This is a genomic window from Streptomyces sp. NPDC091281 (genome assembly GCF_044757425.1).
In the GTDB taxonomy this organism is placed as follows: domain Bacteria; phylum Actinomycetota; class Actinomycetes; order Streptomycetales; family Streptomycetaceae; genus Streptomyces.
This window is the reverse complement of the sequence record NZ_JBIVUY010000020.1, coordinates 1-57193: the sequence shown is the minus strand read 5'-3', so window position 1 is coordinate 57193 and position 57193 is coordinate 1. Positions and strand designations below refer to the sequence as shown.

The following is a 57193-nucleotide window of genomic DNA, read 5'->3' as shown; positions in this document are numbered from 1 at the left end:
CCACGACGGCCTTCTCCATCTTCTCCTCGGCCTCGAGGAGGGTCTCTTCGATCACCACTTGCTCCTGCGTCTTTGAGTAGGCCCGGCTGCGGTTCCTTGCGGGGGCGGCGGCCGGCTGCGTCGCGTCTTCTTCCTGCACGGTTCCCGACCGGCAGGACCTTGTCCATCCCCCGACCAGGGGGGTACCCGCGGTCAGGGGTCCGTACGTGGACCGGGGTACGCCCCCGGCCGGCGGCTGTCGTACGGACCGGGGTGCTCCGGTCAGGCCCGGTTGGCCTGCTCGCCCACCAGCGTGCCGATCTTCTCACCCTTGACGGCCCGCGCGATATTGCCCTCGACGAGAAGCTCGAAGACGAGGATCGGGAGCTTGTTGTCGCGGCACAGGGTGATGGCGGTGGCGTCGGCGACCTTGAGGTCACGGGTGATGACCTCGCCGTAGCCGAGGGCGTCGAACTTGACGGCCGCCGGGTTGGTCTTGGGGTCGGAGTCGTAGACGCCGTCGACGCCGTTCTTGCCCATGAGGAGGGCCTCGGCGTCGATCTCCAGGGCGCGCTGGGCGGCGGTGGTGTCGGTGGAGAAGTAGGGCATGCCCATGCCGGCGCCGAAGATGACGACCCGGCCCTTCTCCAGGTGCCGCACGGCGCGCAGCGGGATGTACGGCTCGGCGACCTGGCCCATCGTGATGGCGGTCTGGACGCGGCTGTCGATGCCCTCCTTCTCCAGGAAGTCCTGGAGGGCGAGGCAGTTCATCACGGTGCCCAGCATGCCCATGTAGTCCGAGCGGGCGCGGTCCATGCCGCGCTGCTGGAGCTCGGCGCCGCGGAAGAAGTTGCCGCCGCCGATCACGACGGCCACCTGGGCGCCGTCGCGGACGACCGCCGCGATCTCACGGGCGATCTTGTGCACCACGTCGGGATCGACGCCCAGACCGCCACCGCCGGAGAATGCCTCCCCGGACAGCTTCAGCAGATACCGGCCGCGTACTTTGCCGTCGTCGCTCTTCTGGGCCTTGGTGGTCATGCGAGATCCCGCCTCTTTCACGTGGTGCACACACGAAGAAGGCCACTGCCGGTGGGGTGTCGTTCGCATCCCATGCTCGGCAATGGCCTCCTCGTCAGATCTGCTGTCGTCCGTCACGCGTCCACGGCACGGGTCCGGGGACGGCGTCCGGGACGACTGCTGGCGACCCTATCCGGGTCGGGCGTCCGTCGCGGTACGGACTCAGGACTCAGATGCCGACCTTGATGCGCGTGAAGCGCTTCAGGGCGACACCGGCCTCGTCCAGGACCTTCTGCACGGACTTCTTGTTGTCCAGGGCGTACGGCTGGCCCAGGACGGTGGCGTCCTTGAAGAAGCCGTTCAGACGACCCTCGACGATCTTGGCGATCGCGGCCTCGGGCTTGCCCTCGGCGCGGGTGGTCTCCTCGGCGACACGGCGCTCCGACTCGACGACCTCGGCCGGCACGTCGTCCTTGGACAGGTACTTCGGCGCGAACGCGGCGATGTGCTGCGCGATACCGCGGGCGACCTCGGCGTTCGGCTTGTCCAGCTCGACGAGGACACCGATCTGCGGCGGCAGGTCGGGCATCGTGCGGTGCATGTACGAGGTGACGTAGCCGTCGGCGAACTGCGCGAAGCGGTCCAGGACGATCTTCTCGCCCAGGTTCGCGTTGGCCTCGTCCACGAACGCCTGGACGGTCTTGCCGGGCTCGATCTCCGAAGCGAGGAGCGCCTCGATGTCCGCCGGGGAGGTGGCGGCGACGTGCTGGGCGATCGCGTTGGCGGCGGCCTGGAACTTCTCGCCCTTGGCGACGAAGTCCGTCTCGCACTTCAGCTCGACCAGAACACCGGAGGAGTTGTCGTCGGCGATGATCGAGACCACGGCGCCGTTCTCGGCGGAGCGGCCCTCGCGCTTGGCGACGCCCTTCTGGCCCTTGATCCGGAGCGCCTCGACGGCCTTGTCGACGTTGCCGTCGGCCTCGTCCAGCGCCTTCTTGCAGTCCATCATGCCGGCGCCCGTGAGCTCACGGAGCTTCTTGACGTCGGCGGCGGTGTAGTTCGCCATGATCCTGGAATCTCTCTCGAAGTCTGAAGATCTACGGGCCGAACGGCGGGGGCTGCGCGAGCCCCCGCCGTTCATGGACCCGAAGGGGTGAGGGTCAGGCCTGCTCGGCGTCCGCGGCGGGAGCCTCGGCGGCGGCCTCGGCCGCGGGGGCCTCAGCGGTCTCGGCGGCAGCGGCGGGGGCCTCGGCCTGCTCGGCGTCGGCGACCTTCTCCGTCTCGGCGGAGGTCTGGACCTCGGGCTCGTCGGCCTTCTTCTCACCCTCGAGGAGGTCGCGCTCCCACTCGGCCAGCGGCTCACCGGCGGCCTTCTCGCCCTTGCCCTCGGTGGCGACACCGGAACGGGAGATCAGACCCTCGGCCACGGCGTCGGCGATCACACGGGTGAGCAGGGTGACGGAGCGGATGGCGTCGTCGTTGCCCGGGATCTTGTAGTCGACCTCGTCGGGGTCGCAGTTCGTGTCGAGGATGGCGACGACCGGGATGTTGAGCTTCCGGGCCTCACCGACCGCGATGTGCTCCTTCTTGGTGTCCACGATCCACACCGCGCTGGGCACCTTGGACATCTCGCGGATACCACCGAGGGTCTTCTCCAGCTTGGCCTTCTCACGCGAGAGGACCAGGAGCTCCTTCTTGGTGAGACCCGAGGCGGCGACGTCCTCGAAGTCGATCAGCTCCAGCTCCTTCAGACGCTGGAGACGCTTGTAGACGGTCGAGAAGTTGGTGAGCATGCCACCCAGCCACCGCTGGTTGACGTACGGCATGCCGACGCGGGTCGCCTGCTCGGCGATGGCCTCCTGCGCCTGCTTCTTCGTACCGACGAACATGACCGTGCCGCCGTGGGCGACGGTCTCCTTGACGAACTCGTAGGCGCGGTCGATGTACGACAGCGACTGGAGCAGGTCGATGATGTAGATGCCGTTGCGCTCCGTGAAGATGAAGCGCTTCATCTTCGGGTTCCAGCGACGGGTCTGGTGACCGAAGTGGACGCCGCTCTCCAGCAGCTCCCGCATCGTGACGACGGCCATGGCCGTTCTCCTTGAGATTCTCGGTTGTGCCGCGGATACCGGACGGCACCCGCGCCTGACGCCCGCGATGCGCCCAGCCGCGAAGGACCGAGGGGCGCGGACACCGAGGAACCGACTACTGCCGGGCCCTGATGCCGGGGCGTGCGAAGTCGACCCGGTGACCCGGATCGCCAGAAGAAGTGTACGGGACCCACAGAGCACCGGGTGACGCCGATCTCCACAACCAGCCGGTTGTCCACAGGGCCCACCATGATCGACCCAGGTGAGCCACCGTGGACACATGCAGACAGAGCAACGGCTGGTTCGGTTGACGAGGGTCACTCGGGACGCTCGGGTTGCTCGGGCGACCTGGCTGACACGCGCAGCCCGGATGACTCGGGCGACTTGCGTGACGGGCCTGGCATGCCTAACGGGCCTGGCGATCGGAGCCGTCGCCACTACGGCCACGATGACGGGCAGGACTTCCGTGACGCCGAGGGCGGCTGCGGCCTCGGTGACGTCGGCTACCTCGCCGGTAGCTGTCAGGGCCGCGGCATCCGTGAAAGCGGCGTCCGGCGCGGGTCCCCCCGGCACACCGACACCGGCGCCTGTACCGGCACTCGCCCGGAACTGGCCCGTCGGCGCGCGACCCCACATCGCGCGCCCCTGGGTGCCACCAGCGAGCCCCTACGCCCCCGGCCACCGCGGCATCGACCTCACCGCCCCCTCGGGCGCACCCGTCCGATCCGTCGCAGCAGGCCGCGTCACCTTCGCGGGCCGCGTCGCGGGACGGGGCGTCATCACCGTCGAACTCCACGCCAGCGGCTCACCGCCCCTGCGCACGACATACGAACCGGTCCAGGCAACCGTCCACACAGGCGACCACGTCACCGCCGCACAGATCATCGGCCACCTGGAAGGCACCGGATCACACTGCGCCGCTACACCCTGCCTGCACTGGGGGCTCCTACGCGGCGACACCTACCTCAACCCGCTCAGCCTGCTACCACCCGCCCTGCTGTGGAGAGGGCCGTCGAGACTGCTGCCGGTCGCGGGAGTGCGTGAGGAGGTCAGAGAGGCGCGGGGGTCAGAGGGGTGAGGGGGCGCGCGTGAATGAGTGAGGCGGGGGGGGAGGGAGGGGCGGGGGGGTGGGGGGAGGGGGTGGGGCCCCTAGCCTCGGACGCCTCGCACCACCATCCGCACCGCCGCCTCCGTCACCGTCTCCGGTTCTTCCACGCCCAGCTCGATGCGGCGTACGGCGGCGTCGACGACGCCTTGGGCGAGCATGGCGGCGAGGCGGGGTTGCTGGTGGCCCAGGTGGGCGAGGGCTTCGACGATCATCGCGACGAGGGCGCCGTGGGCGGCGCGGATCTTCTCGCGGGCGCCGGCGTCCAGTTCGCTGGCGGAGATGGCGACGACGGCGCGGTGACGGCGGTCGCCGACGAGGGCGAGTTGGCGTCGGACGTAGGCCTCGACCTTGGCTTCGGGTCCGTCGGCCGCCGCCATGGCGGATTCGACCTCGGCCGCCCAGACGGGGAAGTCGACCTCGCAGAGTTCCTCGACGACGGCCGCCCTGGACCGGAAGTACTCGTACACGGAGGAGCGGGCGAGGCCCGTCCGTTCGGCGAGGGCGGGGAAGGTCAGCGCTTCCGTCCCGCCCTCGGACAGCAACGACCGAGCCGCGTCCAGCAGGGCGGCTCGCTGCATCGTCCGGTGCTCGGCCACGGAGGCCGCTCGAATCCTTGGCACGTCGTCCACTCTACGGACGCGGCGGCGCCCTGGGGAGTGACTCGGTCGTCCTGGCCGCCGTCGAGCCAGGTCAGCGGCCGAAGCTCGCCAGTTTCGCGCGGAGCTGGAGGACGGATTTGGTGTGGATCTGGCTGACCCTGCTCTCCGTGACGCCGAGGACGTTGCCGATCTCGGCGAGGGTGAGCCCTTCGTAGTAGTAGAGGGTGACGACGGTCTTCTCGCGGTCGGGGAGGGTGTTGATCGCCCGCGCGAGGAAGCGCCGTAGTTCGCGGTCCTCGGCGACCTCGACGGGGTTGTCCGCTGCGGTGTCCTCCAGGGTGTCCATGACGCTGAGGCCGTCGCCGCTCTCGCCTCCGACGTGGAGGAGTTCTTCCAGTGCCACGACGTTGGCGAGGGAGAGCTGGCTGAACACGGAGTGCAGGTCGTCGACGCCGATGCCGAGTTCGGCGGCGACCTCGACCTCGGAGGGGGTGCGGCGCAGCCGGGCTTCGAGGGTGGCGTAGGCGCGCTCGACGTTGCGGGCCTTCTGCCGGACGGAGCGGGGGATCCAGTCGAGGGCGCGGAGTTCGTCGATCATGGCGCCGCGGATGCGGGTGATGGCGTACGTCTCGAACTTGATCTCGCGGTCGACGTCGAACTTCTCGATGGCGTCGATCAGTCCGAACACTCCGGAGGAGACGAAGTCGGCCTGTTCGACGTTGGGGGGCAGGCCGACGCTGACGCGTCCCGCGACGTATTTGACGAGGGGCGAGTAGTGCAGGATCAGCTGCTCGCGCAGCCGCTCGTCCCCCGTCGACTTGTACGACCGCCACAGCTCGTCGAGCGTCGAGGGCGCGGGCGGCCGCACGTTGCCACCGTCGCGGGCGGCTGGGGGGATCGCCGCCCGGTCGGACCCGGAGGTGTGCTGAGGCATGCGTCGCCTAGTGCCGTTCTGCCGTGTACGTGAAGTCGTGGGGTGCGGGGTGGTGCGGGATGGTGCGGGTCGTCGGGTGAGCAAGTGGGTGAAGTCGGCTGATCCGCCGGTCTGTACCGGAATCCACGTGAGCGTAGCGTGACTGGGGTGTCGCGGTGTGCGAAGAGGTGGGGGTGAGCGGTGCGCAGATACGTTCCGCTGGGCGTTCCGTCGGGGGACGCCGACGGGCGGGGAGGGGGGCGGGGATCGTCAACTGGGGGAATTTGCAAGGGGGTCGGCGTTCCCCCGGACGGCCGAACCCGGTCGGTCAACCGGGGTTCGGGCCGGTCCGGAGGGTGACCATTGCCTGGCGTGTCAACTTCCAGCCGTCGTCGTGTCGTTCGACGTAGCCGAGTGCGCCGAGTTCGTACAGTCTGGCGAGTGCGTCGTCCTCGCTGGTGCCGCCTTCGCGGGCGATCTCGGCGAGCGCTGCCGGGCGGCGGGCGGGGAGGGCGGCGAGGACGCGTCGTGCGCCGGGGGCGAGGAGGTCGCGGGGCAGGACGGGTCCGTGTCGTTCGGGGGCCAGTTCGCCCATGGCTCCGACGAGTTCGACGATCTCCGCGGCGTCGGTGACCAGGACGGCTTCTCCGCGCAGGAGTTCGTGGACTCCCGCGGAGAGTGCGCTGGTGGCGGGGCCGGGGACGCCCATGGTGTGGCGGCCGAGGCGTTGTGCGGCGCGGGCGGTGACGAGGGAGCCGCTGCGGTGGGCGGCCTCGATGACGACGGTGCCCGCGGTGAGGGCGGCGATGACGCGGTTGCGTTGGATGAATCTGCTCTGGGTGGGGTGGTCGCCCGGTGGTAACTCTCCTACGACGAGGCCTTGTTCGGCGATCCTGTTGATCAACTGGGTGTGTCCGGCGGGGTAGGGGCGGTCGACGCCGCAGGCGAGGACGGCGGTGGTGGCGCCGCCTGCGGCGAGGGCGCCGCGGTGGGCGGCGCCGTCGATGCCGTAGGCGCCGCCGGAGACGACGACCCAGCCGCGTTCGGCGAGGCCTGCGGCGAGGGTGGTGGCCATGTGGGCGCCGTACTCGGTGCAGGCGCGGGCGCCGACGAGGGCGACGGAGCGCAGGGCCCACATGCGCAGGCTGGGTCGGCCTCTGATCCACAGGCCGGTGGGGCGGGTGTCGCCGAGGTCGTCGAGGGGGCCGGGCCATTCGGTGTCGCCGGGGATGACGAACCGGACGCCTGCCGTGTCGGCGAGGGTGAGGTCGTGGGCGGGGTCGGCGCGGGCGGCGCGGGCGCGCAGTCCGGCCCAGCGGCGTGTGCTGACTCCGGGCAGGGGTTCCTTGCCGGACCGTAGCCGTCGGGCGACCGCGGGGGCGCCGTGTTCTCTGATCCAGCGGCCGCCGGTCTCGTCGCCGGGTTCCAGGACGCGGGTGAGGAAGGCACGGGCTAGCCGGTCACTGTCGGGGCCGTCCGGATCAGGGTGTCCGGGGCTGTGGGGAGTGCTCATGCGAGGGCTCCCAGTGCCATGGGGACGCCGCGGGGGACGCCGGTGCGGAGTTGCAGGGCGAGGGCGACGTCGGTGGCGTCGGGGCGGTCGTGGCCGACGAGGTCGGCGACGGTCCAGGCGACGCGGAGGACGCGGTCGAGGCCGCGGGCGGTGAGGATGCCGCGTTCCAGGTTCCGTTCGGCGTCGTCCATGGCTCCGGGGGCGGGGTGCCATCGGGTGCGGAGTTCGCGGCCGGGGACCTCGCTGTTGGTGCGCCAGGGGGTGCCGGTGAGTCGGGCCGCGGCGCGTTCGCGGGCGGCGCGGACGCGGTCGGCGACGGTGGCGGTGGAGTCGCCTCCGGGGCCGCGGTGGGCGAGGTCGGCGCGGCTGACGGGGTCGACCTCGACGCGTAGGTCGACGCGGTCGAGGAGGGGTCCGGAGAGGCGGGACTGGTAGCGGCGGATCGCGGAGGGCGCGCATTCGCAGAGGCTGTCGCGGAGGGAGAAGCGGCCGCAGGGGCAGGGGTTGGCCGCGAGGACCATGAGGAAGCGGGCGGGGAAGCGGACCACTCCGGCGCTGCGTGCGATGACGACGTGTCCGGCTTCCAGGGGTTGGCGGAGGGCGTCGAGGGCGTGGCTGCTGAATTCGGGGGTCTCGTCGAGGAAGAGGACGCCGCGGTGGGCCATGGAGACGGCGCCGGGGCGGGCGATGTGGGGGCCGCCGCCGACGAGGGCCTGCATGGTGGCCGAGTGGTGCGGGGCGCAGTAGGGGGGTTGGTCGATGAGGGGTTTTCCGGGTGGCAGGAGGCCTGCGACAGAGTGGACGGCGGTGACTTCGAGGGATTCCTGGTGGGTGAGGCGGGGCAGGACGGCCGGGAGTCGTTCGGCGAGCATGGTCTTGCCCGCGCCGGGTGGTCCTTCGAGGAAGAGGTGGTGGCCTCCGGCGGCGGCGACCTCGACGGCGGTGCGGGCGGATCGCTGGCCGACGACGTCGGCGAGGTCGTGTCCGGGGTCGTGCGGGGTGGCCGCGGTGCCGGGCAGGCCGGTGGCCGTGCCGGTGCCGGGCAGGCGGAGGCCTGCGAGGAGGGGGTCGGGGCGGCCTGGTTCATCGGGTGTCTCGTCGGGGACGGGTTCGTCGGCGAGGAGGGCGATCAGTTGGCGGAGGCTGCGGACGCCGAGGACGGAGACGCCGGGGACGAGGGAGGCCTCGGCCGCGGCGGACTCGGGGACGACGACCTGTTGGTATCCGGCGTCGGCCGCGGCGAGGACGGCGGGGAGGATGCCCCGGACGGGGCGGACCCGGCCGTCGAGGCCGAGTTCGCCGATCATCACGATGTCGGCGAGCACCCGGGGGTCGATGCGCTCGGCGGCCCCGAGTACCGCTGCTGCGATGGCGAGGTCGAAGCCACTTCCCGCCTTGGGTACCGAGGCGGGGCTGAGGCCGACGGTGAGTTTCTTCTGCGGCCATTCACCGCCGGAGTTGACCACCGCCGCGCGGACGCGGTCGCGGCTCTCGCTGAGGCTCTTGTCGGGCAGGCCGACGAGGGTGAAGGCGGCGACGCCGGGTTCCAGGTCGGCCTGGACCTCGACGACGACTCCTTCGACGCCCACGAGGGCGACCGAGCAGGTGCGTGCGAACGCCATGTCAGTCCACCCCCCGCGCGTGCTCGACGACGGCGGCGCCGCGTCGGGGCAGCAGGACGCCGACGAGGTCGATGCGGACGCCGCCCGGCGGGGCGCCTCCGTGGGCCTGGACCCAGTGTCCGGCGAGGGCGCGCAGCCGCTGGGCCTTGTCGGGGGTCACGGCGGCCATGGGGTGCTGGAAGGCACCGCCCTTGCGGGTCTTGACCTCGCAGATCACCAGGACGTCGCCGTCCCGGGCCACGATGTCGATCTCTCCGGTCCTGCCGCAGCGCCAGTTGCGCCCGACGACCGTCATCCCGGCGTCCGCCAGCCGCCTCGCGGCCAGTTCTTCGCCGTACCTGCCCAGTGCTCCTCGTGCCAGATCCGTGGTCATGTCGGCACCACCTCCGGCACCTACGGTCACGTACCGGCGGCGGGGAGAAGGATCTTGGTGGACAACCCGGCGACTGTGGAAAACTCCGTCACCCGCACGGGTGGCGAGGGGCAAGAGGCGAGGCCGGGCGGAACGGGAGCACCGCCGGCGGCCCTCTCACCCGCCCGGCAGTTCCAGGTCGCTCTTGTTCAGCTCCTCGATGTTCACGTCCTTGAACGTGAGGACGCGTACCTGCTTCACGAACCGTGCGGGCCGGTACATGTCCCAGACCCAGGCGTCGGCCATGGAGACCTCGAAGAACACCTCACCCTGGACCGAGTGGACCTGCATCTCGTAGTCGTTGGTCAGGTAGAAGCGACGCTCGGTCTCGATCACGTATTTGAACAGCCCGACGACGTCGCGGTACTCCCGGTAGAGCTTCAGCTCCATCTCGGTCTCGTACTTCTCGAGGTCCTCGGCGCTCATGGCATGTTCCCCTTCAGCCGTGCGATTCCCCCATTGTGCGCCAGTCCCGTGAGCCGCTAGACGATTTCCGTGTCAAGGGTCACGGGCCCTGCCGGGGGCCCCTCGTCGAGCAGCCGGCGCAGCAGCTCGGCGAGCCTGGTCGGGTACACCGTCTCATGGGCCCGGGTCAGTTCCTGACAGGTCCACCAACGTGCTCCGGCCACGCTGCGGCGCTCCAGTTCGGTGAGGGCCGTCGCCCGGGTGGCGGTCACCGTCGTACGGGCCAGGTAGTACCACTCGTCCTGGTCCCAGCGGCGGCCCGCGAACGGGAAGGAGCAGCGGCGGCGCCACAGCACGGGGCCGAGGTCGACGTCGGTGATGCCGGTCTCCTCGGCGAGTTCCCGCAGGGCGGCCTCCTCACGGGTCTCGTCGCCCTCGACGCCGCCGCCGGGGGTGAACCACCAGTCGTCGGCCGGGTCGTCCGGTTCGTGGCCGTGCAGCAGCAGGACGCGCTCGTCGGGGTCGAGGAGGACGACGCGGGCGACTTTGCGCAGGCCGCCCCGATAGGTGTCGGCGGCGCCCCCGGTGTCCGGGGTGCCGGGGCCCGGGGTGCCGGGGCCCGTGTCGGTGGGTTCAGCGGGCACCGGCGGGCTCCGGGCGCGGGCCGGTGCGGCGGCGGGCGGCCCGCTTGGCGATCGGGCCGTAGGCGCCGCCCGCGAGGACGAGGACCGCGCCGCCGACGATCAGCCAGCCGATCAGCGGGAGCGGGCCGGGCCGGGAGAGGCTGCCGAGCTGCTCGAAGCCGGTGGGGCGGGCGAGCATGCCGTCCATGGGCCAGACGACGGCGTCGACGCGCGCCTTGACCGCGCTGCGCGCGACGGTGCCGCCGGCGGCGTCGGTGAGGTGCGCGGTGGAGTCGAGGGAGCCCTGGCGTTCGTCGCCGAGGAGGAAGAGGCGGCCCGCGGGGACCTCGACGGACGGGATGCCGGCGATCTCGGCGGGGCTGCCGTCGGCGAGGTAGGGCTCGTCGATGGGCTTGCCGTTGACGGTGAGCTTGCCGCGGGTGCAGCAGGCGACGGTGTCGCCGCCGACGGCGACGACCCGCTTGACGACGGGCGCGTTGGCCGCCCAGGTCTTGTCCGTGAAGACCACGACGTCGCCGCGGCGTACATCGTCGCCGTCGACGACCTGGGCGAGGACCCGGTCTCCGGCGGCGATGGTGGGCGACATGGAGCTGGTGGGGACGGTGTAGGGGCGGTAGGTCAGGGCCGCCCAGCCGAATCCGCCGAGGAACAGCGCGAGGCCCAGGGCGACGGCGATGCCGGACAGGACCTGTCCGGTCCGGCCGCCGACGGGGCCCGTGCCGGGGGCTCCGCCGCTGCGCGGGGCCGTATGTGTCGTGCTCTCGCCACCCATGGGTCCGCACCCTACCCGGCGGTACCGAGCCGGGTCAGCCCCGCCGCCGCGGCCCGACCGGGCCGGGACCACAAGCTTGGCCAAGGGTTTACGGACCTCGGGGCGCGCCCACGCGTGCGCCGCGTCCCCGGAAGTCGGCAGACTCCGGGGACGCGGCGGACGCAGAGGACGCCGAGTACGGGGAGGACACGGCGGACACCGCGGACACGGGCGTCAGCGGGTATCAGCGGGTATCAGCGGGTGTCTACGGTCCCCGCGCGCCGTCGGCGCCACAGGACGAGCGGGACGGCGCCGACGAGGGCGACGCCCTGGGGGGCGACGGTGAGCGCGGTGGGGGCCGCGGCCTGGCTGTTCAGGCCGCTCTGGTCGAAGGTGTCCGGGACGGGCAGGGTGCCCCAGCGGTTGATCGGCCAGGCCTTGACGATGGCGCGCCCGACGACCTCGTCGACGGGGACCATGCCGTGGTTCTTGTCGCCCTGGTTGTAGCGGGAGTCGCGGGAGTTCTGGCGGTGGTCACCCATGACCCAGATGAAGCCCTTGGGGACCTTGACGGAGAACTGGCCGCCCTGGTCGTCGACGCTGCACGGGGTGTTGCCCGGGTAGACGTACGGCTCGTTGAGGGCCTTGCCGTTGACGGTCAGGGGGCCCGTCTTGTTGCAGGTGACGGTGTCGCCTCCGACGCCGACGACCCGCTTGATCAGGTCCTTCTCCTCGGCGGACGGCATGAGGCCGATCCAGCTCAGGAAGGTCTGGATCGCGTTCGGGTCGGCCGTGGGTTCGCCCGCCAGCCAGTTGTCCGGGTCGTGGAAGACGACGACCTCGCCGCGCTCGGGCTCGGAGCCGAACCACGGGGTCAGCTTGTCGACCAAGACCCGGTCGCCCTGCTGGAGGGTGTTCTGCATCGAGTCCGACGGGATCGAGAACGCCTGCACCAGGAACGTCTTGATCAGCAGGGCGAGGACGAGCGCGATGCCGATGAGGATCGGCAGCTCCTTCCAGAAGGAGCGGGGCTTCTTCGCCCGGGGCGCGCCGTCGCCCTCGTCCTGCACCGTGCCGGGGGGCTGTCCGTGCCCGGACCCGTCGTCTCCGGTCGCCGGGGAGTCACTCCCGGGGGTCACGGCGCCGTCCGTCGACGGGTCGGCCGCGTCCACGGGGTGCCCGCGGTGCTCCTCGCCGTCGTGCCCGGACCGTGCGCCAACCGCCACATCCCCCACGCCAACTCCTCACTCTGTGCCGCTGCCTGCTCCATGTGCGGCGCAGGCCCACCACTCCCATAACGAGCGGGAGTTCCGCAGGGGTCGGGAGTCGGACGGATCCGTTCGGATCGCCGGGGGCAACCCTATGCGACGACACTGTGGACGCCGTCGCCCCGGACGCTGCCGCGCCGGTCACGGCGGAAAAGGTTTGCGGTTCCTTGAGGGAGTTCCAGTGGCCCATGGGCCAGGCGATCACCATGGCGCGGCCGACGACCTCGTCCTCGGAGACGGTGCCGCCGTCGCGGTCCTGGTGGGCGCGGGAGTCGGCGGAGTTGGAGCGGTGGTCGCCCATGACCCAGAGCCGGCCCTGCGGGACGGTGATGTCGAAGGGGGTCTGGGACGGGGTGCTGTCGGGGTGGAGGTAGTCCCGTTCGTTGAGGGGAACGCCGTTGACGGTGACGCGGCCCTGCGCGTCGCAGCACTGGACGCGGTCGCCGCCGACGCCGACGACCCGCTTGATGAGGTCTTTCTCGTCGTCGGAGGGGAGCAGGCCGATGAAGGTGAGGCCCTGCTTGACCTGCTTGACGACGACCGGGTCGTTCTTCTTCGCGGTGGTCTCGTCGTCCTCCAGCCAGCCGCCGGGGTCCTTGAAGACGACGACGTCACCGCGGGTGGGCTTGGAGCCGAACCATGGCGTGAACTTGTCGACGAGGACGCGGTCGCCGATCTGGATCGTCTGCTCCATGGAGCCGGACGGGATCACGAAGGCCTGCACCAGGAAGGTCTTCAGGACCAGCGCGATGAGGACGGCGACGCCGACGAGCAGCGGGACCTCGCGGGCCGCGCTGCGGCGGCGCTTGCGTTTGACCTTGCGCTGGAGCTGGCGGCGCTCCGCGCGCGTACGGCCGGAACCGCCGCCGGAGGCGCGCCGGACCCCGGTCGGCAGGAGGTCGGCGGCGGCGCTGCTGGAGACGCCGCGGGGCTTGCCGCGGTTACCCATGCGCGCCCGCCCGGTCCGGGAGGGGCGACGTGGACGCCTCAGGGAGGGGAGACGGGGTGGACGCCGTACGGGGGAGAGTCCGCGCGGCCGACGCGTCGGGGGCGGCCCCGGCGGCCGGTACGGGCGCGTAGGCGTCCGGGCGGTGCAGGCGGGTGAGGTGGGCGGGGGGCCAGACGATCCCGTCGGCGCGGCCGACGACGCGGTCCACGGGGATCATGCCGCCGCCCGGGGAGCCGAGGTGGTCGCGGGAGTCGCGGGACTCGGCGCGGTGGTCGCCGAGCACGAACAGGGCGCCCTCGGGGACGACCACGTCGAAGGGCACCGTGGAGGGGCTGTCGCCCGGATACAGGAAGGCCGACTCGTCGACCGCCCGGCCGTTCACCTCGATCCTGCCCTCCTTGTCACAGCAGACCACGTGGTCTCTCCCCACACCCACAACGCGTTTGACGTAGTCGGCGTCCCCGAAGTACCCGGTTCCGTCGAACACGACGACGTCGCCGCGCCGCGGCTCACCACCGAAAAGGTACGCCAACCTATTTACGAGAACGCGGTCGCCGATCCTCAATCCGTTCTCCATCGATCCGCTGGGGATCTGGAACGGCTTCACCACGAAGGCGTTGAGGAGCAGCAGGAACAGCAGGCAGATCAGCAGGGTCAGGCTGATACGGCCGCCCGGCAGCAGGTCGAGCAGACGGCCCGAGCGGCCCTCGTCCGGCGCCGGACCGTCGACGCGCGCCCGCCTCTCACCGGGCCCCGCCCCATCCGCGTGGACGTCCGTGTCCGCCGACCCGGCACGCCGCCGTCCCGCCAACGCGAAACGCGACCGGTCCTCGCGCCGTTCCGGGTCCGGGATCGCTCCGGGACGGGAAGGGCGGGAGGAGCGGTCGCGCTCCGTCGGCTGTGCTTCGGTGTCCATCGGGGCCAGATGCTATCCGGCCCCGATGTGTACGCCGTCGCTGGCTCAGTTGTCGCGCTTCTCCTTGATCTTCGCGGCCTTGCCGCGCAGCTCACGGAGGTAGTACAGCTTGGCGCGGCGCACGTCACCGCGGGTGACCAGCTCGATCTTCTCGACGATCGGGGTGTGCACGGGGAAGGTGCGCTCCACGCCGACGGAGAAGGAGACCTTGCGGACCGTGAAGGTCTCGCGGACACCGGCGCCCTGGCGGCGGATGACGACGCCCTTGAACTGCTGCACACGGGAGCGGTTGCCCTCGATGACGCGCACGTGGACGTTGACGGTGTCACCCGGACGGAAGGCGGGGACGTCGCTGCGCAGCGACGCGGAGTCGACGGTGTCGAGCAGGTGGGACATTGCGTCTGCTTTCCTCGTCGATGCCACAGGTCATCGACGGAGACTAGGTCTTGATGAGTGAGTGCCGTGGGCGTCGGGGCGGTGCGTCGTCTCCCCCTGTGGCAGGGGCGCACGCCGGACTGCGCACAACAGCGGCCTATTGTTCCATGCCGTCGGTCCTGCGCCAAAATCGGCCGTGGGGCTCGCCCTCGGGGTCGGGTGCCCAGCCGAGGATGGAGAGCATCTCGCGGTCCTTCTTGTCGAAGGCGGCGGGCGCGCAGCGTTCGATGAGGTCGGGCCGGTGGGCGGTGGTGCGGCGCAGGGCCTCGTCGCGGCGCCAGCGGGCGATCTTGCCGTGGTGGCCGCTGAGCAGGACCTCGGGGATCTCCCGGCCGCGCCAGGCGGGCGGCTTGGTGTAGACGGGGCCTTCGAGGAGGTTGGCCATGGCGCCGGGCGCGAAGGAGTCGTCGCGGTGGGACTCGGCGTTGCCGAGGACGCCGGGCAGCAGCCGGGCCACGGCCTCGGTGACGACCAGGACGGCCGCCTCCCCGCCCGCGAGGACGTAGTCCCCGATGGAGACCTCCAGGACCGGGACGCGGGCGGCGTACTCGTCGATGACGCGGCGGTCGATGCCTTCGTAGCGGGCCGGGGTGAAGATCAGCCACGGCCGCTCGGACAGCTCGACGGCGAGTTCCTGGGTGAAGGGGCGTCCGCTGGGCGTGGGGACGACGAGGGTGGGGGCGTGGGCGCCCGTCTCGTAGCCGTCGGCGAGGACGGAGTCGAGGGCGTCGCCCCAGGGGTCGGTCTTCATGACCATGCCGGGGCCGCCGCCGTAGGGGGTGTCGTCGACGGTGTTGTGCCGGTCGTGGGTCCACTGCCGCAGGTCGTGGACGTGGACGGCGAGCTGTCCGCGGGCGCGGGCCTTGCCGACCAGGGAGACGTTCAGCGGGTCGAGGTATTCGGGGAAGATCGTGACGACGTCGAGGCGCATCAGGACGCGTCCTCCGGCGACGTACCCGCGTCGGGCTCCGTCGCCCCGCGCCCCTGCGGGCCGGGCGCGGGCTCCTCGCGGCCGGAGGCGATCTCCGCGCGGTCGTCGACGAGGCCGGGCGGCGGGTCGATGACGGCGCGCTGCTCGGCGAGGTCGATCTCGGTGACGATGCTCTCGACGAACGGGATCATCACCTCGCCGCCGTCGGGCCGTTCCACGATGAAGAGGTCCTGGGACGGCAGGTGGGAGATCTCGGTGATGCGGCCGACGAGGACCCCGTCGGTGGTGACGACGTCCAGGTCCATCAGCTGGTGGTCGTAGTACTCGTCGTCCTCCTCGGGCAGCTCCTCGGGATCGATCTCGGCGATCAGCAGGAGGTTCCGCAGCGCCTCGGCGCCGGTGCGGTCGGTGACGCCCGCGAAGCGCAGCAGGAGGCGGCCGCTGTGCACCCGGCCGGTCTCGATCGTGAGCGGACCCGCCGGGGCGGGGTCCGTGAGCAGGACGGCGCCGGGCGCGAGCCGCAGCTCCGGCTCGTCGGTGCGGACCTCCACGGTGACCTCGCCCTTGATGCCGTGGGCGCGGCCGATCCGTGCGACTACGAGCTGCACTGTTCGAAGATCTCCTGTCGTACCGGTCGGAAAAGCGGGCGCCTGACGAGGGCACCTACGACTGCGGGCCGGGGAAGGCCGGTGGCCCTCCCCGGCCCGAGCCGGTGCTGCGGATGCGTCAGCGGACGTGGTCCACGTCGACGAGGTCGACCCGGACACCGCGGCCGCCGATGGCGCCCACGACGGTGCGCAGAGCGCGTGCGGTGCGGCCGTTGCGGCCGATCACCTTGCCGAGGTCGTCGGGGTGGACCCGGACCTCCAGCACACGCCCGCGGCGCAGGTCGCGCGAGGCGACCTGCACATCGTCGGGGTTGTCGACGATGCCCTTCACGAGGTGCTCAAGCGCCTCTTCGAGCATGCTGCTCAGGCCTCGGTCGACTCGGACGCGGGCGCGGCCTCGTCCTTCTTCTCAGCCTTCTTCTTCTGGGTGATGGCCTCACCCTTGCCCTCGTCGTCGCCGCCCAGGGCCTCGAACGACGGGCGCGCCTTCTTGGGCTCGGCGACGAGCAGCGGAGCCGGGGCGGGCTCGCCCTTGAACTTCTGCCAGTCGCCGGTCTTCTTCAGGATGGCGAGGACGGGCTCGGTCGGCTGCGCGCCGACACCCAGCCAGTAGGCCACGCGGTCGGCGTCGACCTCGATGACCGACGGGTTGTACGTCGGGTGGTACTTGCCGATCTCCTCGATCGCACGGCCGTCGCGGCGGGTGCGGGAGTCGGCGATGACGATGCGGTAGTGAGGCGAACGGATCTTGCCCAGACGCTTCAGCTTGATCTTGACTGCCACGGGAGTGGGTTCTCCTGGAATTGACGTGGTTGGGCACGGCGAGAAGGCCGCGTGGGGTTGCGGTACCCGAGTGCCCGATGGACGCGTCAGCCGGAGGAGAGAGGGGTCCTGTGCGACTGTCGAGTACAGCTAGCCATTGTGCCACACGCGGTGGGCGGCCCTTCCCCGCGGGCCGGGCCCCTGCCGACGGGAGCCCCGCGCGGCCGGACGGGGGCCATGGCCGGGCGAACGAGCGGGCGGGTGGGCATGACGGGGTGACACCCGGCGCGTGATCGCTTCGCGTCGGGTGTGCCGTCCCGCGGGGCGGGGTGCCGTCCGGGGACGGCTCCCCCGCCGGGTCCGCCGAACCGACAGCCACGAGTTGCCGGTGCGCGTCCCTCGCCGCGGGTTACGCCGCTCCCATGACCTCCGGGATGCGGAACGGCTTGCCGCAGCCGCCGCACACGATGGGGGCCTGGGCCAGCACCGAGGGGACGACCCGGACGTTGCGTCCGCAGTCGCAGACCGCCTTGACGCGGACGCCGCCGCCGGAGGAGCCGTGCCGGGCGGCCGGGCCGCGGAAGGCGCGGGTCGTCTCGGCGGAGGTCGCGGCGACGTGGGCCTTGAGGGCCCGCTGGAGCCGTTCGATCGTCGGGCGGTACCGGCGCTTGGCCTCCGGGTTGAGCGTGACCAGCGAGAAGCCGCTGCTGGGGTGCGGCTCGTCGGGGTGGTCCAGGCCCAGTTCCTCGGCGATCGCGAGGAACCTGCGGTTGTGGTAGCGGCCGGCGCGGGAGGTGTCGCGGACGCCGCGCGAGGCGGCGATCCCGTGGACCGCCTCGTGCAGCAGGCGCTCGAAGGAGAGCTCGTGACCGCAGGCGGACGACGACTCCCCGATCAGGGACTCTGGCGCGGCAAGATCGGGCAGCTCGGGGTGGTACCGCTGAATGTCGGCCCACGCCTGTGCCAGCTCTGCGGCGAGAACAGGTGGTGTCTGTGTCGTGCTCACGTAATGACAACGAGCGGGGGTGCCGCTGTGTTCCTATTCCGGGGCATCCCAAATAATTTGCACGTACCCGTCAGTTGCCGCTGATGCGTCCGGACGAGGGCGGGTGCGCTGATCTGCGGAGAAGCCTCGCAGCTCGTGTCAATGTGGTGCGTAGGCTGACGTACGCCCCGCGTCCGTCCCGCCCCCGTCAACCGGGGTCCTGTGGATCACCCCGCCCCGGCGCGTAGACGATGTTCGCACGCCGGGCGCCCAGGTGAGTATGGAAGAACCGGAAACGCGCAAGAGATGTTTTCGGCCGCCTTCGGTGGACACGTGCCCCGCGCGCGGGGGTGGGCGCGGGTGCCTTCGGCGTGGCCGGATGGTGGGGGCCCGCGTTGCCGGGATGTGAATTCTCGCCACACCCGCGGACAGTGCCCAAGCCGGGCTCCACAACCCCTGGACGCGCGCTCCGCACGGGAGTTACCTGGCATACGGGGTGCGCGCGCGGGGAGCGCGGCGCACCGACGGGGGCCACCTGGACGAGTACGAGGCACACACTCGGCGGATTGGGGCGCTTATCCATGACACCTACGCTCGTGCGCCGGCACCTTCCTCAGGCGGGGCAGTCGCCCCGGACGGAACCGGGTGCCCGCGCGCGTGACTGGTCCGAGATCCAGGAGCGGATGCTGGTCCCGCTCTACGAGGCCGTCCACGAGCGACTGGAGGTGGGCCCGGCCACCCGGCTGCTGGGCCTCGGCTGCGGTTCGGGGCTGGCGCTGCTGATGGCGGCGTCCCGGGGCGCGGCCGTCACCGGCGTCGAGGCGGTCCACCCGGAGCGGCTGGCGCTCGCCCGGCAGCGGCTGCTGCCCGAGGGCTCCGGGCCGCGCGCGCGACGGCGGGTACGGCTGGTGGAGCGGCCCGGCGACGCGGCCGACGCGACGGCCCCCCCGTACACCCTGGTGACGGCGTTCGAGCCGCTCGGCGGGGCGGCGGGGGACGCGGAGCGGGTCGGCGGGCTGCTGGCGGCGGCGACACCGATGGCCGCGCGCGGGGCGGCGGTGGTCCTGGCGGGCTGGGGTCCGCCGGAGCGCTGCGCGACCTCGGCGGTGGTGCGGGTCGCGGCCGGGCTCGCCGATCCCCCGCCGGGCGGCGGCGGTTGGCGGCCCGCGTTACGCGACGGCCTGGAGGACGTGGCGCTGCGCGCGGGGCTGCGGCCCGACGGGTCGGGGCGGGTGGCCTGCCCGTTCGGCTACGCGAGCGTCGACAGCGCGCTCAAGGGGCTGCTCTCGACCGGCCTGTTCGACGCGGCGGTGGCCGCCACGGACGAGGCGCGCGTGGAGAAGGAGGTGACGGAGGCCCTCCATCCGTACCGGCGCAAGGACGGCACGGTGTGGATGCCGAACGTGTTCCGCTACCTGGTGGCACGGGTCCCCTGAGGGCACGGGTTCGCTGACCGGGCGTGGCCCGTACGCGGGTCAGGAACCGGCCTCGGCGTCGGAACCGGTGTCGGGCCCGGACCCGGTGTCGGGCGCGGAGGCCTCATCCGGCCGTGAGTCGGGGTCGGCGCCGGAACCGGTGTCGGGCCCGGACCGGGCGTCGGGCGCGGAGGCCTCATCCGGCCGTGAGTCGGGGGCGGCGCCGGGGTCGGTGTCGGGGTCGGGGTCCTTGGTGAGGCGGGTGATGCCCGCGACGCGGTAGATGTCCGCCTCCTCCAGCGTCTCGCGTTCCAGGAGCGCGGCGGCGAGGGCGTCCAGCCGGTGCCGGTGGTCGCGGAGTTTGCGGCAGGCCTCCTCGTAGCACTCGTCGACGACGCGGCGCATCTCCGTGTCGATGACGTCGAGGGTCTGCGGGGCGGCGGAGAGGCCGTACGCCTGCTGGGCGTCGCCCGGCAGCGCGGAGAGGCGGCCGACGCGTTCACTCATGCCCCAGCGGGCGACCATGCCGCGCGCGATGGTGGTGACCTGTTCGAGGTCGTTCTCGGCGCCGGTGGTGACCACGCCGTAGACGACCTGTTCGGCGGCCATGCCGCCGAGGGCGCCGATGATCCGGCCGCGCAGGTACTCCTCGGTGTAGGCGTAGCGGTCGACGTCCGGGGTGGAGAGGGTGACGCCGAGGGCGCGGCCGCGGGGCACGATGGTGATCTTGCGGACGGGGTCGGCGCCCGGCTGGAGCATGCCGAGCAGGGCGTGCCCGCTCTCGTGGAACGCCGTCCTGCGCCGCTCGTCCTCCGGCATCACCAGGGGGCGTTCCGCGCCGAGCTGGACCTTCTCCAGCGCCTCCGAGAGGTCGCTCTGGGTGACCTCGCCCTGTTTGCGCTTGACGGCGAGGAGGGCGGCCTCGTTGGCGAGGTTGGCCAGTTCCGCACCGGTCATGCCGGGGGTGGTGCGGGCGACGCGGGCCAGGTCGACGCCGTCGGCGAGCGGGATGTCCCGGGTGTGGATCTCCAGGATGGCCTCGCGTCCGGCGCGGTCGGGGGGCGAGACGGTGACGACGCGGTCGAAGCGGCCGGGGCGGGTGAGGGCGGGGTCGAGGACGTCGGCGCGGTTGGTGGCGGCGATGACGATGACGCCCTCGGCGCCGGAGAAGCCGTCCATCTCGGTGAGGATCTGGTTGAGGGTCTGTTCGCGCTCGTCGTGGCCGCCCACTCCCCCGCCCGCGCCGCGGGCCCTGCCGATGGTGTCGATCTCGTCGATGAAGATGATCGACGGCGCGACCTTGCGGGCCTCGGCGAACAGCTCCCGTACGCGGGAGGCGCCGACGCCGACGATCATCTCGATGAACTCGGAGGCCGACGCGGAGAAGAACGGCACCCCCGCCTCGCCCGCGACGGCCCGCGCCAGGAGGGTCTTGCCGGTGCCGGGCGGGCCGGCGAGGAGGACGCCGCGCGGCATCTTCGCGCCCATGCGGCGGTAGGCGTCGGGGTTCTTGAGGAAGTCGACGACGTCGTTCAGCTCGCCCTCGACCTCGTCGATCCCGGCCACGTCCTCGAACGTCGTGCGCTGCTGTCCCGGTTCCAGTTCGACCGGTTTCGGCGGGGTCTTGCGGCCGAGCATGCCGCCCGCGCCGCCGAGACCGCCCCCGCGCAGGCGGCGGGCGACGAACACCCAGACGGCGATCAGCAGCACCATCGGGGCGAGGGAGATCAGGACGTTGGCGAGGAGGCTGCGGCGCTGGACGACCGGTTCGGCCGTGACGGTGACGTCGTTCTTCGACAGGTCCTCCCAGAGCCGGTCGTCCGCGAAGGTCGGCCGCTCGGTCTTGAACTTGGTGTAGCTGCCGTCGCCGCCGGGCCGGTCCTGTTTCTTCTTCAGTTCGCCCTGGATGGCGTCGCCCTTGGCGTAGATCTTGCTGACGTTGCCCGCGTCGACCTGTTTGCTGAACTCGGTGTAAGAGATCGTCGGTTCCTCGTCGTCGTCGACGTAGAGGAGGACGAGGTTGGCGATCAGGAAGACGATCAGCGCGGCGGCGGCGAGGCTCCACCAGCCGCCCCACAGCCGCCTGCGGCCCGGCGGCGGCTTCGGCGGCTCGTCCGGGGTGCCCTCGGAGCGCCAGGGCTGGTCGGGCGACTTCCGTGACGGGGCGGGGTTGCTCATATCGGGACGTTACGACACAGGGCGGACGTCAGCACCTGCGGGCGGGCGGGGACTGCCTGAGGGGCGCCCCCGGACCGGCGGGCGCCCCTCAGGCCCTCCTACGTGGACTGCTCAGCCCATGAACTTCTTGAACTCGTCGGGCAGCTCGAAGTCCTGGCCCGCCTGCTGGCCGGGGAGACCGAGGGCGCCGCCGGGACCGCCCTGGGCCGCCGCCGCCCGGCGCGCCGCCTCCTCCTGCTCCTGCTGCTTGCGCTTCATCGGGTTGCCGGAGCGCTGCTTGCCCTTGGCCTGCTTGGGCTGCTTCTTCGTCCGGCCGGGGCCGCCGCCCATCCCGGGGATGCCGGGCATTCCGGGCATGCCGCCGCCCTGGGCCATGCGGGACATCATCTTGCGGGCCTCGAAGAACCGCTCGACCAGGCCCTTCACCGCGCTGACCTCGACGCCGGAGCCCTTGGCGATACGGGCGCGGCGGGAGCCGTTGATGATCGTCGGGTCCTGGCGCTCGCCCGGGGTCATCGACTTGATGATGGCGGCGGTGCGGTCGACGTCCCGCTCGTCGAGGTTGTTGATCTGGTCCTTGATCTGGCCCATGCCCGGCAGCATGCCGAGGAGCTTGGAGATGGAGCCCATCTTGCGGACCTGTTCCATCTGGGCCAGGAAGTCGTCCAGGGTGAAGTCCTGGCCCTTCTTGGACGCCAGCTTGGAGGCCATCTTCTCGGCCTCTTCCTGGCTGAACGTCTTCTCCGCCTGCTCGATCAGGGTGAGGAGGTCACCCATGTCGAGGATGCGGGAGGCCATCCGGTCCGGGTGGAAGGCGTCGAAGTCGCCGAGCTTCTCGCCGTTCGAGGCGAACATGATCGGCTTGCCGGTGATCTGCCGGATCGACAGGGCCGCGCCGCCGCGGGCGTCGCCGTCGAGCTTGGAGAGCACCACGCCGTCGAAGCCGACGCCGTCACGGAAGGCCTCGGCGGTGTTGACGGCGTCCTGGCCGATCATCGCGTCGACGACGAAGAGGATCTCGTCGGGCGAGACGGCGTCGCGGATGTCGGCGGCCTGCCGCATCAGCTCGGCGTCGATGCCGAGGCGGCCGGCGGTGTCGACGATCACGATGTTGTGGACGCGGGCCTTGGCGAACTCGACGGAGTCCTTGGCGACCTTGACCGGGTCGCCCACGCCGTTGCCCGGCTCGGGGGCGTAGACGGCGACACCGGCCCGCTCGGCCACGACGCTGAGCTGGTTGACGGCGTTGGGGCGCTGGAGGTCGGCGGCGACGAGGAGCGGCGAGTGGCCCTGCTCCTTCAGCCAGTGGCCGAGCTTGCCCGCGAGGGTGGTCTTACCGGCGCCCTGGAGACCGGCCAGCATGATGACGGTCGGCGGCTGCTTCGCGAAGCGCAGTCGGCGGGTCTCGCCGCCGAGGATCGTGACCAGCTCGTCGTTGACGATCTTGAGGACCTGCTGGGCCGGGTTGAGCGCCTTGGAGACGTCGGCGCCGAGGGCCCGCTCCTTGACGTTCTTGATGAACGTCCGGACGACGGGCAGGGCCACGTCGGCCTCGAGGAGCGCGATGCGGATCTCGCGCGCCGTGGCGTCGATGTCCGCTTCGCTCAAGCGCCCCTTGCCGCGCAAGTTCTTGAAGGTCGCTGAGAGGCGATCGGAAAGAGTATCGAACACGGCGGCGTCGGTCCTCGGGGTCGGAGATGGCTGCGGACAATCGCCCTCCAGAGTATCCCGCCCGCCCGGAACCGGGTCACGGTCGTCGGGAGCGGGGCCGGCGGGCGCCGGGTGGCTCCCCTGGTGAAGGGGACGAGCGAGCGGCACCCGGCAGGGCGGTCGGGTGGAGGGGCGAGGCACCGCCGACCGCCGGAAGCCGGGCCGGGGGCCCTGCCCCTGCCCTCCCCCGCTGCCACGCGGTCCCCGCACCCCGGCCACAAACCCCCGTGCCCGAGCCCCGCAGGGCCAAGCCCTCACAGGACCAGGCCAGGCCCCCCTACCCCCGCAACGTCTCCTCCAGTTTGCGTGCCACCCCCGTCGCCTCCTCCGGGGGCAGGGGGGTGCCGTCGGGGGCGGTGACGTAGAAGGCGTCCACGGCGTTGGCGCCGAGGGTGCTGACGTGGGCGCTGCGCATGCGGACGCCCGCGTCCTCCAGGGCGCGGCCGATGCGGAAGAGGAGGCCGGGGGCGTCCTGGGCGCGGACCTCGATGACGGTGGCGAGGCGGGAGGCGGCCGGGGCGACGGTGACCCGGGCGGGCGGTGCGACGACGCCCCGGCGGCGCGGGTAGGCGGCGTCGCGTTCGGCGAGGCGGGCGGCGACGTCGAGGGAGCCGTCGAGGGCGCGGACGAGGTCGGCGCGCAGGCGGGCGGCCTGCGGCAGCGAGCCGTACTCGGCGGCGACCCGCCAGTTCAGCAGCAGGACCGTGCCGTCGACGCCGCTCGGCAGGTCTAGGGCGCGCAGTTCGGCCGTGCGGACGGTGAGGCGGTGGACGGCGAGGACGCCCGCGACGGCGGGCAGGACGCCCGGCTGGTCGGGGACGGCGATGAGGAGTTCGACGCCGAGCGGTTCGGGGTCGCCGGGGGGCCGTTCGCCGTCGGGGTCGGCGGGCGGTTCGGTCTGGGCGCGCAGGGCGAGGACGGGACCGCCGGTGGCGACGGCCTCGATGGCGAGGCGTTCCTGTTCGGCGGTGGCCGCGGCGGCCTCGGGTTCGTCGGGGGTGTCCCCGGCGAGGACGGCGGCGACCCGGCGGACGAGTTCGGTGACGAGGGAGGCCCGCCAGGAGGACCAGGCCGCCGGTCCGGTGGCGAGGGCGTCGGCCTCGGTGAGGGCGTGCAGGAGTTCCAGGGTGCCGGGGGTGCCGACGGCGTCGGCGACGGCGCGGACGGTGGCCGGGTCCTCCAGGTCGCGCCGGGTGGCGGTGTCGACGAGGAGGAGGTGGTGGCGGACGAGGGTGGCGAGGACGGCGACGTCGGCGCGGTCGAAGCCGATGCGGGTGGCGACGTCCTTGGCGATGATCTCCCCGGCCACCGAGTGGTCGCCGGGCCAGCCCTTGCCGATGTCGTGCAGCAGCGCGGCGACGAGCAGGAGGTCGGGGCGGCTGACGCGGCGGGTGAACTCGGAGGCGCGGACGGCGGTCTCGATGAGGTGCCGGTCGACGGTCCAGATGTGCACGGCGTTGCGCTGGGGGCGGCAGCGGACGCGTTCCCAGTCGGGCAGCAGGCGGGTGATGAGGCCTTCGGCCTCCAGCGCCTCCCACACCTCGACGGTGGGGCGGCCGGAGCCGAGGAGGGTCACGAGCTGTTCGCGGGCCTCGGCGGGCCAGGGCGAGGGCAGCGGCCGTACGGAGCCCGCGAGGCGGCGGACGGCGTGCAGGGAGAGCGGCAGGCCCGCCTGGGCGGCGGCCGCGGCGGCGCGCAGGGGCAGCACGGGGTCGCGTTCGGGGCGGGCGGCGCGGGCGAGGACGACCTCGCCGTCCTGCTCGACGACGCCCTCGGCGAGCGGGGAGCGTTCGGCGACCGGTTTGCCGCCGCCGAGCATGGCGCGCAGCCGGGGCCGTACGGCGCGGGAGCGCAGGACGCGGCCGACCTCGCGCCAGGTGACGTCGCTGGCGTAGGAGATGAGGCGGGCGGCCTCGTAGACCTGGCGCAGGAGGGTGTCGGCGTCGAGGAGGCCGAGGCCCGCGGCGACCTGGTCCTGTTCCTGGAGGGCGAGGCGGTCGGTGGCGCGGCCGGTGGCGAGGTGGAGGGCGTCGCGGACGTCGAGGAGGCGGCGGCGGGCGTCGTCGAGGCCTTCGCGGGGGGCGTCGGCGAGCCAGGAGGCGGCGACGGCGCGCAGGGCGGTGGCGTCGCGCAGGCCGCCGCGGGCCTCCTTGAGGTCGGGTTCGAGGAGGTACTGGAGTTCGCCCTGGCGCTCGGCGCGCTCGGCGCAGAGTTCCTGGAGTTCGGGCAGCCGTCTGGGGGCCTGGTTGCGCCAGTCGGCGAGGACGGCGGTGCGCAGTCCGGCGGTGAGGCCGAGGTCGCCCGCGAGGTGGCGGGCGTCGAGGAGGCCGAGCTGGACCTTGAGGTCCTCGCCGGCGGTGCGGCGGGCCTCGGCGGGGGTGCGTACGGAGTGGTCGAGGGCGACGCCGAGGTCCCAGACGGGGTACCAGAGGCGGTCGGCGAGGGCGGCGACGGCCCTCGGGTCGCTGCCGTCGTGCAGCAGCAGGAGGTCGAGGTCGCTGCGCGGGGACAGCTCGCCGCGGCCGTAGCCGCCGACGGCGACGAGGGAGACGCCGCGCAGGTCGCCCGCTCCGGCGGCGAAGAGGCCGCTCAGCCATTCGTCGGTCAGTTCGGAGAGGGCGGTACGGCGCGGCGGCCCGGACCGCGCCCCCTCGGTGAGGAGGCGCAGCCGGGCCGCCGCGTAGCCGCTGGGTCCCGAGTCCTCTGCTTCTTTCCGCACGTCCGTACTCGTCACCCAGTGGCTCCTGTTCTGTTCTGCCGTCAGAGCGCGTCCGGGCCGCGCTCGCCGGTGCGGACCCGTACGGCCGTCTCGACCGGGAGGGACCAGACCTTGCCGTCACCGATCTTGCCGGTCCGGGCGGCCTTGACGATCACGTCGATGAGCTGTTCGGCGTCGTCGTCCTCGGCCAGGACCTCGATGCGGATCTTGGGGACGAGGTCCACCGTGTACTCGGCGCCCCGGTACACCTCGGTGTGTCCTCTCTGACGACCGTAACCGCTGGCCTCGGTGACCGTCAGCCCGTGGACTCCGAAGGCCTGGAGGGCCTCCTTGATCTCGTCGAGGCGGTGGGGCTTGACGACGGCGGTGATGAGCTTCATGCGTCCACCTTCTTGCTGGCAGTGTCGGCGACCGGGGCCGTGACCGCGGTGCGGGCGGCGCCGCCGCCGGCGCCGCTGAAGTCGTATGCGGTCTCGGCGTGCTCGGCCTGGTCGATGCCGGCGATCTCGTCGTCCTCGGGGACCCGCATGCCGAGGGTCTTGTCGATGAGGAAGGCGAGGACCGCGGAGGCGACCAGAGAGTAGCCGAGGACCGCGAAGACACCGGCGCACTGCTTCCAGAACTGGTCGAGGCCGCCGCCGTAGAAGAGGCCCTCGACGTCGGACTGGCCCTTGCCGCTGGCGAAGAAGCCGATCAGCAGGGAGCCGACGACACCGCCGACGAGGTGGACGCCGACGACGTCGAGCGAGTCGTCGTAGCCGAACTTGTACTTGAGGCCGACGGCCATGGCGCACAGGACACCGGCGATGGCGCCGACGGCGATCGCGCCGAGCGGGGAGACCGCGCCGCCGGACGGGGTGATGGCGACGAGACCGGCGACCGCGCCGGAGGCGGCGCCGAGGGTGGTGAAGGCGCCGTGGCGGATCTTCTCGTAGACGAGCCAGGCGAGCATGGCGGCGGCGGTGGCGACCTGGGTGTTGACGAACATCAGCGCGCCGACGCCGTCGTCGTTGCCGAGCCAGGAGCCCGCGTTGAAGCCGAACCAGCCGAACCACAGCAGACCGGCGCCGAGCATGACCAGCGGGAGGCTGTGCGGGCGCATCGGGTCCTTCTTGAAGCCGATGCGCTTACCGATGACGAGGATCACGCCGAGGGCGGCGGCGCCGGCGTTGATGTGGACGGCCGTGCCGCCCGCGAAGTCGATGACGCCGAGTTCGAAGGCCCAGCCGCCGGCGCCCCAGACCCAGTGGGCGACGGGGAAGTAGACGACCGTGGCCCACAGGGCGATGAAGAGGGCCCAGGCGCTGAACTTGACGCGGTCCGCGAGGGCGCCGCTGATCAGGGCGGGCGTGATGATCGCGAACATCAGCTGGAAGACCAGGAAGACGAAGACCGGGATGGTGTAGCCGTCCCAGAGCTGGGTGAGCCCGATGTTGCTGAGTCCGACCCAGTCGGAGTTCCAGCCGAAGAGGCTTCCGTGGTCCGTGCCGAACGCGACGGAGAAGCCGTAGAGCACCCAGAGGATGGTGACGATCCCCAGGCTGATGAAGCTCATCATCAGCATGTTGAGGGTGCTCTTGACGCGGACCATGCCTCCGTAGAAGAAGGCCAGGCCCGGGGTCATGAGCATCACCAGGGCGGAACAGATGAGCATGAAGCCTGTGTTGGCGGACGACAGTTCAGCGTCCGCCGCAAGCGTGATGGCTGGTGCCATCGGCGTCTCCTCGTCGTTGGTACGGCCCCGTGCGGGCGAAGCCAGAAGCGGAGTGAGGGGTGGGCCGGGTATGGGCCATGAGATTGGCGCAGCGCGGTTTCGGTGGAAGCCCCTGGTTGTTTCGCCGCCGTGACGAAGGCGCCGTGTGCGTTACGCGTCGGTGAACTGCCGGATGCGCGCCGGAGGGATCGTTATCGTGGCGCAACCTTCACCTGAGGACGCAAACCGGCCGCGGTCGGCCTTCCGATGACCTGGCACGGGGGAGCCGAGTCGGACAGTTCGGGAGGGCCGGCCGCGGCCGGGGTTCTGGGGTGTCGCCGGGCGTCAGACCGCTTCCGCGGCCTCCGGCAGCTCGACGGCGAGCCGGTCGGTGAGATCGATGACCTCGCTGAGGTCGCCGAAGTCGCGGGCGGCGGTGGAGACGGTCTTTCGGATACGAGTGTTGACCCGCTCGGAGCGGACCTTCTTGGCTTCCTTCAGGGCCTGCTCGGCGAGGACCGCGCTCTGTCCGGGTTCGCGTCGCAGCAGGTGGACGGTGGCCATGCCGATGAGGTTGAGGGCGTAGGAGCGCTGGTGCTCGGCGTCGTCGGCGAAGAGGTCGACGGCGCGCTGCATCAGGGGTTCGGCGAGCGAGGCGTAGGTGGGGCTGCGGCCCGCCACGTAGGCGAGGTCGCGGTAGGAGTGGGAGTTCTCGCCGTACAGCTCGGCCTCGGAGAAGAAGCGGATCCAGTCGGGGTCGGGGTCGTCCCAGTCCTGGGCCTCGGCGAAGATGTCCTCGGCCATGCGGACCGCGCGCTTGCAGCGGCCGGGCTGTCCCATGTTGGCGTAGGCGCGGGCCTCCATCGCATACAGCATCGACTGGGTGCGCGGGCTCGCGCAGTCCCGGCTGCCGTACTGGGCGAGGTGGATCAGCTCCAGCGCGTCCTCGGGCCGCCCGAGGTGGATCATCTGGCGGCTCATGCTGGACAGGATGTACGAGCCCAGGGGCTTGTCCCCGGCCTCCTTGGCGGCGTGCAGCGCGAGGACGAAGTACTTCTGCGCGGTGGGCTGGAGGCCCACGTCGTACGACATCCAGCCCGCGAGTTCGGCGAGTTCGGCGGCGACCTTGAACAGGCGGCGGGTGGTGGCCTCGGGCTGGGGTTCCTGGAGCAGGTCGGTGACCTCGTGGAGCTGGCCGACGACGGCCTTGCGGCGCAGGCCGCCGCCGCACTGCGCGTCCCACTGCCGGAACATCACGGTGGTGGACTCCAGCAGGTCCAGCTCGGGCCGGGAGAGGCGGCCGCGGGCGCGGCTGGTAGGGACGGGGTCGGTGTCGTCGGCGGGAACGGCCGGCGGGGTGGGCACGAGCCAGCGCTGCATGGGCTCGATGAGGGAGGGGCCGGCGGAGAGGGCGAGCGAGGTGCCGAGAAAGCCGCGCCGGGCGAGCATCAGGTCGCTGCGGGAGAACTCGCTGAGCAGGGCGACGGTCTGCGGTCCGGTCCAGGGCAGGTCGACGCCGCTGGAGGAGGGCATGGGGCGGGCGGCGCGCAGTCCGAGGTCCTCGACGGAGACGACGCAGCCGAACCGCTCGGAGAACAGTTCGGAGAGGATGCGCGGGATCGGCTCGCGCGGGTTCTCGCCGTCCAGCCAGCGGCGGACGCGGGAGGTGTCCGTGGAGATGTGGTTGGCGCCCAACTGGCGGGCCCGGCGGTTGACTTGGCGGGCCAGTTCACCCTTGGACCAGCCGCTGCGGACGAACCAGGACGTGAGCAGGTCGTTAGGCCGTTTGTCCGTGCCCGAAGCGCTCGTCGCGCCTCCGCCGTTGCCGCTCACTGGAACGCCCCCATCCCTGAGACCACTTGTCGCTCTGATGCGCCAAGCCTTATCAGAATGCCGGTAAATACCGTCTGCCGTCCCGCAGTTGTCACCCTTCGAACGGAAAGCCGACTTGCCCCCGGCATACCCACGCGGGCATGTGCCCCCGGATCTCGCACACTCAAAGTAATCCTACGATCACGCGCCCAGCCACGGCGATCCCGGAAACGCCACCATTCGCCACCCCTTCGAATGAACTCCCGGTGGCGCACGCGCGATTCACTTGACATAGGCCAGTCGGAAGTGGGCGCGGTGACGCGCACAGGGGCGCGCGCGGCATGGCGCGCCACCCTCGACGCTTCCGTGCGCTGCCTGATTCCGGCGGGACCGGGCAGCTGTCAGTACGCGGATTCACCCAGCGTCACCACGTGCGTCCGCAACGTAACCATCGCGCGTCGGACCCGTTGGAGGGGGCATGGGCTTCACGATCGGCGGTATCCGCGAGATCCGTTCCGGCACGCGTAGGCGCGGTCGTTCGTCCGACTGCACCGCGGTGGCCGAGTTCACCGGGCTGTGGGGCTGGGACGTCGTGCCGGGCGCGCGCGCCGCGGCCGGAGTCTGTTCGTGCGGGCGGACCGGCTGCCCCGAACCGGGCGCCCACCCCCTGGAGTTCGCGCCCCGCGTCCAAGCGGGCGCCACCCTCGACGACGTGACGCGGGCCTGGTCGGAGTTCCCGGGCGCCTCCGTGATGCTGCCGGTGGGCGGCGCGTTCGACGTCATCGAGGTGGCCGAGGCCGCGGGGCGGCGGGCGCTGGTCCGCCTGGAGCGGATGGGCCTCCCGCTCGGCCCGGTGACCGCCACCCCCGAGGGCCGCGCCCAGTTCCTGGTGGCGCCGGGCGCCGCCGCCGACCTCGACGGACTCCTCTACCGCATGGGCTGGGACGACCCGACCTCCCTGGACCTGCGCGGCCTCGGCCCGGGTACGTATGTCACCGCGCCGCCCTCCGACCGGGGCGGCCTCGGCCCGGTGCGCTGGCTGCGCCCGCCCGCGCTGGACGCGGCGACCCGCCCCCCGGCGGCCCGCCTGCTGCTCGGCACACTGGCGTACGTGGCACACCGCTCCCGCGTGTAGGACCGGCGCGGGAGCGCGGTGTGCGGCCCGGCCCGCCCCCCGCCCGCTGAGCACCCGCCCCGCGCCCGCCCGCCGGGACCGCACAGCGAAGCGCCCGCCTCCGACTGCACCTCGGGGGCGGGCGCTTCTTCGCTGCCCGCGGCGCGACGGCGTCCGCGGCCGGTGACCGGCCGGGGCGCCGCCACCGGGCCACCGGCGACGACGCCCGCGTCCGCCACGGGCGAGGACGCCGGGTGTCAGTCGCCGACGAGGGCGTCGACGAACGCCTCGGGGTCGAACGGCGCCAGGTCGTCGGCGCCCTCACCGAGGCCGATCAGCTTGACCGGGACACCCAGTTCGCGCTGGACGGCGACGACGATGCCGCCCTTGGCGGTGCCGTCGAGCTTGGTGAGCACGATGCCGGTGATGTCGACGACCTCGGCGAAGACCCGGGCCTGGACCAGGCCGTTCTGGCCGGTGGTGGCGTCGAGGACGAGGAGGACCTCGTCGAGCGGCGCGTGCTTCTCCACGACCCGCTTGACCTTGCCCAGCTCGTCCATGAGCCCGGTCTTGGTGTGTAGCCGGCCGGCGGTGTCGATGAGGACGACGTCGACCCCCATCTCCTTGCCCTCCTTCACCGCGTCGAAGGCGACGGAGGCGGGGTCCCCGGCCTCGGGCCCGCGCACGGTGTGGGCGCCGACCCGCTCGCCCCAGGTCTGGAGCTGGTCGGCGGCGGCGGCCCGGAAGGTGTCGGCGGCGCCGAGGACGACGGTGCGGCCGTCGGCGACCAGGACGCGGGCGAGCTTGCCGGTGGTGGTGGTCTTGCCGGTGCCGTTGACCCCGACGACCATCACGATGCCCGGCTTGCGGTCCTCCGGCTCGGTGCGCACCGTCCGGTCGACGTCGGTGCCGACCAGCGTGAGCAGCTCCTCGCGCAGCAGGCCGCGCAGCTCCTCGGGGGTGCGCGTGCCGAGCACCCGGACCCGCTCGCGCAGCCGGTCCACCAGCTCCTGGGTGGGCTGGACGCCGACGTCGGCGGTGAGGAGGGTGTCCTCGACCTCCTCCCAGGTGTCCTCGTCGAGGTGCTCGCGCGACAGCAGCGTGAGCAGCCCCTTGCCGAGGGCGTTCTGGGAGCGGGAGAGGCGGCTGCGGAGGCGGACGAGCCGCCCCGCGGTGGGCTCCGGGATCTCGATCCCGGGAGCCTCGACGACGGGAGGTTCCTCGACGGCGGTGGGGGTGCCACCGCCCGGGAGGTCGACCTCCTCTATGGTGCGGCGCGCTTCGTCGCGCGGCGTCTCGGCCTCGTCGCCGACGTGCGGCTCGGCCGGCGGCGCGGTGATGTCGGGCGCGGCCGGGGGCGGCGGGGGCAGCGGCTTCTTCCGCCTGCTGCCGACCACGAGCCCGCCGAGCACGCCGAGCACGACCACGGCGATGACTACAGCAAGGATGACGGTTTCCATAACCCGACCAGTATGCGCGACCCCCTCCCGCCGGGCCGGTCGCCCGCCCCGGCGACAGGGCCGTGCCGTACCGCCGACGAGGGCGTGCCACGGCCCTGGCGACCTGACGGTGCGTCAGCTATGGTCCGCCTCCCCGACCGAAGGGGGGCCTCCCGTGCCCGTCGCCGTCGTCCGTTTCAACCTCGTCGCCCCCGGCGCCTCCCCCGCCGCGCTCGGGGCCCGCTACCGGGCCGCCCTGGAGATGGCCGCGTACGCCGACACGCACGGTGTGGCGACCGTGCAGACCGAGGAGCACCACGGCGCCGAGAACAACTGGCTGCCCTCGCCGTTCGCCTTCGCGGGCGCCGTCCTCGGGGCGACGGACCGGCTGACGGTGACGGTGTCGGCGGTGATCGGTCCGCTGCACGACCCGCTGCGGCTGGCCGAGGACATCGCCGTCCTGGACCTGGTGAGCGGGGGGCGGCTGGTCACGGTCGCCGGGATCGGGTACCGGCCCGAGGAGTACGCGCGGGCGGGCGTCGACTGGTCGGCGCGCGGGCGGCTCCAGGACGAGCTGCTGGAGACCCTGCTCAGCGCCTGGACCGGGGAGGAGTTCGCCTACCGGGGCCGTACGGTGCGGGTGACGCCGCGGCCTGGGACGGCGCCGCATCCGCTGCTGCTGGTCGGGGGCTCCTCGCGGGCCGCCGCCCGCCGGGCCGCCCGGCTGGGCCTGCCGTTCTTCCCCAGCGCGCACCTGCCGGAGCTGGAGGCGTACTACAAGGAGCGGCTGGTGGAGTACGGCACCGAGGGCTGGGTGCTGATGCCGCCCGCCGAGACCCCGCTGCTGCACCTCGCCGAGGACCCGGACCGGGTGTGGGCGGTGTACGGGGAGCACTTCCTGCACGAGGCGCGGACGTACGCGTCCTGGCAGTCGGGCGGGGTCCGCTCGGCGGTGCGGTCGGCGGCGGTCACCGTCGAGGAGCTGCGCGCGGAGGGGGTGTACCGGGTGCTCACGCCGGACGCGTGCGTGGCGTGGGCGCCGGACAGTCTGGTGCTGCATCCGCTGGCGGGCGGGATGCCCGTGGAGGAGGGCCGGCGCAGTCTGCGGCTGCTGTGCGAGGACGTCCTGCCCCGGCTCGGCTGACCTGCGAGGTCACCGGGCCGGGGCGGGACGCGCCACGGGTGTCGGGGGGACGGGCAGCGGGGAGGTGGCCCTCCCCCCGAGTGCGGGGGCCCGGAGGCCGTACGTCCGGGCCGAGCCGTGGGTCCGGGGCCGGGCGTACGTCCGGGGCGGGTCGTACGGCCGAGGCAGGCGTACGGGCCGCGGGGTCAGCCCATCTCCTCCAGCGTCTTGCCCTTCGTCTCCTTGACGAACTTGAGGACGAACGGGATGGAGAGCGCGGCGAAGACGGTGTAGATCACGTAGGTCGCGGAGAGGTTCCAGTCGGCCAGCGACGGGAAGCTCGCGGTGATGGCCCAGTTGGCGATCCACTGCGCGGAGGCGGCGACGCCGAGCGCGGCGGCGCGGATGCGGTTGGGGAACATCTCGCCGAGGAAGACCCAGACGACGACACCCCACGACAGGGCGAAGAAGAGGACGAACACGTGGGCGGCGACCAGGGCGACCCAGCCCTGGGTGGCCGGGAGCTTGCCGTCGACGAGGTCGTAGGAGAACGCCCAGGCCTCCAGGCCGAGGCCGATCACCATGCCGACGGAGCCGATGAGGGCGAGCGGCTTGCGGCCGATGCGGTCCACGAAGATCATCGCGATCACGGTGCCGACGATGTTGATGATCGACGTCGTGAAGGAGTAGAAGAACGAGTCCGTCGGGTCGACGCCGACCGACTGCCACAGCGTCGAGGAGTAGTAGAACGCGACGTTGATGCCGACGAACTGCTGGAAGACCGACAGGCCGATGCCGACCCAGACGATCGGCTTGAAGAAGAAGGAGCCGCCGAGGAGGTCCTTGAAGGTCGACTTGTGCTCGCGCTTCATCGCGTGCTCGATCTCGGCGATCCGGGCGTCGAAGTCGACGTCCTTGCCCTCGACCTCCTTGAGGATCTCGCGGGCGCGCTCGCGCTTGCCGACGGAGATCAGGAAGCGCGGGGACTCGGGGATGGCGAAGGAGAGCAGGCCGTAGAGGACGGCCGGGACGACCATCACGCCGAGCATGACCTGCCAGGCCTCCAGGCCCATCAGCTTGCCGCGCTGGTCGCCGCCCGCGGCGTTGAGCAGACCCCAGTTGACGAGCTGGGAGATGGCGATGCCGATGACGATCGCGGCCTGCTGGAAGGAACCGAGGCGGCCGCGGTAGGCCGGTGGGGCGACCTCGGCGATGTAGGCGGGGCCGATGACCGAGGCCATGCCGATGGCGAAGCCGCCGACGATCCGCCAGAAGGCCAGGTCCCACAGCGCGAAGGGCAGGGCCGAGCCGACGGCGCTGATCGTGAAGAGCACGGCCGAGATCTGCATGCAGCGGATGCGGCCGATGCGGTCGGCTATCCGGCCCGCGGTGGCGGCGCCGATCGCGCAGCCGATCAGGGCGATGGCGATGACCTGGGCCAGGGCCGCGGAGCCGATGTCGTACCGGTCCCGGATGGCCTCGACCGCGCCGTTGATGACGGAGCTGTCGTAACCGAAGAGGAAGCCGCCCATCGCGGCCGCCGCCGCGATGAAGATGACGTGCCCGAGATGATCGGGGTGAGCCGTCCCGGCTCCTGACTGAGGTGCCTGCGATGTGCTGGTCACGTGTTCTCCTCGGGCCACGGCAGCGCTGCCGCGGGTGGGGGCGAGCCCTGTCAGATGTGGGGTTCCAGTGGCGCACAGTTCGGTGCCCCTCACACCTGAAGGCAAAAGCAACGTTGCAGAGACTATGCCTTCAAGTAACGAAGTCAAACGCCGGGTCTTCGTCAAATCTCACCCAGACCGATGAGGCATTGCGTTCACTTCGTGAAGTGTTGAAAAGATGCTGGTCACACCGGGTGTAGAGGGCACGCAGTGCGGCGGGGGCAGCGGGTGGTGGTTCAGCGGAGGCGCTGCGAGATGACCTTCGACACACCGTCGCCCTGCATGGAGACGCCGTAGAGGGCGTCGGCGACCTCCATCGTGCGCTTCTGGTGGGTGATCACGATGAGCTGCGAGGACTCCTGGAGCTCCTGCATGATCCGGATCAGCCGCTGGAGGTTGGTGTCGTCGAGTGCCGCCTCGACCTCGTCCATGACGTAGAACGGGCTGGGGCGGGCCTTGAAGATGGACACCAACATCGCGACGGCCGTCAGCGAGCGTTCCCCGCCGGACAGCAGCGACAGCCGCTTCACCTTCTTGCCGGGCGGCCGGGCCTCGACGTCCACCCCGGTGGTGAGCATGTTGTCGGGATCGGTCAGGAACAGCCGCCCCTCACCGCCCGGGAAGAGCCTGCCGAAGACGCCCTCGAACTCGCGGGCGGTGTCGTGGAACGCCTCGGTGAAGACCTGCTCGACCCGCTCGTCGACCTCCTTCACCACTTGAAGGAGGTCGGCCCGGGTCTTCTTCAGGTCCTCCAGCTGCTCGCTGAGGAACTTGTGGCGCTCCTCCAGCGCCGCGAACTCCTCCAGGGCCAGCGGATTCACCTTGCCGAGCTGCTGGTGGGCGCGCTCGGCCGCCTTCAGCCGCTTCTCCTGCTCCGACCGGACGAACGGCCGGGGCTGGTTGCGCGGGTCCTCGGGGTCCTCCGGCAGTTCCTCGCCCTCGGCGGGCAGTGACGGCGGCACCGGCTGGTGCGGCCCGTACTCCGAGACCAGGCCCGCGGGTTCGACGCCGAGTTCCTCCAGCGCCTTCGTCTCCAGTTGCTCCACGCGCAGGCGCTTCTCGGCGCCGAGGACCTCCCCGCGGTGCACCGAGTCGGTCAGCTTGTCGAGTTCCGCCTTCAGGTCGCGGCCCGCCCCGCGTGCGGCGCCCAGGTCCTGTTCGCGGCGCGCGCGGGCGCTCTCGGCGGCGGCGCGTTCGGCGTCGGCCCGCAGCAGCGACACCTCCACGTGCGCGAGGAGCTGCCGGGCGCCGGAGGCGACGGCTCCGGCGACGGCCGCCTCGTGGCGCAGCCGGGCCCGGCGCTGTTCGGCCCGCGCGCGCGCCTCACGTTCGGCGCGCGCGGCCCGGTCCAGCGAGTCCGCCCGCCCGGCGAGCCCCTTGACCCGCTCCTCGTGCGTACGGACCTGGAGGCGGGCCTCCATCTCGGTCTGCCGGGCGTTGGCGCCGTCGGCGGCGAGCCGGTCGCGGGCCGCGGTGTCGGGTTCCTCCTCGACGGGCAGCTCCTCGGCGACCGCCAGCCGCTCGGCCAGCTCCTCCGCCTCCGCCACGGCCCGGTCGAGGGCCTCCTGGGCGCGAGCGGCGGCCGCGGCGGACCGCTCGGCCTCGCCCGCGGCGCCGCGGGCCTGCCCGGCGAGCCGGCCGAGCTGCTGGGCGACGGCCGACTTCTCCCGGTCGGCGGCCCGCCGCCGCTCCCCCAGTTCCTCGACGGCGGCGGCGCACTCCCGGCGCCGCGCGTCGGCCGCCGCGTGCGCGGTGGTCAGCCCGGCGCAGCGGACGGCGAGTTCCTCCAGCTCGGCGGCGGCCTCGTCGACGGAGGCCTGGACCTCCAGCAGGCTGGGCGCCCCGGCGGACCCGCCGTGCGCGAAGTGGGCGCCGAGCAGGTCGCCCTCGGCGGTGACGGCGGTGAGGTCGGGGCGGCCGTAGACGAGTTCCTCGGCGTCCTCCAGGGTGCCGACGACGACGATCCCGCGCAGCAGGCGGCGTACGGCGGGCATCAGTTCGGCGGGGGCGCGGACCAGGTCGGCGGCGAAGGGCGGCAGGCCGGTGGCGGACGCGGGGGGTGCCGTACGGAGGGGGTCGGCGGGGTCCTCGGGGGCGCCCGCGAGGAGGAGGGAGGCGCGGCCCGCGTCCTGTTTGCGCAGCAGGCGGATGGCCTCGGCGGCGGAGGCCGGGGTGGTGGCCGCGACGGCGTCGGCGGCGGCGCCGAAGGCGGCGGCGAGCGCGACCTCGTGGCCGGGGACGACGGTGAGGAGTTCGGCGGCGGGGCCGAGCAGTCCGGTGAGCCGCTCCCCCGCGCCGAGCAGGACGCCGGTGCCGTCCTTGCGGCGCAGGCCGAGCGCGAGGGCCTCGTGGCGGGCGCGGGTGGCGGCGCGGCTGCGTTCGGCGACGGTGACGGCCTCGCGGGCGGCGGCGAGCGCGGCTTCGGCCTCGGCGAGCTGCCGTCTGGCCTCGTCGTGCCGGTCGCCGAGGTCCTGCTCGCCCGCGTCGAGGCCGTCGACCTCGGCCTTGAGGGCTTCGTACTCCTCCTGCGCGGTGACGGCGCGTTCCTGGGCCTCGTCGCGGCTGGCGGCGAGCCGGTCGATCTCGGCCTGGGCGGAGGCGGCGCGGGAGCGGGCCGCGTTGACCTGGCCGTTGAGCCGGGCCAGGCCTTCCCGGCGGTCGGCGATGGCGCGGGCGAGGTCCTTGAGGCGGCGTTCCTCGGCGGCCAGTTCGCGTTCGAGGTCGGAGCGGTGGGAGACGGTGTCGTCGAGGGCGTTGCGCGCCGCGTCGAGGGCGGCCTCCAGCTCGGCCTCCTGTTCGCGGACGCGGGCGGCCTCGCGCTCCATGTCCTCGGGGTCGCGGCCGCGGCGTTCCTCGGGGGGCGCGGAGGTGGCGCTCTTCACGCGCGCGTCGGCCAGGGAGACCGTGCCGCGGACGCGTTCGGCGAGCTGGGAGAGTTCGTACCAGGTCTGCTGGGCGCGCTGGAGGCGCGGGGTGAGGCGGCGGACCTCGTCCTCCAGCTGGGCCTCGCGCTGCTGGGCCCGGCGCAGGTCCTGCTCGGTGGCCTCCTTGCGTTCCTTGAGGGCGGCCTCGTCGGCGATCTCGGTCCGCAGGGCCTCGCGGAGCCGGACGAGGTCGTCGGCAAGGAGGCGCAGCCGGGCGTCGCGCAGGTCGGCCTGGATGACGGCGGCGCGGCGGGCGACGGCGGCCTGCCGGCCGAGGGGCTTGAGCTGGCGGCGGAGTTCGTCGGTGAGGTCCTGCACGCGCGCGAGGTTGGCCTGCATCGCGTCCAGTTTCCGCAGCGCCTTCTCCTTGCGCTTGCGGTGCTTGAGGACGCCCGCGGCCTCCTCGATGAAGGCGCGGCGGCCCATGGGGTCGGCGTGCAGGACGGAGTCGAGCTGGCCCTGTCCGACGATGACGTGCATCTCGCGGCCGATGCCGGAGTCGGAGAGCAGGTCCTGGATGTCGAGGAGGCGGCAGGTGTCGCCGTTGATCTGGTACTCGCTGCCGCCGTTGCGGAACATGATCCGCGTGATGGTGACCTCGGCGTACTCGATGGGCAGGGCGCCGTCGGAGTTGTCGATGGTGAGGGACACCTCGGCGCGGCCCAGCGGGGGGCGGCCGGTGGTGCCGGCGAAGATGACGTCCTCCATCTTGCCGCCGCGCAGCGACTTGGCGCCCTGTTCGCCCATGACCCAGCTGAGGGCGTCCACGACGTTGGACTTGCCCGAGCCGTTGGGCCCGACGACACACGTGATGCCCGGCTCGAACCGGAGTGTGGTGGCCGAGGCGAACGATTTGAACCCTCGGAGGGTCAGGGCCTTGAGGTGCACGCCGCCGGACTCTACCCGGCGGGGGTGTCTCACTCCATGAACCCGCGGTTTCGCCGGTGAACGCGGAGGGCAGACCAGACGTTGAGACGGTGAAACGATGCGTGGTGTTGCCAACGGGCTTCGGGGGACCGGGACGCCGGGTCGGACCTCAGGGGGAAAGAAAGAAGGGACGCCGAAGCGTCCCTTGCACATTCTGATGCACGTACCGACGACTGAGCGGTGGGACGCGGGATTCGGATGCGCCACCCCGACCACGGTGTCTGCTGTGGTGGAGCAGTGCAGCGATCAGGTGAGCGCGGGCTCCACCTGGTGTGCGTCGATGCTCTCCATGAACCTGTCGTGAGAAGCGGCAGCCGTGAGCGCGTCGTTCTCGGCCTGAATGCGACCGAGTTCGTTCTCCAGGTCCTGGACGCGCTGCTGGAGCCGTCGCATCTCGGAGAGGAGTCGCGGGTCGGAGCCGCCGACGTAACCGAGAAGCGCCTTTGCCATGATGGATGGTCCTCCACACTGAGTGACCGACCGGAAGCGGTGTGGGTCGTGAGGGATTCGCACCCGCGGTTGTGACAGGGACGGTGATCGGCGGTCCTGATGCCGTTCATCCATGCCAAACAGCTGGGTGCGCGGGGTGCTTTCAGCGTCTCACCAAAAAGTTTGACGGTCAACACGATCACACCCCGTGCGGGCGGACGGCGCGGGGCGCGCGGCCTGGAACGGCGGCGCTGCGACTCCTGCGGGCCCTCGGGGCGAGGCGATCATTCCTGGGTGCGGAGCATGCCAGTACAAGCGGTTACTTGGCAACCACCTGCCCCTTTTCCTCCGCGGCAGATGCCGGGGGCACAGACCGGCGCCGCCGCGGGTCCGTCCGGGCGCGGCGGGTCAGCGGATGGCGAACCCTTCGTAGCCGCCGCGGGGTGTGTCCCATATCTCGGTGACGCCGTCGACGCGGCCGGGCGTGTCGTCGCCCTGGAGCCAGGCGAGCAGTCCGTCGCAGCCCGCGCGGGCGCCTTCGGCGACCACCTGCACCCGCCCGTCGGCCAAATTGAGAGCAAAACCACTCAGGCCGCCGATCTCCAGCGCCTTGGCCCGCGTGAACCAGCGGAATCCCACGCCCTGGACGTGTCCGCGCACCCAGGCGACCAGCCGTACATCCTCGCTCATGGAGGCAACCTAACCGGGCAAAGCCGCTCGGGACACTTCCTCCTCGCGCGCCATGGGGTACCGTCCCCGTCCAATGCATCTCATATGAAACTCACCTGATCGAGTGAGTTTGGCCGATCGTCAGCAGCCAGGCGCCGCCGCGCGCCCGGTCGGCCCGGGGGACTTCGACGGACGAGGAAGGCCAGGACATGGGACGCCATCGCCGCTCCGCCGCGGGCCCGGCCGCCACGGGCCGTGCCGCGGGCAGCAACCGCCACGAGGGGGGCTCCGCGCCGGACGGCGCCGGGCACGACGGGTACGGCGACGACCGCCCCACCATGGGCATCGCGCCGTATCTGAACCCGGAGGCGTACGCCGATTCGGTCGCCCGGAGCGAGGAGTACCTGTTCGCGCCCGAGGGACCGGGCCAGCCGGACGGCTCGGGCCACTTCGCCTCGGAGGCGTTCGCCTCGGACGGCTTCACACCGGACGGCGGGTCGCACGGCGGTGGCCGCGGCGGTCCCGGACGGCGCCGCAAGCGCAAGGCCGTGACCCCGGTGAAGACGGGACTGCTCGGTGTGTCCGCGGCGGTCGCGCTCGGCACGGTCGCGGTGGCCACCGGCGTGGTGCCCGGCCTCGACAACTACCAGCTGGGCGGCGGCGGGGGCACCGACCGGGTCACGGCCGGTGACGTGCCCCGCAACTCGGCCGCCGAGCAGGGCGGCACCTCCGGCTCCGCCGACCCCGGCCGCGACGGTACGCCGGCCGGCCGCGCGCCCGGCGCCGCCGCGGCCCCCTCGACCTCGGCCCCCGGCTCCCCCACCCCGTCCGCCTCCGAGGCGTCCCCGAGCGCCCCGGAGAGCGAGAAGGCGTCCCCCTCGGCGAGCGAGCGGGCCGGGAAGAAGCCGACGGAGGAGGCGAAGCCGGAGGCGCCCGCGCGCAAGAGCGAGAAGCCGACGGGCACCCCCTCGCGCGAGCAGCCCCGCGAGACCCCGTCCCGGGCGGCGACGGCGGCCCCGCCGAAGGCCGAGGCGCCCGTGACGGTCTCGGCCGAGGCCCAGGCGGCGGCCGAGGTCCTCAAGCTCGTCAACGAGGAGCGCGCCAAGGTCGGGTGCAGCGCGCTCGCCGCGAACAGCTCCCTCACCGGCCTCGCCCAGGACTTCAGCGCGGACATGGCCGCGCGGGGCTTCTTCGACCACACCGACCCCGACGGGGCCTCCCCCTGGGACCGGGCCGCGAAGGCCGGGATCACGGGCCTCGGCGGCGAGAACATAGCCCGCGGGCAGGCCGACGCGGCGGCGGTGATGGAGGCCTGGATGAACAGCGCGGGGCACCGCGCGAACATCCTGAACTGCGACTTCAAGACGCTGGGCGTCGGCGTGCACCTGGGCTCCGGCGGGCCCTGGTGGACGCAGGACTTCGGCTTCTGACGCTGGAGGGCCTGGAGGGTTGGAGGGCTGGAGCTTGAGGGCTTGAGGCTTACGGGGGCCACGGCATCCCCGCCCCGATGCTTCCGGGCCCGTTATCCGCCGGGCCCGCTGGGGCCGCCGTCGCCTGACGCCTCGGGGACAGCTCGGGCACTAACTCACAGTTAGTGCAACCTGTTGGTGAGCGCTGTGCTCGCGTACGCTTGAGGCATGAACGGGATTCAGGAGGGCGTCGACCGGCCGGAGCTGGGGGACCTTCCCTACAACGTGTTCGCCAAGGCCTGCCCGTCGCGCGGGACGCTGGAGCATGTGACGGGACGCTGGGGCGCGCTCACGCTCGGCGCGCTGTACGAGGGGTCGCTGCGCTTCAACGAGCTGCGACGCCGGGTCGACGGCGTCAGCGAGAAGATGCTGTCCCAGACCCTGCACGCGCTGGAGCGGGACGGTCTGGTGCACCGTGAGGCACAGCCCACCAACCCGCCGCGCGTGGACTACGAACTGACGCCCCTCGGCCGGGACGTCGCCGACCGGCTGCTCGGCCTGATCCAGCTGGTGGAGGGGCGGATGGACGACGTCCTCGCCGCCCGCGCGCGCTACGACGACACGCGCGGCACCGGCTGACACTTCGGGCAGAAGTAGCTGGACCGGTTCATCCAGGCGCGGCGCAGCATCGGCGTGCCGCACCGCCGGCAGGGCTCGCCCTCGCGGCCGTAGGCGTCCAGGGAGCGGTCGAAGTAGCCGGACTCGCCGTTGACGTTGACGTACAGGCTGTCGAAGCTGGTGCCGCCGACGGAGAGGGCCGCGTTCATGACGTCCCGGACGTGGCCGAGGAGTTCCTGGGTGCGGGGGCGGGTGAGGCCGCCGGTGGGGCGGTCGTAGTGCAGGCGGGAGCGCCAGAGCGCCTCGTCGGCGTAGATGTTGCCGACGCCGCTGATGAGCGACTGGTCGAGCAGGGCGCGCTTGACGGTGGTCCGCTTGCGGCGCAGCGCCTGGTGGAAGGCCTCGTCGTCGAAGAGCGGGTCGAGGGGGTCGCGGGCGATGTGCGCGATGACGTCGGGCAGGCCGTCGGGGCCGGTGTCGTGCAGGGAGAGCCCGCCGAAGGTCCGCTGGTCGACGAAGCGGAGTTCGGTGGCGACCGCGTCGGCGAACCGGAACCGGATGCGCAGGTGCTTCTCGTCGGGCGAGCCCTGCGGCTGCACCAGGAGCTGTCCGCTCATGCCGAGGTGGGCCAGGATCGCCTGCGAGGTGTCCGCCAGCGGCAGCCACAGGTACTTGCCGCGGCGGCTCGGCGTGCCGACCTGATGGCCCTTGAGCCGGTGGGTGAAGTCGTCGGCGCCCGCCAGGTGGCGGCGGACGGCACGCGGATGCAGGACCTCGGTCTCGGCGACCGTGCGGTGGGCGACCCACCGCTCCAGGCCCCGCCGGACGACCTCGACCTCGGGCAACTCGGGCATCGACTGCGCTCCCCGTGTGGGCTGGTGTGCCACTGCTGGCTCGGTGCCGGTGCGGTCACCGGGCGCCGTACGGGGCGAGCGCCCGTCCCCGGTGGGGCGGGCGCTCGCCGTGGTACCGCGTACTGCTCAGGCGGAGGCGGACTCCTGGTCCAGGCTGCCGTCGGCGTCGGCCGCTTCGGCCTGTGCCGCCTTGGCGCGCTCGTCCGCGGCGGCCCGGATGGACCGCCAGGCGGACTCGGCGGCCTGCTGCTCCGCCTCCTTCTTGCTGCGGCCGGTGCCGGTGCCGTACGAGACGCCTCCGACGCGGGCGGCAGCGGTGAAGGTCTTCTCGTGGTCGGGGCCGGTCTCCGTGACCAGGTACTCGGGGACGCCGAGCCCTTCGGTCGCGGTGAGTTCCTGGAGGCTGGTCTTCCAGTCCAGGCCGGCGCCGAGGTTGGAGGACTTCTCGATCAGCGGGTCGAACAGGCGGTGCACCAGTTCGGAGGCCGCGTCGAGGCCCTGGTCGAGATAGACCGCGCCGATCACCGCTTCGAGGGTGTCGGCGAGGATGGACGCCTTGTCCCGGCCGCCCGTGCCCTCTTCACCGCGGCCGAGCCGGATGAAGGCGCCCAGGTCGAGGCCGCGACCCACGTCGGCCAGCGCACGCGAGTTGACCACCGCGGCCCGCAGCTTGGCCAGTTGGCCTTCGGGCAGGTCGGGGTGGGTGCGGTACAGCGTGTCCGTGACGACGAGGCCGAGCACGGAGTCCCCGAGGAACTCCAGGCGTTCGTTCGTCGGCAGGCCGCCGTTCTCGTACGCGTAGGAACGGTGGGTCAGCGCGCGCACCAGAAGGGCGGACTCGACGTGGTAGCCGAGCCGCCCTTCCAGAAGCGTGTGGGACGAGGCTGTGGTGTCCGCCGATCCGCCGCCTGCGCGGACGGGGTGCTTCTTGGCGTCAGACATGGAGCCTCTCACCGGCCGCTCAGACCTCGAGGACCTGGCGCTTGTTGTAGGTGCCGCACGACGGGCACGCGATGTGCTGCAGCTTGGGCTCGTGGCAGCGCTCGCACGCAACCAGGGTGGGGACCGCAGCCTTCCACTGCGACCGGCGGTGGCGCGTGTTGCTGCGCGACATCTTCCGCTTCGGAACAGCCACGGCTACTTCTCCTGCTTCTCGTTGGCGTGCGCCGAACCGGGCGCCTCGCCACTCATCTCGTCCTTCTCGCCGTCTCCGAGTGAACCGGCGAGTCCCTGCAGTGCCGCCCAACGGATGTCGACGGCGTCATGGTGGTGGTCCGGGTCGTCCGCCAGCCGGGCTCCGCACTGGGAGCACAGGCCGGGGCAGTCGTCCTGGCACACCGGCTGCATCGGCAGTGCGAGCACCACCGCATCGCGCAGCACGGGTTCGAGGTCGAACATGCCGTCCTCGAGGAAGAGCCTGTCCTCGTCTTCCTCGGCGTCGTCGGCCGGTTCCGCCTTCACGCGGCCCCGGTCGTCGGCGTCAGGGTACGAGAACATCTCCTGGAAGTCCGTGTCGAGCGACAGCCCGACCGGCTCCAGACACCTTACGCACTCCCCCTCGGCCCGCGCACGGGCGGTGCCTGTGACAAGCACCCCTTCGAGCACCGACTCCAGACGGAGTTCCAGCTTGACCGGGGTGCCTTCCGGCACTCCGACGACCCCCTCGATCCCGAGGTCCTTGGGGGCGTCGATCTCGCGGGTCAGGCGCTGCAGCGCACCCGGACGCCGACCCAGCTCGTGTGTGTCGAACACGAGGGGGTTGCGGTGGTCGAGGCGGGCGTGAGGTGCCATTCCAGCTTTCGATCTTCCAAGCTATGAGGGCGCCGCCCTTCGGTGTTCCGGGCAGCGGTGATCGCGGACATAGGCGCGACCGAAGAGCCAGGATACTTGACCTTCCCGCCACAGCCCAATCCGGTGGTCACGGCCTCCGGGTACGGGCGTCGGGGGTCTCAGAGGCCGCGGCCCTGTTCGTAGGCGCGCAGCTGCTCGGCGCTGATCATGCCGGTGTCGAAGAGGCTGGTCTCGTCGAGGGCGTACCCCTGCTGGGCGTGCTGGTCCGGCGCCTGCGGGTTCTGCGGGGTCTGCCCGGTGTCGTAGGCCTGCTGCTGGGCGTCGTAGCCCTGGTAGGCGTAGGGATCGGCCTGCTGGTAGCCGTAGGCGTCCTGCTGTCCGCCGTACGTCTGCTGCGGGTAGCCGCCGTAGGGGTCCTGCTGCGGGACGGGGGTGCCGGCCGCGGGGGTGTAGTCGTGGGCGGCGGCGAACGTCTCCTGCGGCTGCTGCTCGTACGGGGCGGGCGCGGGCGGTTCGGGGGTGGCGGCGCGGGCCGGGGTGTCCGCGAGGGAGGCGAGGTCGGCGAGGTAGTCCGCGTCGGAGGAGTGCTGGTAGGTGCTGTCGTCGTCGGCGAGGGCGCCGAGGTCGTCGCTGGCGATCCGGCCGTGCAGCTTCTGGCGGCCCCGGCCGACGGCCTCCAGGGTCTTGGCGAGGACCGCTTCGAAGGCACCGAGCTTGACGTCGACGTAGGCGTCGGCGTCGCGGCGGAGGGTCTCGGGGTCGTGGCTGCGCTCGGGGGCGTCCTCGTCGGCGTAGCCCTGCTCGTCGAGGCCGGGACCGGTGCCGAGGAGTTTCTCGCGGCCGCGGCCGACGGAGCCGAGGGTCTTGGTGAGGACGACCTCGAAGTTGGCGAGCTTGGAGTCGACGTAGTCGTCGGCCTCGGCGCGGACCTCCTCGGCGTCCTTGCGGGCCTCGGCGAGGATGCGGTCGGCCTCGGCCTGGGAGCGGCGGGCGATCTCGGTGTCGGAGATCAGCGAACCGCGCTCGACGTGGGCGGTGGAGATGATCCGGTCGGCCTCCTGGCGGGCCTGCTCGACCATCTGCTCGCGGCCGCCGATCAGCTCCTGCGCCTGGGCGAGGGAGTCGGGCAGGGCCGCGCGCACCTCCTCCAGCAGGGCGAGCAGGTCGGCGCGGTTGACCACGCACGAGGCCGACATCGGCATCGACCGGGCACTGGAGACCGCGGTGACGATCTCGTCGAGCTTCTTCTGCACGTCCACCGGTTGCTCGCCACTCTCTACAGCTGTGTTGGAGACGGACGGGACGACTGTACGGCCATGAGGTGTCCGGCCGACAGCGGGTGAGGGGGCGTCAGACGGGCGGGTGGGCCGGGGCGGGGTCCGGGTGGCGGTGCGAGCGAGGCTCCGGGCAGGGGGCCGGGTGGCGGTGCGGGGGCGGTTCAGCTCTTGCGGAGGCGTTCGGTGAGCTGTTCCAGGACCAGCGGCGGGACCAGGTGGGAGACGTCGCCGCCCCAGGTGGCGACCTCCTTGACCAGGGAGGACGACAGGAAGCTGTAGGTGGGGTTGGTCGGCACGAAGAGCGTCTCGACGCCGGAGAGGCCGTTGTTCATCTGGGCCATCTGGAGTTCGTAGTCGAAGTCGCTGACGGCGCGGAGGCCCTTGACGATGGCGGGGATCTCGCGCTGCTTGCAGAAGTCGACGAGGAGGCCGTGGAAGGCCTCGACGCGGACGTTGGCGTAGTCGGCGGTGACGGAGCGGATCAGGTCGATCCGCTCGTCGATGTCGAACAGGCCCTTCTTGGACTTGTTGATCATCACCGCGACGTAGACCTCGTCGTAGAGACGGGAGGCGCGGGAGATGATGTCGAGGTGTCCGTTGGTGATCGGGTCGAACGACCCGGGACAGACGGCGCGGCGCACTAGTGATCCCTCGCTCTCCGGTCCGGTCATCGTGCGTCTTCGCACGTTGAGGCGGCGCGACCGTACCAAAACGTTCCCTCGCCGTAGCGACGGGACCGGAGTGCGTCGAAGCCGTCCGGCCAGTCGAAGGTGCCGCCTCTGGTGCTGCGCTCCACGGTGACGAGGGCTTCGGCCGCGAGCCAGCGTTCCGCGCGGAGTGTGAGGAGAATCTCCCGAAGATCGTCGTCGGTGACGGCGTACGGCGGGTCGAGGAAGACCAGGTCGTACGGGGTGGCCGGGGGTGCCGTGCGGATGACCTGCTCGGCCTTGCCCGCGCGGACCTCGGCGCCGGGGAGGGCGAGGTTCTTCACGTTCTCCCGGACGGTGCGGGCGGCTCGGGCGTCGGCCTCGACGAGGAGGGCGTGGTGGGCGCCGCGGGAGAGGGCCTCCAGGCCGACGGCGCCGGAGCCCGCGTAGAGGTCCAGGACGCGTTCGCCGTCCAGGGGGCCGCCGAGGAGGGACTGCCAGGTGGAGAAGAGGCCCTCGCGTGCGCGGTCGGAGGTGGGGCGGGTGCCGGTGCCTGGTGGCACGGCCAGGTGGCGTCCGCCGGCGGTGCCGGCGATCACGCGGGTCATCTCGGGGTCCTTGTCGTGGGCGGGTGGGTGGGCGGGTGGGTGTGGGGCAAGTCTGGCAGGGAGTGGGTGGCTCCGCCGGGGGGTGGGGATTCGGGTGCGGGTGGGTGGGGGCTGGTCGCGCAGTTCCCCGCGCCCCTGGGTGGGGGGTCTGGGCCGGGGGTGAGGGGTGCGGGTGGGGAGGGTGGGAGTGCGCGGTTCCCCGCGCCCCTGGGGTGGGGGTTCTGGGTCGGGGGGCAGGAGTGCGGGTGGGTTCGGTGGGAGTGCGCGGTTCCCCGCGTCCCCTGGGGTGGGGGTTTTGGGAGGTAGGGGGGTCAGCCCTTTTCCAGGTATTGCTCTCTTTCCTGGTCCAGGAGGGCGTCGAGGGCTGTGTGGAGGGCGGGGAGGTGGGTGAGGTCGGGGGTGGTGGTGACCAGGGTGGTGGCCTCCTGGCGGGCCTCCGCGATGATCTCCTCGTCCTCGATGACGGCGAGGACGCGCAGGCTGGAGCGGGCGCCGGACTGGGCCTGGCCGAGGACGTCGCCCTCGCGGCGCTGTTCGAGGTCGATGCGGGACAGCTCGAAGCCGTCGAGGGTCGCGGCGACCGCGCCGAGGCGCTGGCGGGCCGGGCTGGCCTCGGGCATCTCGGTGACCAGGAGGCAGAGTCCGGGGGCGGAGCCGCGGCCGACCCGGCCGCGCAACTGGTGCAGCTGGGAGACGCCGAAACGGTCGGCGTCCATGATCACCATCGCGGTGGCGTTGGGCACGTTCACCCCGACCTCGATGACCGTGGTGGCGACCAGGACGTCGGTGTCCCCGGCGGCGAAGCGGCGCATGACCGCGTCCTTGTCGTCGGGGTGCATCCTGCCGTGCAGCACCTCGACGGCCAGGCCCTGGAGGGGGCCCTTGGCGAGCTGGTCGGCGACCTCCAGGACGGCGAGCGGGGGCCGCTTCTCGGCCTCGTCCTCGGCGGACTTCCGGGCGGCGCCCTTCTTGGCGGTGCCGGGTTCGTCGTCGTCGCCGATGCGGGGGCAGACGACGTAGGCCTGGTGGCCGTTCTCGGCCTCCTCGCGGACGCGTTCCCAGGCGCGGGCGAGGAAGTGGGGCTTGTCGGCGGCGGGGACGACATGGCTGGCGATGGGGGAGCGTCCCGCCGGGAGCTGGTCGAGGACCGAGGTCTCCAGGTCGCCGAAGACGGTCATCGCGACCGTGCGCGGGATGGGGGTGGCGGTCATGACGAGGAGGTGCGGGGGCTGTTTGCCCTTGCCGCGCAGGGCGTCGCGCTGCTCCACGCCGAAGCGGTGCTGTTCGTCGACGACGACCAGACCGAGGTCGTGGAACTGGACCTTGTCCTCGATGAGGGCGTGGGTGCCGATGACGACGCCCGCCTCGCCGGTGACCAGGTCGAGCAGGGCGTGGCGGCGGGCGGCGGCGCCCATGGAGCCGGTGAGCAGGACGACCTTGGTGGCGTCGGCGGCGCCGCCGAGCATGCCGCCCTCGGCCAGCTCGCCCATCATCTCCACGATCGACCGGTGGTGCTGCTGGGCCAGGACCTCGGTGGGCGCGAGCATCGCGGCCTGGCCGCCCGCGTCGACCACGGCGAGCATCGCGCGCAGGGCGACCATCGTCTTGCCGGAGCCGACCTCGCCCTGGAGGAGGCGGTGCATGGGGTGGTCGGTGGCCAGGTCGTCGAAGATCTCCTTCGACACCTTGCGCTGGCCGTCGGTGAGGGTGAACGGCAGCCGGTCGTCGAAGGCGGCGAGCAGCCCGTCCTCGCGGGGCACGCGCGGGGTCGCCGCGAGCTGGGAGTCCGCGTGCCGCCGTCGGGCGAGGGCGACTTGCAGGACGAAGGCCTCGTCCCACTTCAGGCGGGCGCGGGCGGTGTCGATGTCGGCCTTGGTGCGTGGCCGGTGGATGCCGCGCAGGGCCTCGGGGAGCGTGACCAGGCCGCGGCCCGCGCGCAGGGACTCCGGCAGGGGGTCCAGGGCCTCTTCCTCCGCGCGGCTGTCCAGGAGGACCTGCACGGCCTTGCCGATCTTCCAGGACTCCAGCTTGGCGGTGGCCGGGTAGATCGGGATGAGCGAACCGGCCCAGCTCTCGACGGCCTCCCCCGCGCCCTCGCCGTCGGCGCGCAGCAGCTCGTACGCCGGGTGGGCGAGCTGGAGCTTGCGGTTGAAGAGGGAGACCTTGCCGGAGAACATGGCGCGGGTGCCGGGCAGCAGCTCCTTGTGCGGCTTGTGCACGCCGCTGCCGAAGAAGACCAGTTGGAGGCGGCCGTTGCCGTCGGTGAGGGTGACCTCCAGGCGCTGGCCCTTGCCGCGGGGCGCCTTGGCGGAGGCGAAGGTGTGCAGCCGGGCGTCGGCGACCTGGGCGACCACCGTGACGTGCTCGTCCATGGGGAGGTCGGCGAGGTGCGTGAGCTGGCCGCGCTCCTCGTACCGCCGGGGGTAGTGGTGCAGGAGGTCGCCGACGGTGTGCAGGCCGAGGTGCTCGGCCATCGCCTTCGCGGTCGGTGGGCCGAGCACCTTTTTCAGTGGTTCGTCGAGTGCGGGCACGAGATCCATTGCACACCACCGCACTGACATTGCCGTAACGTGTCCTGAAAGTCCTGGTCAGACGGCTCGTTGGGGCCCTAGGATGGCGCGCTCCGGCCATCCCCGCGGTCACCGCCCCACCGGGACCGCCCGACCCCGCGCCGTCGATCCTCCCCCCGTCCCCGGCGCAGCGACGATGGACTCCCAGACCTCACAGCCATCCCAGGCGTCACCTCCGCCTCACACGTTCCAGGTCGACCTGCGCGGTCTGGTGGACCTGCTCTCCCAGCACCTCTACTCCAGTCCCAAGGTGTATCTGCGCGAACTGCTCCAGAACGCCGTGGACGCCATCACCGCCCGGCGGGCCGAGGAGCCCGGTGCCCCGGCGCGGGTGCGGCTGTTCGCGGCGGACGGGCGGCTGCGGGTGGAGGACTCCGGCGTCGGGCTGACCGAGTCGGACGTGCACAGCCTGCTGGCCACCATCGGCCGCAGTTCGAAGCGCGCGGACGGGCTCCAGGAGGTCCGCTCGGACTTCCTCGGCCAGTTCGGCATCGGGCTGCTCGCCTGCTTCGTCGTCGCGGAGCGGATCAGGGTGGTCAGCCGCAGTTCCCGTACGCCGGACGCGCCGCCGGTGGAGTGGACGGCGCGCGACGACGGCTCGTACACGGTGCGGACCGTCGCGCACGAGGAGCGTCCCGAGCCGGGTACGACCGTGCACCTGACGGCGCGCGCGGGCGCCGCGGAGTGGCTGACCGAGCGGCGGGTGCTCCAGCTCGCGCGCGACTTCGGCTCGCTGCTGCCGTACGACGTGCGGGTGGGTGAGGAGGCGGTCACCGACCTGCCCGCGCCCTGGGACCGGCCGTACGCCTCGCCCGCGAACCGGCGGGTGGCGCTGGCCCGGCACTGCCACGAGCTGTTCGGGTTCACGCCGCTGGACTCGATCGCGCTGGACGTGCCGGTGGCGGGGGTCCGCGGGGTGGCGTACGTGCTGCCCGCCGCGGTCAGTCCGGCGCAGCGGGCGACCCACCGGGTGCACCTGAAGGGCATGTTGCTCACCGAGCGCGCCGAACAGCTGCTGCCGGACTGGGCGTTCTTCGTGCGGTGCGTCCTGGACACCGACAGTCTGCGGCCGACGGCCTCGCGGGAGGCGCTGTACGAGGACGAGACGCTGGCCGCCGTGCGGGAGGCGCTGGGTGAGCGTGTCCGGGCGTGGCTGACGGGGCTCGCGGCCGGTGACCCGGAGCGGCTGGCCGCGTTCCTGGCCGTGCACCATCTGGGGGTGAAGTCGCTGGCGCGGCACGATCCGGAGATGCTGCGGACGATGCTGCCCTGGCTGCCGTTCGAGACGAGCGACGGGCGGCTGTCGCTGGAGGAGTTCGCGCAGCGGCATCCGGTGGTGCACTTCACGCGCACGGTGGAGGAGTACCGCCAGGTCGCCCCGATCGCGTCCGCGCAGGGCGTCGGCGTCGTCAACGGCGGCTACACGTACGACAGCGAGCTGGTCGAGGCGCTGCCGTCGGTGCGGCCGGGGACGGTCGTCGCCGAGCTGGACCCGGACACCGTGACCGCGCATCTCGACGCCGTGGACCCGGCGGAGGAGCTGGCGCTGTCCGGGTTCCTGGCCGCCGCGCGCGCGAAGCTCGACCCGCTGGGCTGTGACGTCGTGCTGCGCGCGTTCCACCCGCTGTCGGTGCCCGCGCTGCACCTGGACGACCGTTCGGCGCGGCACGAGCAGGCGCGCGCGGAGGCGGAGGCGCGGGCCGACGACCTGTGGGCGGGCATCCTGGGCTCGCTGCGCGGCGGCGCCCCGCGCGCGCGTCTGGTGCTCAACCATCTCAACCCGCTGGTGCGGCGCATCAGTTCGCTGGGCGACGCCGAACTCATCGGCACAGCCGCGGAGTCGCTGTACGGGCAGGCGCTGCTCATGGCGCAGCGCCCGCTGCGACCGGCCGACTCCGCGCTGCTGAACCGGGCGTTCATCGGCCTCCTGGAATGGGCCACGCACGGGGACACCCCGCACAAGGGCGCCGCGCGCGGGGAGTTGGGGCGCGGGGACGCGACACCTGGGGAGGACGATCACTGATGACGGGCATCACGGACTTCGAGTCCCTCCGCCGGGCGATGGCGGAGAACGGCGAGCAGCCGGAGGGCCCGGCGCGCAACGCGCGCGCGGAGCACCTGCTCGCGGAGGCCGAGCGGCTGGACGTGCCGCTGGCCGTGATCGAGGCGCTCGGACACCAGCTGAAGGTCTACAACTACAGCTCCGAGAAGGACAAGATGTTCGTCCCGTTCGCGCGGCTGCTGCGCATGTGGGACGAACGGCCCGAGGACTTCGACGCGTACGAGACGCACTCGCTGCACTGGGTCTTCAAGTGGATGTCGGCGGGCATGCTCGACCAGCCGCACGTGCCGCTGGCGTCGGTGGAGAAGTGGCTCGGCGAGATGGAGCACCGCTACCGGCTGGCCGGGCACTCCGAACGGGCGGTGCGCGGCGCCGAGTTCAGCGTGGCCGCGCACGTCGGCGACGTGGAGCGGGCCGAGCGGGCGTTCGCCGCCTGGCTGGCCGCGGACCGGGACACCATGGCCGACTGCCACGCGTGCGAGCTGCACGGGCAGGGCTGGTGGCGGGCGCGGCGCGGCCGGGACGCGGAGGCGCTGGAGCTGTGGGCGCCGGTCCTGGAGGGCGCCTACACCTGCGCGCACGAGCCGCACACCGTCCTCGCGTCGTCGCTGCTGCCGCTGCTGCGTCTGGGCCGGCTGGAGGAGGCCCGCGCGCACCACCTGCGGGGCTTCCGGCTGGTGCGGCCGATGGAGAGCATGCGGGCCGCGTACGCCGACCACGTGGAGTTCTGCGCCCTCACCGGCAACGAGGCGCGCGGCCTGGAGCTCCTCGCGGAGCGCCCGGCGTACTTCACCGACGAGGGGCAGCCGCGCAGCAAGCTGGAGTTCCTGAGCGTGGTCGCGCTGCTGACCGGGCGGCTGTCGGCGCTGGGGCTCGGCGGGCAGCGGGTGAGCGGCCCGGCGGGCCGGGAGTGGACGGCGGACGAGCTGGGCGCGCACGCGCGCGAGGAGGCGCTCGCGCTGGCCGCCCGCTTCGACGCGCGCAACGGCACCTCGTACGTCAGCGAACGGGCCCGCGCGCGCATGGCGCAGGAGCCGCTGGTGGAGCGGCTTCCGCTCGGCGTCCGCGCGACCCGGCCGCGGCCCGCCGACGCCCCTGCCACCGCACCGGCCGAGACCCCGGCCGCCGCGGCGCCCGTGGACGGCCCCGCCGCGACGGACCTGCCGTCGCTGCTCGCCGAGGCGCGGCGGCTGTCGGACACGCTCCAGCCGCACGCCGTGGAGGCCTGGGCCGCGGTGGCGCGCGCGGCGCAGGCCGCCGAGGACGCCACCGGAGAGGACGCCGCGCTCGACGCGCGCGACCGCGCGGAGATCGCCGACCACGAGGCGATGGGCCTGGGCTCCGAGGGCGCGGAAACGTTCGAGCGGGCCGCCGAGCTGTACGAGGAGGCGGGCGACCCCGGCGAGGCACTCGCCGCACGCGCGCGTGCCGCGTACGTCCGCGCGCTCGGCGGGGAGATCGACGAGGCGCTCGCCGCGGTGGCCGACCCCTACGACCGGGTCCTCGGGCTGTACGCCGAGGGCGGCACCGGGATACCGCAGGCCGCGGGCGTTCTGATGGGCCGCGCGCGCATCCTCATGCGGCGCGTCCAGGAGGCCGACGGCACCGCCGACCCGCGCGACCGGGCGGCTGCGGAGTCGGCCGTACGGGAGCTGCTGGCGCTGGTGGAGGGGCGGTCCGGGGACGACGTACGGCTCGTGGCGCGGGTCGCCGAGGGGCACGCCATGCTCGCGGAGCTGGCGGTGCGGTCCGGGGACCGCGCGGAGGCCGAGGCGGGCGCGGAGCTGTTCGCGCGGGCCGCGGCCGAGTTCGTCGGGGCGGGACTGCCCTGGTTCGCCGTGGAGTACGAGGCCCGGCTCGCCGGGATCGCGCACCAGCTGGGCGACCACGCGGAGGCCGAACGCGCGCTGCGGGCGGCCCTGGAGCACGGCGGCGCGTTCCTGGAGCCGGTCGGGCGGGCGCAGCTCGGCCTCCAGCTGGCCGAGGTCGTCGGCGGCCGGGGCGACGCCGAGGAGGCCGCCGAGCACGCGCTGGAGGCCGCGCACTGGGCCGACGAGGCGGGCGCGGGCCCGACGTTCGGCGCGTGGGCGCGCCACCAGCTGGGCGGCTTCCTGGTGCGCCTGGGGCGGTGGGCCGAGGCCGCCGAGGTGCTGGAGTCGGCGCTCGCGGACCTGACCGCCGAGACGCACGGCGACGGCGCGGTCGTGCAGACGCAGTGGTGGCTGGGCGACTGCCTGAGCGAGCTGGGCGAGCACCGGGCCGCCGCCGAACGCAGGCTCCAGGCGGCCGAGACGGCCCGGCACTGGCCGGAGCAGCACGACCACGCGACGCTGGCCCACCTCGCCGCCGAGTCCCTGGGCCACGCCGGGCTGCCCGGCGAGGCGGACACGGCGTACGCGCGCGCGGGCGACCTGTGGCGCTCCCTGGGCAACACGCACGGCCTGGTGCGGTCCCTGCGGGCGCGCGCGTGGCTCGCGCTGCGCACGGAGGACGGCCCTGCCGGGGCGCGGAGGCTGATGGCGGCGGCCGTCCAGGAGTGCGCGGACGCGCTGGCCGCGCTCGGCCCTGCGGACGGCACCGGGCCGGGCGCCCCGGACGCCGAGGGCGCCGCGCGCGGGGAGGAGGCCGAGGCGCGGCTGCGGCTGGTCTTCGAACGGGGCCACACCCACCGCCAGTTCGGTGACCTGCTGGCGCGCTCCGCGCCCGAGGACGCCGACGACGAGACGATCTCGGGCGCGCTGGAGGAGTCCCTGGCCGAGATGACGGAAGCCGCCGCGGTCTTCGTGTCCCTGGGCGAGGCGGCCCTGGCTCCCCGCACGAGCGCCGAGCTGGCCGCGGGCTGGCTGGAGGCCGACCTGGGCCGGCCGGCCCGGGCGGCGGCACGCGCGCGTGCGGTGCTCCGGATCTGCGCGGCGGCGGAGGCGCGGGCCGGGGCCGAGGGTGCCGACGAGAAGACCCTCGGGGAGCGTCGCGCGGAGGCGGACCAGCTCCTCCAGGCCGCGGAGGAACAGCGGGACAGGTGAGCGGACGCGGGGCGGCGGGGCGGGGCCCGGCCTCCCCGCGGGGTCGCGCTCAGGCCGCCCCGGACGGTGTTGCGGCCCTCACTCCACCCCGATGAGGAGCAGCGCCCCCTGGCGTCCGCCTCGGTAGACGACGGTGTCGACGGCGAGGTAGGCCTCGCGGACGCGTGCCTCCAGGCGGTCGGCCACGCCGTCGGGGGCCTCGTCGCCGAGGACGAGGGTGACGAGTTCGCCGCCCGCCGACAGCATTCGGTCCAGGACGGCCTCGGCGGTGGCGGTGACGTCGGCGCCGATGACGGCCACGTCGCCGTCGACGAGGCCGAGGACGTCACCGGCCTGGCAGATGCCGGCCATGGTCCACGACTGGCGTTCGGCGACGGCGATCTCGGCGTAGCGGGTGGCACCGGCGGCCGAGGTCATCGCGACGACGTCCTCGTCGAAGCGGCGGCCCGGTTCGTGCACGGCGAGCGCGGCGATGCCCTGGACCGCGGAACGGGTCGGGATGAGCGCCGCCCGGATGCCCTCGCCGCGGGCCTGCTCGGCCGCGGCGGCGGCGGTGTGCCGCAGCTCGGCGTCGTTGGGCAGCAGCACGACCTCGCGCGCGTGGGCCCGCCGTACGGCTTCGACGAGTTCGCCGCTGGCGGGCGGCTCGCCGGGGCGGGCGAGCACGGTGGTCGCGCCCGCCTCGCCGTACAGACCGGCCAGGCCCTCACCGGGGACGACGGCGACGACCGCGCGCTGCACGCGCTCGCGGGGCGGGTGCTCGCCCCCGCGCGTGTGCACGTCGTCGGCGCCGAAGTGCGTGATGCGGATGCGGTACGGCCGTCCCGCCTCGACGCCCGCCTCCACGGCGGCGCCCGCGTCGTCGACGTGCACGTGGACGTTCCACAGCCCGTCGCCGCCGACGACGACGAGGGAGTCGCCCAGGGCGTCGAGCCGCCGCCGCAGCCGGGCCACCGCGGCGTCCTCGGCCTCCAGGAGGTAGATCACCTCGAAGGCGGGCCCGCCCGGACCCCCGTCCCCGGTGCTCTCCGCGCCGCCCGCGCAGACCTCTCCCTCGGCGTCGGGCGCCTCGTCGCCGGGCGGGCCGCCCGCGCGCGCGTGATCCGCCTCCGTACGGCCGCCGGGCGCCCGCGTGGTGCCGCCCTCCGTCGGCCACTCCCCCGTGAACGTCGCCACCAGTGCCGCGAGGACCGTCACGAGGCCCCGTCCGCCCGCGTCGACCACCCCGGCGCGCTCCAGCACCGCGAGCTGGCCCGGGGTCGCGGCGAGGGCGGCGCGGGCGCCCCGGTGGGCGGCGCGCGCGACGGACGCGCAGTCGCCGTCGTCGCCGGTGCCCGCGGCGTCGGCCGCCGCCGAGGCGACGGTGAGGACGGTGCCCTCGACCGGGTGCGCGACCGCCTGCCGGGCGGAGTCGGCGGCCCGGCGCAGCGCCAGCCGCAGCCGGGCGGCGTCGGTGCGGGGGCCCGCTTCGCCGGGGTCGTCGGCGGCGAGGACGTCGGCCATGCCGCGCAGCAGCTGCGCCAGGATCGTCCCGGAGTTCCCGCGCGCGCCTATGAGCGCTCCGTGCGCCATCGCGCGCGCGGCGTCGGCCGGGGAAGGAGCGGCGGGCGCGGCGGCCCCGGTCCCGCCGGAGTCGGCGGTGGCGTGTCCCGCGAACACCGCCTCCACGGCCGTCGCCGCCGACTCCACGGTGAGGTAGAGGTTGGTGCCGGTGTCACCGTCCGCGACCGGGTAGACGTTGATCGCGTCGATCTCCTCGCGCACGCGGCCGAGCCCGCGCAGCGACAGCTCGCACCAGGTGCGCACCGCGAGAGCATCGAAGCATGTCTGCGGCACGTGCGGCACCGGCGCCTCCTTGAGCTGCTGGACTGGGACGCAGCGTAGACCGTGCGGGCCCGGGGTGCTCCCGCCCGGCGTCCCGCCCCTGCTCCCGCCCCTGTTCCTGCCCCTCCTCCTGCCCCGTCCCGCCCGGACCGGACCGGGGGTGACCGGGGGCGGGGGCCCTGAGCAGCCATGGTAGTTTCGTTGCACTGGCGCAGTCGTTGTATGCTGCTCCGGTTGCCCGATCCTCTCGGGCTCTCTCCTGGCACCGCCACTCAGGTCTGATCCCATGATCGTGATCCCGGCATGCCGGGATCATCCGTAAGTGCATCTGAAGTCTTTGGAGTGACCCGTGGCTGCCAACTGCGACGTCTGCGGCAAGGGGCCGGGCTTCGGCAACAACATCTCGCACTCGCACCGCCGTACGCCCCGTCGCTGGAACCCGAACATCCAGCGCGTGCGTACCGTGGTCGGCGGGACGCCGAAGCGCGTGAACGCTTGCACCTCGTGCATCAAGGCCGGCAAGGTCTCGCGCTGACGCAGAGCTAAGCGCGCGGCCACTGCTGGTTCGCTGTGAGGAGCCGGTCCACCTCGGTGGGCCGGCTCTTCGCTGTGCCCTGCGACGGCCGTGCCCCGCGGCACGCTCCCCCGCGGCGGGCGGCCCGCCGCGGGGTCCCTGGACCGCCGCGCCGCTAGGGCCTGTCTGACAATTCCCGTCGTCGCCCGGAGGGCGGCCGCGCGGCGTCAGGTGCGTGCTCTCGGCGTGCCGGGCGTGGACCCTCGTACT

General features: G+C 72.8%; 50 protein-coding genes (1 of these 50 cut by a window edge). 9 read left to right on the top strand and 41 right to left on the bottom strand.

The window, feature by feature from the left end:
* The 4 genes from frr to rpsB form a co-directional block, all read right to left on the bottom strand.
* Nucleotides 1-55, bottom strand: the start of a protein-coding gene (frr, locus tag ACIQPQ_RS36165) for a ribosome recycling factor (protein WP_401312829.1). 503 nt of this gene lie to the left of the window's left edge; the window shows 55 of its 558 coding nt (coding positions 1-55); its start codon is at nt 53-55; the stop codon falls past the left edge of the window.
* Nucleotides 56-261: 206 nt separating this feature from the next.
* Complete coding sequence (gene pyrH, locus ACIQPQ_RS36160; RefSeq protein ID WP_401312826.1) at nt 262-1020, bottom strand: UMP kinase; 759 nt, start codon at nt 1018-1020, stop codon at nt 262-264.
* A 208-nt stretch (nt 1021-1228) separates the two neighbouring features.
* Entirely contained in the window at nt 1229-2065 is an 837-nt protein-coding gene (tsf, locus tag ACIQPQ_RS36155; RefSeq protein ID WP_383774167.1) for a translation elongation factor Ts, read from the bottom strand.
* A gap of 94 nt (nt 2066-2159) precedes the next feature.
* Nucleotides 2160-3089, bottom strand: a complete 930-nt coding sequence (rpsB, locus tag ACIQPQ_RS36150) for a 30S ribosomal protein S2 (RefSeq protein ID WP_401312825.1) — start codon at nt 3087-3089, stop codon at nt 2160-2162.
* 280 nt (nt 3090-3369) lie between these two features.
* Between rpsB and ACIQPQ_RS36145 the strand changes: the two genes are divergently transcribed.
* Entirely contained in the window at nt 3370-4167 is a 798-nt protein-coding gene (locus tag ACIQPQ_RS36145) for a M23 family metallopeptidase (protein WP_401312822.1), read from the top strand.
* Nucleotides 4168-4238: 71 nt separating this feature from the next.
* Here the strand turns inward: ACIQPQ_RS36145 and ACIQPQ_RS36140 are convergent, their stop codons facing one another.
* From ACIQPQ_RS36140 to ACIQPQ_RS36060, 17 genes are all read right to left on the bottom strand, one after another.
* On the bottom strand, nt 4239-4793 hold the full coding sequence (locus ACIQPQ_RS36140) for a TetR/AcrR family transcriptional regulator (protein ID WP_383774289.1): 555 nt from the start codon (nt 4791-4793) through the stop codon (nt 4239-4241).
* A 94-nt stretch (nt 4794-4887) separates the two neighbouring features.
* Complete coding sequence (gene whiG / locus ACIQPQ_RS36135; RefSeq protein ID WP_401312820.1) at nt 4888-5730, bottom strand: RNA polymerase sigma factor WhiG; 843 nt, start codon at nt 5728-5730, stop codon at nt 4888-4890.
* Nucleotides 5731-6037: 307 nt separating this feature from the next.
* Nucleotides 6038-7222: a DNA-processing protein DprA gene (gene dprA, locus ACIQPQ_RS36130; RefSeq protein WP_401312817.1), complete on the bottom strand. Its 1185-nt coding sequence runs from the start codon at nt 7220-7222 to the stop codon at nt 6038-6040.
* On the bottom strand, nt 7219-8844 hold the full coding sequence (locus tag ACIQPQ_RS36125) for a YifB family Mg chelatase-like AAA ATPase (protein WP_401312815.1): 1626 nt from the start codon (nt 8842-8844) through the stop codon (nt 7219-7221). Before ACIQPQ_RS36125 ends, dprA begins: the two co-directional genes overlap by 4 nt.
* Nucleotide 8845: 1 nt before the next feature.
* On the bottom strand, nt 8846-9247 hold the full coding sequence (locus ACIQPQ_RS36120) for a YraN family protein (RefSeq protein WP_401312812.1): 402 nt from the start codon (nt 9245-9247) through the stop codon (nt 8846-8848).
* A gap of 126 nt (nt 9248-9373) precedes the next feature.
* Complete coding sequence (locus ACIQPQ_RS36115) at nt 9374-9682, bottom strand: DUF2469 domain-containing protein (protein WP_003965949.1); 309 nt, start codon at nt 9680-9682, stop codon at nt 9374-9376.
* Between the two features lie 56 nt (nt 9683-9738).
* Entirely contained in the window at nt 9739-10305 is a 567-nt protein-coding gene (locus tag ACIQPQ_RS36110) for an NUDIX hydrolase (RefSeq protein ID WP_401312809.1), read from the bottom strand.
* Nucleotides 10295-11077: a signal peptidase I gene (gene lepB / locus ACIQPQ_RS36105; protein ID WP_401312806.1), complete on the bottom strand. Its 783-nt coding sequence runs from the start codon at nt 11075-11077 to the stop codon at nt 10295-10297. The genes ACIQPQ_RS36110 and lepB (ACIQPQ_RS36105) overlap by 11 nt, the downstream gene beginning before the upstream one ends.
* A 233-nt stretch (nt 11078-11310) precedes the next feature.
* Nucleotides 11311-12291 (bottom strand): signal peptidase I, encoded by a 981-nt coding sequence (gene lepB, locus ACIQPQ_RS36100; protein ID WP_401312803.1) that lies wholly within the window; start codon nt 12289-12291, stop codon nt 11311-11313.
* The gene (gene lepB / locus ACIQPQ_RS36095) at nt 12179-13273 is read right to left on the bottom strand and encodes a signal peptidase I (RefSeq protein ID WP_401312801.1); all 1095 of its coding nucleotides are present in this window, start codon (nt 13271-13273) and stop codon (nt 12179-12181) included. Before lepB (ACIQPQ_RS36095) ends, lepB (ACIQPQ_RS36100) begins: the two co-directional genes overlap by 113 nt.
* A complete protein-coding gene (lepB, locus tag ACIQPQ_RS36090; protein WP_401312799.1) occupies nt 13266-14189 on the bottom strand; it encodes a signal peptidase I in 924 nt (307 codons plus the stop codon). Before lepB (ACIQPQ_RS36090) ends, lepB (ACIQPQ_RS36095) begins: the two co-directional genes overlap by 8 nt.
* 45 nt (nt 14190-14234) lie before the next feature.
* Complete coding sequence (gene rplS, locus ACIQPQ_RS36085) at nt 14235-14585, bottom strand: 50S ribosomal protein L19 (protein ID WP_010353847.1); 351 nt, start codon at nt 14583-14585, stop codon at nt 14235-14237.
* Between the two features lie 136 nt (nt 14586-14721).
* Entirely contained in the window at nt 14722-15555 is an 834-nt protein-coding gene (gene trmD / locus ACIQPQ_RS36080; protein WP_401312796.1) for a tRNA (guanosine(37)-N1)-methyltransferase TrmD, read from the bottom strand.
* Nucleotides 15555-16163 carry a ribosome maturation factor RimM gene (rimM, locus tag ACIQPQ_RS36075; RefSeq protein WP_401312794.1) on the bottom strand — a complete coding sequence of 203 codons (609 nt, stop codon included), beginning with the start codon at nt 16161-16163 and terminating at the stop codon, nt 15555-15557. Before rimM ends, trmD begins: the two co-directional genes overlap by 1 nt.
* A 118-nt stretch (nt 16164-16281) precedes the next feature.
* A complete protein-coding gene (locus ACIQPQ_RS36070) occupies nt 16282-16521 on the bottom strand; it encodes an RNA-binding protein (RefSeq protein ID WP_005479813.1) in 240 nt (79 codons plus the stop codon).
* 5 nt (nt 16522-16526) lie between these two features.
* On the bottom strand, nt 16527-16946 hold the full coding sequence (gene rpsP / locus ACIQPQ_RS36065; RefSeq protein ID WP_383774196.1) for a 30S ribosomal protein S16: 420 nt from the start codon (nt 16944-16946) through the stop codon (nt 16527-16529).
* Nucleotides 16947-17334: 388 nt separating this feature from the next.
* The gene (locus tag ACIQPQ_RS36060) at nt 17335-17931 is read right to left on the bottom strand and encodes a hypothetical protein (protein ID WP_383774198.1); all 597 of its coding nucleotides are present in this window, start codon (nt 17929-17931) and stop codon (nt 17335-17337) included.
* A 560-nt stretch (nt 17932-18491) separates the two neighbouring features.
* Here ACIQPQ_RS36060 and ACIQPQ_RS36055 point away from each other — a divergent pair.
* Nucleotides 18492-19346: an SAM-dependent methyltransferase gene (locus tag ACIQPQ_RS36055; RefSeq protein WP_401312789.1), complete on the top strand. Its 855-nt coding sequence runs from the start codon at nt 18492-18494 to the stop codon at nt 19344-19346.
* Nucleotides 19347-19385: 39 nt separating this feature from the next.
* Here the strand turns inward: ACIQPQ_RS36055 and ftsH are convergent, their stop codons facing one another.
* From ftsH to ACIQPQ_RS36025, 6 genes are all read right to left on the bottom strand, one after another.
* Nucleotides 19386-21503, bottom strand: coding sequence for an ATP-dependent zinc metalloprotease FtsH (gene ftsH, locus ACIQPQ_RS36050; RefSeq protein WP_401312786.1), 2118 nt, complete (start codon nt 21501-21503; stop codon nt 19386-19388).
* Nucleotides 21504-21614: 111 nt separating this feature from the next.
* Nucleotides 21615-23174 (bottom strand): signal recognition particle protein, encoded by a 1560-nt coding sequence (gene ffh / locus ACIQPQ_RS36045; RefSeq protein WP_401312783.1) that lies wholly within the window; start codon nt 23172-23174, stop codon nt 21615-21617.
* 316 nt (nt 23175-23490) lie between these two features.
* On the bottom strand, nt 23491-25947 hold the full coding sequence (locus ACIQPQ_RS36040) for a [protein-PII] uridylyltransferase (protein ID WP_401312781.1): 2457 nt from the start codon (nt 25945-25947) through the stop codon (nt 23491-23493).
* 26 nt (nt 25948-25973) lie between these two features.
* Complete coding sequence (locus tag ACIQPQ_RS36035) at nt 25974-26312, bottom strand: P-II family nitrogen regulator (RefSeq protein ID WP_003997576.1); 339 nt, start codon at nt 26310-26312, stop codon at nt 25974-25976.
* Nucleotides 26309-27646: an ammonium transporter gene (locus ACIQPQ_RS36030; protein ID WP_401312778.1), complete on the bottom strand. Its 1338-nt coding sequence runs from the start codon at nt 27644-27646 to the stop codon at nt 26309-26311. Before ACIQPQ_RS36030 ends, ACIQPQ_RS36035 begins: the two co-directional genes overlap by 4 nt.
* A gap of 324 nt (nt 27647-27970) precedes the next feature.
* Nucleotides 27971-29458 carry a hypothetical protein gene (locus ACIQPQ_RS36025; protein WP_401312775.1) on the bottom strand — a complete coding sequence of 496 codons (1488 nt, stop codon included), beginning with the start codon at nt 29456-29458 and terminating at the stop codon, nt 27971-27973.
* Between the two features lie 457 nt (nt 29459-29915).
* Here ACIQPQ_RS36025 and ACIQPQ_RS36020 point away from each other — a divergent pair, with 457 nt between their 5' ends.
* Entirely contained in the window at nt 29916-30572 is a 657-nt protein-coding gene (locus tag ACIQPQ_RS36020) for a bifunctional DNA primase/polymerase (RefSeq protein ID WP_401312772.1), read from the top strand.
* 236 nt (nt 30573-30808) lie between these two features.
* Here the strand turns inward: ACIQPQ_RS36020 and ftsY are convergent, their stop codons facing one another.
* The gene (ftsY, locus tag ACIQPQ_RS36015; RefSeq protein WP_383774215.1) at nt 30809-32011 is read right to left on the bottom strand and encodes a signal recognition particle-docking protein FtsY; all 1203 of its coding nucleotides are present in this window, start codon (nt 32009-32011) and stop codon (nt 30809-30811) included.
* 154 nt (nt 32012-32165) lie between these two features.
* Here ftsY and ACIQPQ_RS36010 point away from each other — a divergent pair, with 154 nt between their 5' ends.
* Nucleotides 32166-33134, top strand: a complete 969-nt coding sequence (locus ACIQPQ_RS36010) for an LLM class flavin-dependent oxidoreductase (protein WP_401312769.1) — start codon at nt 32166-32168, stop codon at nt 33132-33134.
* Between the two features lie 185 nt (nt 33135-33319).
* On the opposite strand, the gene ACIQPQ_RS36005 is transcribed toward ACIQPQ_RS36010, so the two are convergent.
* The 4 genes from ACIQPQ_RS36005 to ACIQPQ_RS35990 form a co-directional block, all read right to left on the bottom strand.
* The gene (locus ACIQPQ_RS36005) at nt 33320-34738 is read right to left on the bottom strand and encodes a sugar porter family MFS transporter (protein WP_401312766.1); all 1419 of its coding nucleotides are present in this window, start codon (nt 34736-34738) and stop codon (nt 33320-33322) included.
* A 275-nt stretch (nt 34739-35013) separates the two neighbouring features.
* Entirely contained in the window at nt 35014-38589 is a 3576-nt protein-coding gene (gene smc, locus ACIQPQ_RS36000; protein ID WP_401312763.1) for a chromosome segregation protein SMC, read from the bottom strand.
* 285 nt (nt 38590-38874) lie between these two features.
* Nucleotides 38875-39078 (bottom strand): hypothetical protein, encoded by a 204-nt coding sequence (locus ACIQPQ_RS35995; RefSeq protein WP_383774221.1) that lies wholly within the window; start codon nt 39076-39078, stop codon nt 38875-38877.
* Between the two features lie 387 nt (nt 39079-39465).
* Nucleotides 39466-39747, bottom strand: a complete 282-nt coding sequence (locus ACIQPQ_RS35990; RefSeq protein WP_383774223.1) for an acylphosphatase — start codon at nt 39745-39747, stop codon at nt 39466-39468.
* Between the two features lie 188 nt (nt 39748-39935).
* Here ACIQPQ_RS35990 and ACIQPQ_RS35985 point away from each other — a divergent pair, with 188 nt between their 5' ends.
* Together ACIQPQ_RS35985 and ACIQPQ_RS35980 are read left to right on the top strand one after the other, a co-directional pair.
* On the top strand, nt 39936-41156 hold the full coding sequence (locus tag ACIQPQ_RS35985; RefSeq protein ID WP_401312759.1) for a CAP domain-containing protein: 1221 nt from the start codon (nt 39936-39938) through the stop codon (nt 41154-41156).
* A 207-nt stretch (nt 41157-41363) separates the two neighbouring features.
* A complete protein-coding gene (locus ACIQPQ_RS35980; protein ID WP_383774227.1) occupies nt 41364-41774 on the top strand; it encodes a winged helix-turn-helix transcriptional regulator in 411 nt (136 codons plus the stop codon).
* Here the strand turns inward: ACIQPQ_RS35980 and mutM are convergent.
* The 8 genes from mutM to recG all read right to left on the bottom strand — a co-directional run bounded on the left by mutM (nt 41747) and on the right by recG (nt 49470).
* Nucleotides 41747-42607: a bifunctional DNA-formamidopyrimidine glycosylase/DNA-(apurinic or apyrimidinic site) lyase gene (gene mutM, locus ACIQPQ_RS35975; RefSeq protein WP_401312756.1), complete on the bottom strand. Its 861-nt coding sequence runs from the start codon at nt 42605-42607 to the stop codon at nt 41747-41749. The genes ACIQPQ_RS35980 and mutM overlap by 28 nt on opposite strands.
* 126 nt (nt 42608-42733) lie before the next feature.
* Nucleotides 42734-43561 carry a ribonuclease III gene (gene rnc, locus ACIQPQ_RS35970; protein ID WP_383774231.1) on the bottom strand — a complete coding sequence of 276 codons (828 nt, stop codon included), beginning with the start codon at nt 43559-43561 and terminating at the stop codon, nt 42734-42736.
* Between the two features lie 7 nt (nt 43562-43568).
* Nucleotides 43569-43742 carry a 50S ribosomal protein L32 gene (rpmF, locus tag ACIQPQ_RS35965; protein ID WP_007493396.1) on the bottom strand — a complete coding sequence of 58 codons (174 nt, stop codon included), beginning with the start codon at nt 43740-43742 and terminating at the stop codon, nt 43569-43571.
* Between the two features lie 2 nt (nt 43743-43744).
* Nucleotides 43745-44398: a YceD family protein gene (locus tag ACIQPQ_RS35960; protein ID WP_383774233.1), complete on the bottom strand. Its 654-nt coding sequence runs from the start codon at nt 44396-44398 to the stop codon at nt 43745-43747.
* 158 nt (nt 44399-44556) lie between these two features.
* Nucleotides 44557-45657, bottom strand: coding sequence for an ATP synthase F0 subunit B (locus ACIQPQ_RS35955; protein ID WP_401312752.1), 1101 nt, complete (start codon nt 45655-45657; stop codon nt 44557-44559).
* A 179-nt stretch (nt 45658-45836) separates the two neighbouring features.
* Nucleotides 45837-46316, bottom strand: coding sequence for a pantetheine-phosphate adenylyltransferase (gene coaD / locus ACIQPQ_RS35950; RefSeq protein WP_383774291.1), 480 nt, complete (start codon nt 46314-46316; stop codon nt 45837-45839).
* A 26-nt stretch (nt 46317-46342) separates the two neighbouring features.
* Nucleotides 46343-46930, bottom strand: coding sequence for a 16S rRNA (guanine(966)-N(2))-methyltransferase RsmD (gene rsmD / locus ACIQPQ_RS35945; RefSeq protein WP_401312749.1), 588 nt, complete (start codon nt 46928-46930; stop codon nt 46343-46345).
* Between the two features lie 311 nt (nt 46931-47241).
* Complete coding sequence (gene recG / locus ACIQPQ_RS35940) at nt 47242-49470, bottom strand: ATP-dependent DNA helicase RecG (RefSeq protein WP_401312746.1); 2229 nt, start codon at nt 49468-49470, stop codon at nt 47242-47244.
* Between the two features lie 166 nt (nt 49471-49636).
* On the opposite strand from recG, the gene ACIQPQ_RS35935 reads away from it, so the two are divergent.
* Both ACIQPQ_RS35935 and ACIQPQ_RS35930 read left to right on the top strand, forming a co-directional pair.
* Entirely contained in the window at nt 49637-51523 is a 1887-nt protein-coding gene (locus ACIQPQ_RS35935; RefSeq protein WP_401312743.1) for an HSP90 family protein, read from the top strand.
* Nucleotides 51523-54585, top strand: coding sequence for a tetratricopeptide repeat protein (locus tag ACIQPQ_RS35930; protein ID WP_401312740.1), 3063 nt, complete (start codon nt 51523-51525; stop codon nt 54583-54585). The genes ACIQPQ_RS35935 and ACIQPQ_RS35930 overlap by 1 nt, the downstream gene beginning before the upstream one ends.
* Before the next feature lie 78 nt (nt 54586-54663).
* Here ACIQPQ_RS35930 and ACIQPQ_RS35925 read toward each other — a convergent pair whose 3' ends face one another.
* Nucleotides 54664-56430: a DAK2 domain-containing protein gene (locus ACIQPQ_RS35925; RefSeq protein ID WP_401312738.1), complete on the bottom strand. Its 1767-nt coding sequence runs from the start codon at nt 56428-56430 to the stop codon at nt 54664-54666.
* A 328-nt stretch (nt 56431-56758) separates the two neighbouring features.
* Here ACIQPQ_RS35925 and rpmB point away from each other — a divergent pair, with 328 nt between their 5' ends.
* Complete coding sequence (gene rpmB, locus ACIQPQ_RS35920) at nt 56759-56944, top strand: 50S ribosomal protein L28 (protein ID WP_004924906.1); 186 nt, start codon at nt 56759-56761, stop codon at nt 56942-56944.
* Nucleotides 56945-57193: the final 249 nt, after the last annotated feature.

Bases quoted from the DNA above. Each gene is read 5' to 3' on its own strand.
- pyrH (WP_401312826.1), bottom strand. From the start codon at position 1,020: ATGACCACCAAGGCCCAGAAGAGCGACGACGGCAAAGTACGCGGCCGG.
- tsf (WP_383774167.1), bottom strand. From the start codon at position 2,065: ATGGCGAACTACACCGCCGCCGACGTCAAGAAGCTCCGTGAGCTCACG.
- rpsB (WP_401312825.1), bottom strand. From the start codon at position 3,089: ATGGCCGTCGTCACGATGCGGGAGCTGCTGGAGAGCGGCGTCCACTTC.
- ACIQPQ_RS36145 (WP_401312822.1), top strand. From the start codon at position 3,370: ATGCAGACAGAGCAACGGCTGGTTCGGTTGACGAGGGTCACTCGGGAC.
- whiG (WP_401312820.1), bottom strand. From the start codon at position 5,730: ATGCCTCAGCACACCTCCGGGTCCGACCGGGCGGCGATCCCCCCAGCC.
- dprA (WP_401312817.1), bottom strand. From the start codon at position 7,222: ATGAGCACTCCCCACAGCCCCGGACACCCTGATCCGGACGGCCCCGAC.
- ACIQPQ_RS36125 (WP_401312815.1), bottom strand. From the start codon at position 8,844: ATGGCGTTCGCACGCACCTGCTCGGTCGCCCTCGTGGGCGTCGAAGGA.
- ACIQPQ_RS36115 (WP_003965949.1), bottom strand. From the start codon at position 9,682: ATGAGCGCCGAGGACCTCGAGAAGTACGAGACCGAGATGGAGCTGAAG.
- lepB (WP_401312806.1), bottom strand. From the start codon at position 11,077: ATGGGTGGCGAGAGCACGACACATACGGCCCCGCGCAGCGGCGGAGCC.
- lepB (WP_401312801.1), bottom strand. From the start codon at position 13,273: ATGGGTAACCGCGGCAAGCCCCGCGGCGTCTCCAGCAGCGCCGCCGCC.
- lepB (WP_401312799.1), bottom strand. From the start codon at position 14,189: ATGGACACCGAAGCACAGCCGACGGAGCGCGACCGCTCCTCCCGCCCT.
- rplS (WP_010353847.1), bottom strand. From the start codon at position 14,585: ATGTCCCACCTGCTCGACACCGTCGACTCCGCGTCGCTGCGCAGCGAC.
- trmD (WP_401312796.1), bottom strand. From the start codon at position 15,555: ATGCGCCTCGACGTCGTCACGATCTTCCCCGAATACCTCGACCCGCTG.
- ACIQPQ_RS36070 (WP_005479813.1), bottom strand. From the start codon at position 16,521: ATGCTCGAAGAGGCGCTTGAGCACCTCGTGAAGGGCATCGTCGACAAC.
- ACIQPQ_RS36055 (WP_401312789.1), top strand. From the start codon at position 18,492: ATGACACCTACGCTCGTGCGCCGGCACCTTCCTCAGGCGGGGCAGTCG.
- ftsH (WP_401312786.1), bottom strand. From the start codon at position 21,503: ATGAGCAACCCCGCCCCGTCACGGAAGTCGCCCGACCAGCCCTGGCGC.
- ACIQPQ_RS36035 (WP_003997576.1), bottom strand. From the start codon at position 26,312: ATGAAGCTCATCACCGCCGTCGTCAAGCCCCACCGCCTCGACGAGATC.
- ACIQPQ_RS36030 (WP_401312778.1), bottom strand. From the start codon at position 27,646: ATGGCACCAGCCATCACGCTTGCGGCGGACGCTGAACTGTCGTCCGCC.
- ACIQPQ_RS36020 (WP_401312772.1), top strand. From the start codon at position 29,916: ATGGGCTTCACGATCGGCGGTATCCGCGAGATCCGTTCCGGCACGCGT.
- ftsY (WP_383774215.1), bottom strand. From the start codon at position 32,011: ATGGAAACCGTCATCCTTGCTGTAGTCATCGCCGTGGTCGTGCTCGGC.
- ACIQPQ_RS35995 (WP_383774221.1), bottom strand. From the start codon at position 39,078: ATGGCAAAGGCGCTTCTCGGTTACGTCGGCGGCTCCGACCCGCGACTC.
- ACIQPQ_RS35990 (WP_383774223.1), bottom strand. From the start codon at position 39,747: ATGAGCGAGGATGTACGGCTGGTCGCCTGGGTGCGCGGACACGTCCAG.
- ACIQPQ_RS35985 (WP_401312759.1), top strand. From the start codon at position 39,936: ATGGGACGCCATCGCCGCTCCGCCGCGGGCCCGGCCGCCACGGGCCGT.
- ACIQPQ_RS35980 (WP_383774227.1), top strand. From the start codon at position 41,364: ATGAACGGGATTCAGGAGGGCGTCGACCGGCCGGAGCTGGGGGACCTT.
- mutM (WP_401312756.1), bottom strand. From the start codon at position 42,607: ATGCCCGAGTTGCCCGAGGTCGAGGTCGTCCGGCGGGGCCTGGAGCGG.
- ACIQPQ_RS35960 (WP_383774233.1), bottom strand. From the start codon at position 44,398: ATGGCACCTCACGCCCGCCTCGACCACCGCAACCCCCTCGTGTTCGAC.
- rsmD (WP_401312749.1), bottom strand. From the start codon at position 46,930: ATGACCCGCGTGATCGCCGGCACCGCCGGCGGACGCCACCTGGCCGTG.
- recG (WP_401312746.1), bottom strand. From the start codon at position 49,470: ATGGATCTCGTGCCCGCACTCGACGAACCACTGAAAAAGGTGCTCGGC.
- ACIQPQ_RS35935 (WP_401312743.1), top strand. From the start codon at position 49,637: ATGGACTCCCAGACCTCACAGCCATCCCAGGCGTCACCTCCGCCTCAC.
- ACIQPQ_RS35930 (WP_401312740.1), top strand. From the start codon at position 51,523: ATGACGGGCATCACGGACTTCGAGTCCCTCCGCCGGGCGATGGCGGAG.